58 protein-coding genes and 2 tRNA genes (2 of these 60 cut by a window edge) are annotated in these 55,282 nt (G+C 62.6%); 24 read left to right on the forward strand and 36 right to left on the reverse strand.

The genetic code is table 11. The annotated features are described in order from the left end of the window. Positions 1-1,292 carry the 5' portion of a hypothetical protein gene (locus FN835_RS04105; RefSeq protein ID WP_142661940.1) on the reverse strand. Its footprint begins 346 nt before the window's first position, so only the first 1,292 of its 1,638 coding nucleotides appear in the window; it begins with the start codon at positions 1,290-1,292; the stop codon falls past the left edge of the window. After that, on the reverse strand, positions 1,279-1,521 hold the full coding sequence (locus FN835_RS04110) for a hypothetical protein (RefSeq protein ID WP_142661941.1): 243 nt from the start codon (positions 1,519-1,521) through the stop codon (positions 1,279-1,281). The genes FN835_RS04105 and FN835_RS04110 overlap by 14 nt, the downstream gene beginning before the upstream one ends. A 169-nt stretch (positions 1,522-1,690) precedes the next feature. Here FN835_RS04110 and FN835_RS04115 point away from each other — a divergent pair, with 169 nt between their 5' ends. Both FN835_RS04115 and aroB read left to right on the forward strand, forming a co-directional pair. Next, positions 1,691-2,227 carry a shikimate kinase gene (locus FN835_RS04115; RefSeq protein WP_142661942.1) on the forward strand — a complete coding sequence of 179 codons (537 nt, stop codon included), beginning with the start codon at positions 1,691-1,693 and terminating at the stop codon, positions 2,225-2,227. Next, positions 2,224-3,333 (forward strand): 3-dehydroquinate synthase, encoded by a 1,110-nt coding sequence (gene aroB, locus FN835_RS04120; protein WP_142661943.1) that lies wholly within the window; start codon positions 2,224-2,226, stop codon positions 3,331-3,333. The genes FN835_RS04115 and aroB overlap by 4 nt, the downstream gene beginning before the upstream one ends. A 6-nt stretch (positions 3,334-3,339) precedes the next feature. Here the strand turns inward: aroB and mnhG are convergent, their stop codons facing one another. The 12 genes from mnhG to FN835_RS04180 form a co-directional block, all read right to left on the reverse strand. After that, entirely contained in the window at positions 3,340-3,834 is a 495-nt protein-coding gene (gene mnhG / locus FN835_RS04125) for a monovalent cation/H(+) antiporter subunit G (protein WP_142661944.1), read from the reverse strand. Then, the gene (locus tag FN835_RS04130; protein WP_142661945.1) at positions 3,831-4,112 is read right to left on the reverse strand and encodes a K+/H+ antiporter subunit F; all 282 of its coding nucleotides are present in this window, start codon (positions 4,110-4,112) and stop codon (positions 3,831-3,833) included. The genes mnhG and FN835_RS04130 overlap by 4 nt, the downstream gene beginning before the upstream one ends. Continuing rightward, entirely contained in the window at positions 4,109-4,597 is a 489-nt protein-coding gene (locus tag FN835_RS04135) for a Na+/H+ antiporter subunit E (RefSeq protein WP_142661946.1), read from the reverse strand. Before FN835_RS04135 ends, FN835_RS04130 begins: the two co-directional genes overlap by 4 nt. Next, complete coding sequence (locus FN835_RS04140; protein ID WP_142661947.1) at positions 4,594-6,312, reverse strand: monovalent cation/H+ antiporter subunit D; 1,719 nt, start codon at positions 6,310-6,312, stop codon at positions 4,594-4,596. Before FN835_RS04140 ends, FN835_RS04135 begins: the two co-directional genes overlap by 4 nt. Then, positions 6,309-6,653, reverse strand: coding sequence for a Na+/H+ antiporter subunit C (locus FN835_RS04145; RefSeq protein ID WP_142661948.1), 345 nt, complete (start codon positions 6,651-6,653; stop codon positions 6,309-6,311). The genes FN835_RS04140 and FN835_RS04145 overlap by 4 nt, the downstream gene beginning before the upstream one ends. 4 nt (positions 6,654-6,657) lie before the next feature. After that, positions 6,658-9,534, reverse strand: coding sequence for a monovalent cation/H+ antiporter subunit A (locus FN835_RS04150; protein ID WP_142661949.1), 2,877 nt, complete (start codon positions 9,532-9,534; stop codon positions 6,658-6,660). A gap of 157 nt (positions 9,535-9,691) precedes the next feature. Beyond that, the gene (locus tag FN835_RS04155) at positions 9,692-10,933 is read right to left on the reverse strand and encodes a type III PLP-dependent enzyme (RefSeq protein WP_142661950.1); all 1,242 of its coding nucleotides are present in this window, start codon (positions 10,931-10,933) and stop codon (positions 9,692-9,694) included. Then, on the reverse strand, positions 10,914-11,150 hold the full coding sequence (locus tag FN835_RS04160; protein ID WP_142661951.1) for an acyl carrier protein: 237 nt from the start codon (positions 11,148-11,150) through the stop codon (positions 10,914-10,916). Before FN835_RS04160 ends, FN835_RS04155 begins: the two co-directional genes overlap by 20 nt. A gap of 13 nt (positions 11,151-11,163) precedes the next feature. After that, positions 11,164-12,741, reverse strand: a complete 1,578-nt coding sequence (locus FN835_RS04165) for an AMP-binding protein (protein WP_142661952.1) — start codon at positions 12,739-12,741, stop codon at positions 11,164-11,166. Then, positions 12,734-13,276, reverse strand: coding sequence for a serine O-acetyltransferase (locus tag FN835_RS04170; RefSeq protein ID WP_142661953.1), 543 nt, complete (start codon positions 13,274-13,276; stop codon positions 12,734-12,736). The genes FN835_RS04165 and FN835_RS04170 overlap by 8 nt, the downstream gene beginning before the upstream one ends. Positions 13,277-13,354: 78 nt before the next feature. Then, positions 13,355-14,416 carry a glycosyltransferase 61 family protein gene (locus FN835_RS04175; RefSeq protein ID WP_142661954.1) on the reverse strand — a complete coding sequence of 354 codons (1,062 nt, stop codon included), beginning with the start codon at positions 14,414-14,416 and terminating at the stop codon, positions 13,355-13,357. Beyond that, positions 14,413-15,456: an SGNH/GDSL hydrolase family protein gene (locus FN835_RS04180; RefSeq protein ID WP_246098656.1), complete on the reverse strand. Its 1,044-nt coding sequence runs from the start codon at positions 15,454-15,456 to the stop codon at positions 14,413-14,415. Before FN835_RS04180 ends, FN835_RS04175 begins: the two co-directional genes overlap by 4 nt. 251 nt (positions 15,457-15,707) lie before the next feature. Between FN835_RS04180 and FN835_RS04185 the strand changes: the two genes are divergently transcribed. Next, the gene (locus FN835_RS04185) at positions 15,708-16,538 is read left to right on the forward strand and encodes a universal stress protein (RefSeq protein WP_142661956.1); all 831 of its coding nucleotides are present in this window, start codon (positions 15,708-15,710) and stop codon (positions 16,536-16,538) included. Here FN835_RS04185 and FN835_RS04190 read toward each other — a convergent pair. The 4 genes from FN835_RS04190 to proS all read right to left on the reverse strand — a co-directional run bounded on the left by FN835_RS04190 (position 16,535) and on the right by proS (position 21,215). Next, positions 16,535-17,704, reverse strand: coding sequence for a DegT/DnrJ/EryC1/StrS family aminotransferase (locus FN835_RS04190; protein ID WP_142661957.1), 1,170 nt, complete (start codon positions 17,702-17,704; stop codon positions 16,535-16,537). The genes FN835_RS04185 and FN835_RS04190 overlap by 4 nt on opposite strands. Continuing rightward, positions 17,701-18,615: a GDP-L-fucose synthase family protein gene (locus tag FN835_RS04195; RefSeq protein ID WP_185958583.1), complete on the reverse strand. Its 915-nt coding sequence runs from the start codon at positions 18,613-18,615 to the stop codon at positions 17,701-17,703. Before FN835_RS04195 ends, FN835_RS04190 begins: the two co-directional genes overlap by 4 nt. Next, complete coding sequence (gene gmd / locus FN835_RS04200) at positions 18,615-19,739, reverse strand: GDP-mannose 4,6-dehydratase (RefSeq protein WP_142661959.1); 1,125 nt, start codon at positions 19,737-19,739, stop codon at positions 18,615-18,617. Before gmd ends, FN835_RS04195 begins: the two co-directional genes overlap by 1 nt. Before the next feature lie 123 nt (positions 19,740-19,862). After that, positions 19,863-21,215: a proline--tRNA ligase gene (gene proS / locus FN835_RS04205; RefSeq protein ID WP_142661960.1), complete on the reverse strand. Its 1,353-nt coding sequence runs from the start codon at positions 21,213-21,215 to the stop codon at positions 19,863-19,865. A gap of 125 nt (positions 21,216-21,340) precedes the next feature. Between proS and FN835_RS04210 the strand changes: the two genes are divergently transcribed. From FN835_RS04210 to FN835_RS04225, 4 genes are all read left to right on the forward strand, one after another. Continuing rightward, positions 21,341-22,672 carry an AI-2E family transporter gene (locus FN835_RS04210; RefSeq protein ID WP_246098647.1) on the forward strand — a complete coding sequence of 444 codons (1,332 nt, stop codon included), beginning with the start codon at positions 21,341-21,343 and terminating at the stop codon, positions 22,670-22,672. 3 nt (positions 22,673-22,675) lie between these two features. Next, positions 22,676-23,398: a P-loop NTPase family protein gene (locus FN835_RS04215; protein WP_142661961.1), complete on the forward strand. Its 723-nt coding sequence runs from the start codon at positions 22,676-22,678 to the stop codon at positions 23,396-23,398. Then, positions 23,395-25,560, forward strand: a complete 2,166-nt coding sequence (locus FN835_RS04220; RefSeq protein WP_142661962.1) for an RNA degradosome polyphosphate kinase — start codon at positions 23,395-23,397, stop codon at positions 25,558-25,560. The genes FN835_RS04215 and FN835_RS04220 overlap by 4 nt, the downstream gene beginning before the upstream one ends. Positions 25,561-25,628: 68 nt before the next feature. Next, the gene (locus FN835_RS04225) at positions 25,629-27,170 is read left to right on the forward strand and encodes a Ppx/GppA family phosphatase (protein ID WP_142661963.1); all 1,542 of its coding nucleotides are present in this window, start codon (positions 25,629-25,631) and stop codon (positions 27,168-27,170) included. A gap of 229 nt (positions 27,171-27,399) precedes the next feature. On the opposite strand, the gene FN835_RS04230 is transcribed toward FN835_RS04225, so the two are convergent. Continuing rightward, on the reverse strand, positions 27,400-28,449 hold the full coding sequence (locus tag FN835_RS04230; protein ID WP_142661964.1) for a dipeptidase: 1,050 nt from the start codon (positions 28,447-28,449) through the stop codon (positions 27,400-27,402). Between the two features lie 113 nt (positions 28,450-28,562). On the opposite strand from FN835_RS04230, the gene FN835_RS04235 reads away from it, so the two are divergent. From FN835_RS04235 to FN835_RS04245, 3 genes are all read left to right on the forward strand, one after another. Next, positions 28,563-28,886, forward strand: coding sequence for an antibiotic biosynthesis monooxygenase family protein (locus tag FN835_RS04235; RefSeq protein WP_142661965.1), 324 nt, complete (start codon positions 28,563-28,565; stop codon positions 28,884-28,886). 78 nt (positions 28,887-28,964) lie between these two features. After that, on the forward strand, positions 28,965-29,600 hold the full coding sequence (parA, locus tag FN835_RS04240; RefSeq protein WP_142661966.1) for a ParA family partition ATPase: 636 nt from the start codon (positions 28,965-28,967) through the stop codon (positions 29,598-29,600). A gap of 100 nt (positions 29,601-29,700) precedes the next feature. Continuing rightward, entirely contained in the window at positions 29,701-29,991 is a 291-nt protein-coding gene (locus FN835_RS04245; RefSeq protein ID WP_142661967.1) for an I78 family peptidase inhibitor, read from the forward strand. Here FN835_RS04245 and uvrB read toward each other — a convergent pair. After that, complete coding sequence (uvrB, locus tag FN835_RS04250) at positions 29,988-32,174, reverse strand: excinuclease ABC subunit UvrB (RefSeq protein ID WP_142661968.1); 2,187 nt, start codon at positions 32,172-32,174, stop codon at positions 29,988-29,990. The genes FN835_RS04245 and uvrB overlap by 4 nt on opposite strands. Before the next feature lie 138 nt (positions 32,175-32,312). On the opposite strand from uvrB, the gene FN835_RS04255 reads away from it, so the two are divergent. Next, complete coding sequence (locus tag FN835_RS04255; protein ID WP_142661969.1) at positions 32,313-32,624, forward strand: ETC complex I subunit; 312 nt, start codon at positions 32,313-32,315, stop codon at positions 32,622-32,624. A 163-nt stretch (positions 32,625-32,787) separates the two neighbouring features. Then, positions 32,788-33,507, forward strand: coding sequence for a glutathione S-transferase family protein (locus FN835_RS04260; protein ID WP_142661970.1), 720 nt, complete (start codon positions 32,788-32,790; stop codon positions 33,505-33,507). Positions 33,508-33,584: 77 nt separating this feature from the next. Here FN835_RS04260 and FN835_RS04265 read toward each other — a convergent pair. Further along, a tRNA-Gln gene (locus tag FN835_RS04265) sits at positions 33,585-33,659 on the reverse strand. Between the two features lie 96 nt (positions 33,660-33,755). Here FN835_RS04265 and FN835_RS04270 point away from each other — a divergent pair. Further along, complete coding sequence (locus FN835_RS04270) at positions 33,756-34,973, forward strand: BaiN/RdsA family NAD(P)/FAD-dependent oxidoreductase (protein WP_142661971.1); 1,218 nt, start codon at positions 33,756-33,758, stop codon at positions 34,971-34,973. Positions 34,974-34,975: 2 nt separating this feature from the next. Here FN835_RS04270 and kdsA read toward each other — a convergent pair whose 3' ends face one another. The 3 genes from kdsA to FN835_RS04285 are packed head-to-tail and all read right to left on the reverse strand — an operon-like array spanning position 34,976 to position 38,161. Then, positions 34,976-35,809 (reverse strand): 3-deoxy-8-phosphooctulonate synthase, encoded by an 834-nt coding sequence (kdsA, locus tag FN835_RS04275; RefSeq protein ID WP_142661972.1) that lies wholly within the window; start codon positions 35,807-35,809, stop codon positions 34,976-34,978. Next, positions 35,806-37,524 carry a KpsE/RkpR family capsule polysaccharide export protein gene (locus FN835_RS04280; protein ID WP_142661973.1) on the reverse strand — a complete coding sequence of 573 codons (1,719 nt, stop codon included), beginning with the start codon at positions 37,522-37,524 and terminating at the stop codon, positions 35,806-35,808. The genes kdsA and FN835_RS04280 overlap by 4 nt, the downstream gene beginning before the upstream one ends. Beyond that, positions 37,508-38,161, reverse strand: coding sequence for an ABC transporter ATP-binding protein (locus FN835_RS04285; RefSeq protein WP_142661974.1), 654 nt, complete (start codon positions 38,159-38,161; stop codon positions 37,508-37,510). Before FN835_RS04285 ends, FN835_RS04280 begins: the two co-directional genes overlap by 17 nt. Before the next feature lie 206 nt (positions 38,162-38,367). Here FN835_RS04285 and FN835_RS04290 point away from each other — a divergent pair, with 206 nt between their 5' ends. Together FN835_RS04290 and FN835_RS04295 are read left to right on the forward strand one after the other, a co-directional pair. Further along, complete coding sequence (locus FN835_RS04290) at positions 38,368-38,970, forward strand: uracil-DNA glycosylase family protein (RefSeq protein WP_142661975.1); 603 nt, start codon at positions 38,368-38,370, stop codon at positions 38,968-38,970. After that, complete coding sequence (locus tag FN835_RS04295; RefSeq protein WP_142661976.1) at positions 38,957-39,709, forward strand: SseB family protein; 753 nt, start codon at positions 38,957-38,959, stop codon at positions 39,707-39,709. Before FN835_RS04290 ends, FN835_RS04295 begins: the two co-directional genes overlap by 14 nt. A gap of 72 nt (positions 39,710-39,781) precedes the next feature. Here the strand turns inward: FN835_RS04295 and mepK are convergent, their stop codons facing one another. After that, complete coding sequence (gene mepK, locus FN835_RS04300; protein ID WP_142661977.1) at positions 39,782-40,342, reverse strand: peptidoglycan L,D-endopeptidase MepK; 561 nt, start codon at positions 40,340-40,342, stop codon at positions 39,782-39,784. Positions 40,343-40,758: 416 nt separating this feature from the next. Between mepK and FN835_RS04305 the strand changes: the two genes are divergently transcribed. The 5 genes from FN835_RS04305 to FN835_RS04325 all read left to right on the forward strand — a co-directional run bounded on the left by FN835_RS04305 (position 40,759) and on the right by FN835_RS04325 (position 45,481). After that, positions 40,759-42,309 (forward strand): L,D-transpeptidase family protein, encoded by a 1,551-nt coding sequence (locus FN835_RS04305; protein WP_246098648.1) that lies wholly within the window; start codon positions 40,759-40,761, stop codon positions 42,307-42,309. 28 nt (positions 42,310-42,337) lie between these two features. Continuing rightward, positions 42,338-43,462 carry a UDP-3-O-(3-hydroxymyristoyl)glucosamine N-acyltransferase gene (lpxD, locus tag FN835_RS04310; protein WP_142661979.1) on the forward strand — a complete coding sequence of 375 codons (1,125 nt, stop codon included), beginning with the start codon at positions 42,338-42,340 and terminating at the stop codon, positions 43,460-43,462. Positions 43,463-43,474: 12 nt separating this feature from the next. Beyond that, the gene (locus FN835_RS04315) at positions 43,475-43,735 is read left to right on the forward strand and encodes an acyl carrier protein (protein ID WP_142661980.1); all 261 of its coding nucleotides are present in this window, start codon (positions 43,475-43,477) and stop codon (positions 43,733-43,735) included. A gap of 134 nt (positions 43,736-43,869) precedes the next feature. Beyond that, the gene (locus tag FN835_RS04320; RefSeq protein WP_142662205.1) at positions 43,870-45,078 is read left to right on the forward strand and encodes a beta-ketoacyl-[acyl-carrier-protein] synthase family protein; all 1,209 of its coding nucleotides are present in this window, start codon (positions 43,870-43,872) and stop codon (positions 45,076-45,078) included. Between the two features lie 79 nt (positions 45,079-45,157). Next, positions 45,158-45,481, forward strand: coding sequence for a 2Fe-2S iron-sulfur cluster-binding protein (locus FN835_RS04325; RefSeq protein WP_142661981.1), 324 nt, complete (start codon positions 45,158-45,160; stop codon positions 45,479-45,481). Between the two features lie 30 nt (positions 45,482-45,511). Here FN835_RS04325 and FN835_RS04330 read toward each other — a convergent pair whose 3' ends face one another. From FN835_RS04330 to FN835_RS04355, 6 genes are all read right to left on the reverse strand, one after another. Continuing rightward, the gene (locus FN835_RS04330; protein WP_142661982.1) at positions 45,512-46,165 is read right to left on the reverse strand and encodes a TetR/AcrR family transcriptional regulator; all 654 of its coding nucleotides are present in this window, start codon (positions 46,163-46,165) and stop codon (positions 45,512-45,514) included. Positions 46,166-46,256: 91 nt separating this feature from the next. Continuing rightward, complete coding sequence (typA, locus tag FN835_RS04335) at positions 46,257-48,077, reverse strand: translational GTPase TypA (RefSeq protein WP_142661983.1); 1,821 nt, start codon at positions 48,075-48,077, stop codon at positions 46,257-46,259. Between the two features lie 259 nt (positions 48,078-48,336). Continuing rightward, positions 48,337-48,765 carry a protein tyrosine phosphatase family protein gene (locus FN835_RS04340; protein ID WP_142661984.1) on the reverse strand — a complete coding sequence of 143 codons (429 nt, stop codon included), beginning with the start codon at positions 48,763-48,765 and terminating at the stop codon, positions 48,337-48,339. A gap of 91 nt (positions 48,766-48,856) precedes the next feature. After that, positions 48,857-49,540, reverse strand: coding sequence for a phosphoglycolate phosphatase (gene gph / locus FN835_RS04345; protein ID WP_142661985.1), 684 nt, complete (start codon positions 49,538-49,540; stop codon positions 48,857-48,859). Beyond that, entirely contained in the window at positions 49,541-50,092 is a 552-nt protein-coding gene (locus FN835_RS04350; protein WP_142661986.1) for a thioredoxin family protein, read from the reverse strand. A gap of 221 nt (positions 50,093-50,313) precedes the next feature. Continuing rightward, positions 50,314-50,967 (reverse strand): glutathione S-transferase family protein, encoded by a 654-nt coding sequence (locus FN835_RS04355; RefSeq protein ID WP_142661987.1) that lies wholly within the window; start codon positions 50,965-50,967, stop codon positions 50,314-50,316. A gap of 166 nt (positions 50,968-51,133) precedes the next feature. On the opposite strand from FN835_RS04355, the gene FN835_RS04360 reads away from it, so the two are divergent. Together FN835_RS04360 and grxD are read left to right on the forward strand one after the other, a co-directional pair. Beyond that, positions 51,134-51,376: a BolA/IbaG family iron-sulfur metabolism protein gene (locus FN835_RS04360; RefSeq protein WP_142661988.1), complete on the forward strand. Its 243-nt coding sequence runs from the start codon at positions 51,134-51,136 to the stop codon at positions 51,374-51,376. Between the two features lie 75 nt (positions 51,377-51,451). Further along, on the forward strand, positions 51,452-51,814 hold the full coding sequence (gene grxD, locus FN835_RS04365; RefSeq protein WP_142661989.1) for a Grx4 family monothiol glutaredoxin: 363 nt from the start codon (positions 51,452-51,454) through the stop codon (positions 51,812-51,814). Positions 51,815-51,874: 60 nt separating this feature from the next. Here grxD and FN835_RS04370 read toward each other — a convergent pair whose 3' ends face one another. After that, positions 51,875-52,600: a phage holin family protein gene (locus tag FN835_RS04370; protein ID WP_142661990.1), complete on the reverse strand. Its 726-nt coding sequence runs from the start codon at positions 52,598-52,600 to the stop codon at positions 51,875-51,877. Between the two features lie 7 nt (positions 52,601-52,607). Further along, positions 52,608-53,066: an ElaB/YgaM/YqjD family protein gene (locus FN835_RS04375; RefSeq protein WP_142661991.1), complete on the reverse strand. Its 459-nt coding sequence runs from the start codon at positions 53,064-53,066 to the stop codon at positions 52,608-52,610. Between the two features lie 167 nt (positions 53,067-53,233). Here FN835_RS04375 and FN835_RS04380 point away from each other — a divergent pair, with 167 nt between their 5' ends. Continuing rightward, on the forward strand, positions 53,234-53,938 hold the full coding sequence (locus FN835_RS04380; RefSeq protein ID WP_142661992.1) for a sulfotransferase: 705 nt from the start codon (positions 53,234-53,236) through the stop codon (positions 53,936-53,938). A 79-nt stretch (positions 53,939-54,017) separates the two neighbouring features. On the opposite strand, the gene FN835_RS04385 is transcribed toward FN835_RS04380, so the two are convergent. Beyond that, a tRNA-His gene (locus FN835_RS04385) sits at positions 54,018-54,094 on the reverse strand. A 116-nt stretch (positions 54,095-54,210) separates the two neighbouring features. Between FN835_RS04385 and FN835_RS04390 the strand changes: the two genes are divergently transcribed. Further along, entirely contained in the window at positions 54,211-54,435 is a 225-nt protein-coding gene (locus FN835_RS04390) for a DUF6324 family protein (protein ID WP_142661993.1), read from the forward strand. Here FN835_RS04390 and FN835_RS04395 read toward each other — a convergent pair. Together FN835_RS04395 and FN835_RS04400 are read right to left on the reverse strand one after the other, a co-directional pair. Continuing rightward, entirely contained in the window at positions 54,416-54,898 is a 483-nt protein-coding gene (locus tag FN835_RS04395) for an MmcB family DNA repair protein (protein ID WP_142662206.1), read from the reverse strand. The two genes, FN835_RS04390 and FN835_RS04395, sit on opposite strands and share 20 nt — an antisense overlap. A gap of 351 nt (positions 54,899-55,249) precedes the next feature. Further along, on the reverse strand, positions 55,250-55,282 hold the end of the coding sequence (locus FN835_RS04400; protein ID WP_142661994.1) for a DUF481 domain-containing protein. The gene runs 900 nt beyond the window's last position; the window shows 33 of its 933 coding nt (coding positions 901-933); the start codon falls outside the window, past its right edge; its stop codon occupies positions 55,250-55,252.

Below are 55,282 nucleotides of genomic sequence, written 5' to 3' on the forward strand. Positions count from 1 at the left end.
GGCTGCGCATCCGCCGAAGGTTCGGACACCACCTGCCATTGCCCCGATTGCAGCGCCAGCCATAGACCGATCTGCCCGGCACGCCCCGGCAGGGACATCGCGCCGATCTCGGCCCCGACCATATCCGCCAGCGCGGGACCAAGCCCAGCGGCGACCATCAGATCAAAGGCGGGGGGCAACGCAGCCTCGATCCCAGCGCGGTCGCGCGTGGACAGGGCGTTTACCAGCGTCTGGATAGCGGCGGCCCGGTCCCACACCCCGCCCGAGGCGGCGGGCTTTTGTTCGACGTAGATTTCGCGCAGGCGGGAGGACGGGATCGCTCCGGCACGGGCCAGCCGTTCCGCCGCATCCAATCGCGCCTTCCAGCCGCCATTCTGGTCCAGATCGGCCAAGGCAAAGGCCAGCGGCAGGTTCGAGGACGGCAGCGGTTGCCCGATGGCTTCGTGCAGGCGCAGGTCCAGCGGCGTCACGACGCTGGGCGGTGGCAGCATTTCAGAGGAATCCGAAAAACCGTCATCCAGATAATGCGCCAGCAAGGTCGCCATTTGCGGATCAATCTGCCCCAAACCGTCGGCGCCGTGGAACACCAGCGCTGCCGCGGCCCAGTCGCCGCCCATCGCGAGGCAGAAAATCCGCGCGGGGAAACTGGGCGCGACGCCGGGCGTCCGGTCCATGATCGCGCAGGCCTCGGCCTCGTCGCCGGACAGCAGGGCGATGTCGAACAACCTGCGGAAGCGTTGGGGATCTGCGGGGCCGGCGGTCAGCAACAGTTCCTTGGCGGCGCCGGTGGCACCCATGTCCAAAAGCTTGTCCACGCGGGCCAGAAACAGCGCGCCTTCGGTGCCCGGCGCGGCCTTGGGGGGCTGAAGCTGGGCGGCCAACAGCCGCCGTTCCAGCCGCCGCAACATCGGCAGGCGCGGGTTCGAGGCAAGCACCTGCTGCGCCAGCACCATGCCGTCACTGTCGCCCCAAAGCGTATCCGGCAGGCCAGCAGTGCGCGGCGAAACCGTGCCCTTGCTGTCGGGATTGCCCTGACCCAGCCGCGTGACGCCCACGGGTTCGACCGCACCGCTGGGTGCGATCTGCTGGCGCGATTTGCGCTGCAATTCCTTGGGGCGCGGCTCTCCGGGTCGCCACGCCGAGACGGTTCCCGGCTGCTGGATGCTACCCGAAAGCCAATCGCTTGCCGACAGCGGTGGTCGGGCAAAACCCGGCCCGGCGGCCCATGCAAGACAGGCCGCAGTCGTCATCAGCCCAAGGCCGATCTTTTGTCTGACATTAGTCGAGGACATCTTGACTCGTGGTCGAGGGACCGGATTGCTGTGATGGTGCCGGATCGGCGGGTGCGGCAGGGGCCGGTTCGACCGGCAAGGCAGGCGCGGGCGTAGGCGCACCAAGGTCAAGCTCGACCGGCACCCGTGTTTCGCGCGGGTCGGCCGTCATGTCGCCGAAATAGGCATAGCCGGTCAGGCCAATCAGGCCCAGAATCACCAGCACCAGAACCACCCGCAAAAGCCTCATAAACTGTCCCTTTCCGCCTCAAATGCGTTCGTAATGGCCGGTCTTACGCCGGCTCGCGCGAAATATATATGGCATTTCCCGAAAGATCACGCCATTCAGTGCCACCAAGTTGCTGGTCGTGTTTCGGGCGGCCAGGCAGGGGACTGATGGCGTGGCTGACGGGGGGCTGATGCGGCGAAATATCGTGCTGATCGGGATGATGGGGGCGGGCAAGACCGCGATCGGGGCCGAGCTTGCGCGGCGTCTGGGTCGTCCGTTCTGGGATACCGATGCCGAAATCGAACGCGCTGCCGCCATGACCATCCCCGAGATTTTCGCCCGTGACGGCGAGGAATTCTTTCGCGCCCGCGAATCAGAGGTGCTGTCGCGTGTGCTGGCTGCGGGCGAGGGTATCGTCTCGACCGGGGGGGGCGCGTGGACGCGAGAGCCGAACCGCCAGCGCATCAGTGATGCAGGCGTCTCGATCTGGCTGGACTGCGATGCGGATACCTTGTGGCACCGGGTGCGTTCACGTCCGACGCGACCGCTTTTGCAGACGGCCGATCCGCGCGGCACGCTTGAACGCATGTTGGCAGAACGCAGTCCGATCTATGCCCTGGCCGATCTGCGCGTCACCGCCGGGCGCAGCGACAGCATCGACGATACGACTAACCGGGTCATCGACGCGATCAACGCCCACCACCCCCAGATACTGGAGACGAAATGACCACGACCGAGACCGTGCATGTCGATTTGGGTGCCCGTTCCTATGACGTGCGCATCGGTCAGGGGCTGATCGACCACGCCGGGGCCGAGATCGTGGCACTGGCTGGCAAGCGCCGTGCGGCGATCCTGACCGATGAAACGGTCGCGGCGCTGCATCTGCCACGCCTGCAGGCCGCCCTGGCTGCCCAGGGGATCGAGGCGCAGGCGCTGGCATTGCCTGCCGGAGAGGCGACGAAATCCTGGGATCGTCTGGGTCAGGCCGTGGAATGGCTGATCGCACAAAAGATCGAACGCAAGGATCTGGTCATCGCCCTTGGTGGCGGAGTGATCGGTGATCTGGCGGGTTTTGCGGCGGCGATCCTGCGGCGCGGCGTGCGTTTCGTGCAAATCCCGACCACGCTTCTGTCACAGGTTGACAGCTCGGTCGGCGGCAAGACGGGCATCAACAGCCCGCAAGGCAAGAACCTGATCGGCGCGTTCCATCAGCCCGCACTGGTTCTGGCCGACATCGACGTTCTGGGCACGCTGCAACCGCGCGATTTCCGCGCGGGCTATGGCGAGGTCGCGAAATACGGTCTGCTGGGCGACGAAAGGTTTTTCGAGTGGCTGGAAACGGCGGGCCCGACGCTGGCCCACGATCCGCAGGCGCTGCAACGCGCCGTGCGCCATTCCGTCGCGATGAAAGCGGGTATCGTCCAGCGCGACGAAACCGAACAAGGCGAACGGGCGCTGTTGAACCTTGGCCATACCTTTGGTCATGCGCTGGAATCGGCCACCGGATATTCCGCGCGGCTGCTGCATGGCGAAGGCGTCGCGATCGGCTGCACGCTGGCATTCGAGCTGTCGGCCCGGATGGGCCTGTGCAGTCAGGAAGCGCCGTCCCGCGTAGCCGCCCATTTCGCCGCGATGCAGATGCCGTCGCGCATCGCCGACATCCCCGGCGATCTGCCCGATGACGAGGCGCTGATTGCGCTGATGGGTCAGGACAAAAAGGTGCAGGACGGCAAGCTGCGCTTTATTCTGGCGCGTGGCATCGGGCAGTCCTTCGTGACCGATGCAGTGGCGCTGGACGATCTGCGCGCGGTGCTTGCAGCCTCGCGCGCATAGGTCTTTTCAGTCTGTCGGATCGTGCAGGTCGTCAGGGTCGCGTAATTCCCGCGTTTCGGCCTTGGTATGGGGCAGCACGCTTTTGTCCAGCATCCCCTCGCCATAGCCGGATACGTCGCGGGGGCCTTTCTTGCCGCGTTCGCCGGGCGGGATGCGTGGCGGGACAAGTTCGTCATGCCCCAGCTTGGTGTCGCGGTCGCGGCGAAGCGCGGCGCGTCCCAGCATCAGCAGCGTCACGGGTGGGGTGATCAGCATGAAGATCCCGATGACCAGTTCATGCAGGACCGGGCGTTTCTCGATCAACGAAAACATCGCCATCGAACCCACGACGATCAGCAGCGTGCCGTAGCTATAGGCCATCGTGGGGGCATGAAGCCGCTGGTAAAAGCTTTTCAGCCGGAACAGACCGATGCTGCCCAGCAGCGCCAAGGTCGAACCCAGCACCACGAACAGCGCGATGATGATGGCCGCGACGGGGGGAAGCTGTTCCAGATGTCTCATTCGATCACCTCGCCCCGCATCAGGAATTTTGCGGCGCAGACCGTGGTGACGAAACCAAGCACGGCGATGACCAGCGCGCCCTCGAAGAAAAAGACGTTGCCGTTGCCCATGCCGATCAGCAAGAACAGCAGCATGGCCTGCACATACATGGTGTCGAGGGCAAGCACCCGGTCTTGCGCGCGCGGACCGCGCAGCATCCGCCAGCACGCGATGCCAAGCGCAAGGATCATCGCGATCTGGGCATAGGTCAGGGCATATTCGAGGATCATCGCGCTCATTCGAATATCTCCATCAGCAGGGTTTCGTAGCGGTCGCGGATCAGGGTCTGCCAATCATCCTCGCTGCGCAGGTCAAGGACGTGCAGCAGCAGGTAGCCGTCCTCGGCCTCATATTCCAGCCAGGCGGTGCCGGGTGTGGCCGACAGGATGATTGCCAGCAGGGCCAGCGCGTTCTGGTCGCGCAGGCGCAGTTCCAGTTCGACGAAACCCGAATGATAACTGGGGTGCCCCGGCCCAAGCAGCAGGATGCGTGCGACTGCGATATTGGATTTCAGGATGTCCCAGACGACCAGCGCGGCCAGACGGGGGATCGCCCCCCAGCGACGGATGCGCGGGGTCGGGGGATGCAGGCGGTTCACGACCCAGCCCGCCAGAATGGCGATCGCCGTGCCCAGCACCAGATGGCCCAGTGAAAAACGGGTCAGCAGCAGCCAGACAAAGACCAGCGCGGCGGACATCAAGGGATGCGGGATCAGGCGCGTCACTGCTGCTCCTCCACCGGCATTTCATCGGGGGCGAGGTTCTGGACCGGGGCCGCATCGACACGCTGCGCCTGATGCAGCACCGTTTCGCGATAGATGGACGGGTCCAGCAGGGCGGTCGCTGTCGCCCGCGTATAGCCCAACACCGCATCGGCGCGGATGGTCAGCAACAGCAGCATCCCAAGCAGCATCAGCACCGGCGCAATCTCTAGCGCAAGGATGCGTGGCGACGGGCCTTGTTCTGCCCAGAACCGCCGGATGCCAAAGCGGATCAGCGCAATCAGCGACCCAAGTCCGCACAGGATCAGCATGGCCGAAAACACCCAAAGCATCGCCGGAACATGGCCCGCGATCGAGATATTTTCCTGAAACGCCCCGCGCAGCATGGCGAACTTGCCGATAAAGCCGGGCATGGGCGGCAGCCCCGCCAACATCGCCGCGATCAGCGAAAAGCAGATTGCCATGGTCAACCAAGACACGGTGCGGGCGCTGGCCGGGTCGGGGGTATCTTCGACCGTATCCAGCCCCATCGGTGTCCATGCCCACATCTGCGCATCGCCCTTGGACGGTTCTTCTTCGGCGGGGGCATCGTCGTCCTCGCCCTCGTCATCGCGCGAGACGGGCTCGGCGATCAGGAAAAAGGCCGAAACGGCGGCGGTCGAGCCGATCAGGTAGTAAAGCGCGCCGCCCAGCAATTCTGCTCCGCTGCCCGCCTGCGCAAAGCCCACCGCCGTCAGCACAGTCCCCGAGGAGATGATTGCCAGATAGCCGCCTTTACGTGCCAGATCAGGCGTGCCCATGATGCCTATCATGCCAAAGCCCATGGTCAGCACGCCGCCAATCATCAGGACCGGCGCACCAAAGCCTGCGGATTCGCCCGCGCCGGGGCCAAGGATCAGCAAGGACAGGCGCAGGATCACATAGACCCCGACCTTGGTCATGATCGCCATGATTGCCGCAGCAGGCGGCGATGCCGCGCCATAGGTCGGCGGCAGCCAGAAGCATAGCGGCCATGCCGCCGCCTTGACCAGAAACGCCACGCCAAGAAACGCCGCCGCCGCGTGAAACAGCAGCCGTTGCGCGTCGTCCAGCGTCGCGATCTCGCGTCCGATGTCCGCCATGTTCAGCGAACCGGTGGTGCCATAGACCAACGCCACGCCGATCAGGAAGAACAGCGAGGCGGCCAGGTTGACGGCGATATATTGCAACCCCGCCTTGATCCGGTCCGGCCCCGACCCGTGCAGCATCAACCCGTATGATGCCGCCAGCATCACCTCGAAGAACACGAACAGGTTGAACAGATCGCCGGTCAGAAAGGCGCCGTTCACACCGGCCAGCAGGAACTGGAACATGCTGTGATAGTGCTGTCCTTTGCCGTGCCAGCCTGCGGCGGCATAGATCAGCGAAGGCGCGGCCAGCAACGCGGTCAGCATGACCATCATGGCCGAAAGCCTGTCCAGCACCAGCACGATGCCCACGGGCACCGGCCAGTCGCCAAGGCGGTAAAGCTGGACGACCGTTTCGCCCTGATCGGTCAGCGATTTCGCATCCGTCATCAGCTCGGTCGAGCTTAGGAACATCAGGCCGACCGCGACCAGCCCCATGACCAGCTTGGTCTGGCGGTTGCGGTCGTTGTAGAACAGCATCAGCGCACCCGCGACCATCGGGATCAGGATGGGCGCGATCAGCATGTGGTTCGGGACGGTATCGGGGCTCATTGGCTGCGCTCCTTTCCGTCAACATGGTCGGTGCCGGTAATCCCGCGCGACGCAATCATCACCACCAGAAACAGCGCGGTGGTGGCAAAGCTGATGACGATGGCCGTCAGCACCAGCGCCTGCGGCAGGGGATCGGCATAGGCGGTCGGATCGACAAAGCCGCCCTTGGGCATAATCGGGGCCGCGCCGACATAAAGGCGGCCCATCGCAAAGATGAACAGGTTGACGCCATAGGCCAGCAGGCAAAGGCCCACGATGACCTGATAGGATCGTGGACGCAAAAGCAGCCAGACACCGGAGCCGGTCAGGATGCCGATGGCAATGGCAAGGATCAGTTCCATCGGTTTACTCCTTTTCCTCGGCGTCGCTGGGGCGCGTGCGGGGCGCGACGCGCAGCGACTGGTGGGCAATCGCGATCAGCATGATGACGATGGCCCCGACCACCAGCGAAAAGACGCCAAGGTCGAACAGCATCGCGGTCGAGGCGGGAACCTTGCCGATCATCGGAATGTCCAGATATTGGTAATGCGTGGTCAGGAAGGGCATCCCGAAGATCCACGATCCGGCCCCGGTCGCCGCAGCGATGCAGATGCCCGCACCCATCCAGCGCACGGGCAGGATGGTCAGGCGCGCCTCGACCCAGCGGACATTGGCTGCGACATATTGCAACAGCAGACCGATCGCGAAGGTCACGCCCGCCGCAAAGCCGCCGCCGGGCAGATCGTGGCCGCGGAAGAACAGATATGCCGCAAGCGCGATGATCGGCGCGAACATCCACTGCATGATAACGGCAGGCACGAACAGATAGGATTCCAGCGCCTGCTCCTCGGCCTCAAGCTGGGGACGGGGGCGTTCGACGCTTTCAGGAGCGGGACGGAAGCGGCGCAGCAGCGCATAGACGGTCAGGCCCACGATCGCCAGAACCGCAATCTCTCCGAATGTGTCGAATGCGCGGAAATCCACAAGGATCACGTTGACAACATTCGTGCCGCCACCTTCGACATAGGAATGGCGCAGAAACCAGTCGCCGACCGAGTTGCCGGGCTTGGTCAGCAGCACCGCCAATGAAATGGCGGTCATGCCGACACCACAGAACACGGCGATCAGCAAATCGCGAAAGCGGCGCAGGCGAGGCGAGAATTTCTCATCCCCCGGAATTTCCTGATCGCGTTTCGGCAGCCAGCGCATTCCCAGCAGCAACAGCGTGGTCGTTGCGATTTCGACCAGCAACTGCGTCACGGCAAGGTCGGGGGCAGACAGCCACACGAATGTCGCGCAGGTCACCATGCCCGCACCGCCCATCAGGACCAGCGCGGCAAAGCGGTGATACTTGGCCTGCCAAGCGGCACCGATGGCGCAGGCCCCGCCCACGATCCACAGCAGCGCGAAAACCAGTTCGCGGCTGTTCACCTCGGGCATGGGGACGTTCCACTCCAGCGGACCAAGCGCGAAATAGGCGCCCGCCATCCCCATCAGAACCATCGCCCGCAGCTGCGCCTGCAGGCCATGCGCCGACAGCAGGCGCAGTGCGGCCTGCGGCAGCCGCTTGGTGAACAGATGCAGCGCGGGATCGAACATCGCGCCGAAGTTCAGCGCGCGCATCAGCGCCGGGCCTTCCTCGCCCGCGTCGATCCAGCGGCGTGGCAGCAGGTAGATCAGGACGCCCAGGCTCATGGCGATTATGCTCATGATCAGGGGGGCGTTCACGCCGTGCCAGATCTTGAGGCTGTAATAGGGCAGGTCTGGCCCAAGGATCGCGATGGCGGCGCTTTCCAGCCAAGGTCCAAGCATGACCTGCGGCGCGATGCCCACGGCCAGACAGATGGCGACCAGCAGCCCGACCGGCAGGCGCATCAGGTGATGCGGCTCATGCGGCTCATGCGGGAGGTCGGTAGCTTTGGGGCCGAAGAAGACCGTGATGATGAAACGCAGCGAATAGGCGGCGCTGAACGCGCCCGCCAGCACGGCAATATAGGGCGCGGCGTTGTCCAGCAGGCTGCCGTTGTGATGCGTATAGGCGGCATCAAAGAACATTTCCTTGGACAGAAAACCGTTCAGCAGCGGCACACCCGCCATTGCCGCCGATGCGATGATCGCAAGCGATGCGGTGATGGGCATGAACTTGGCCAGCCCCGACAGGCGGCGCATGTCGCGCGTCCCCGCCTCATGGTCGATGATGCCAGCAGCCATGAACAGCGATGCCTTGAACACCGCGTGGTTCACGATGTGGAACACAGCCGCGATGACCGCCAGCGGCGTGCCGATTCCCGCAAGTGCCGTGATCAGGCCCAGATGGCTGATCGTGGAGTAAGCCAGCATCCCTTTCAGATCGTGCTTGAACAGCGCGACGAATGCGCCCAGCAGCAGCGTGATCAGGCCGATCCCGGTGACGATCTGGAACCACGCATCGGTGCCGCCAAGCGCGGGGTGAAAGCGCAGCAGCAGGAAAACCCCGGCTTTCACCATCGTGGCCGAATGCAGATAGGACGAAACCGGCGTCGGCGCAGCCATGGCATTGGGCAGCCAGAAATGGAACGGGAACTGCGCCGATTTGGTGAACGCGCCCAGCAGGAACAGGATCAGCACCACCGGATAAAGCGGATGCGCCGTGATCTTGGTGCCCGCCTTCAGCACATCGTCAAGCTGATAGCTGCCGACGATCTGGCCGATCAGCACCATCGCGACCAGCAGGCACAGCCCACCCGAGGCCGTGACGACCAGCGCCATGCGCGCGCCGTCACGGGCATCCTGACGGTGAAACCAATAGCCGATCAGCAGGAATGACACGAGGCTGGTCAGTTCCCAGAACACCACCAGCATGATGATGTTGCCCGACAGGATCAGCCCCGCCATGGATCCGGCAAAGGCCAGCAGACAGGAATACAGCCGCGGCACCGGATCGTCCGGCCCCATGTAATAGCGGGCATACAGGATCACCAACATCCCGATCCCGGCGACCAGCACCATGAACAGCCATGCAAAGCCGTCGATGCGGAAGGTCAGGTCCAGCCCGATGCTGTCGGCCCATTCGAATTCGCCGATGATCCGCCCGCCTTCGGCGACTGCCGGGTAAAGCACCGCAAGGATTCCGAGTGCGACCGCCATCGTCAGCCCGGCAAGCCAAGTTTCGGCGTTTCGTGAGCCGACTGGAAGTGTGGCCGCAAGGGCAGCAGAGATGAATGGCGTCAGAACAAGCAGCAACAACAGGTTCTGTTCGACCATTCGGCATCCTTCGCAGGTTCAGGGATTTCGTGTCCTCATCATAGCCGTTGCCGACCTGAAAACACAACCGCGAGCCGTCGAAAATTATATGCCTTCTTCCCGTCGATGACACGTTTTTTATCGCATTTGCAACGGGATCGACGCGGCTATTTAAGCGTCAGCCATTTCCAAGCCGCGTGATGTCCTGCATTTGGCCGCCCGTCACCATGATCTCGGACGGCAGGGGGTGGCTGATGAAGTAAAGCGGGCTGGCCGTCGGGCCGTAGGCGCCGGCTGCATGAATTGCCAGCAGATCGCCTTCGTCCAGCCGCGGCAGCTCGACCGCGCCGCCCAGCTTGTCGATCGAGGTGCAAAGCGGGCCGGAGATGTCGTGCTTTTCGACCGGCAATGCGCCGTCCTGATCGCCACCGACGCGATGCATGACATAGTTGCGCCGCAGCACCATGCCGAAATTCCCCGAGGCGGCCAGATTGTCGTTCAGACCGCCGTCGCAGATCGCGATGCGGCTGCCGCGCGATTGTTTGACCGACACCACGCGGGTCAGGAAATAGCCCGCCGGACCGACCAGATGTCGCCCAAGTTCCAGCACCAGACGGGCCGAGGGGAAGCGGGCGCGGAAATCGTCCAGCTCCGGGCCGATGGTCGCTGCGATCTGGGACAGGTCCAACGCCTGTTCGCCGGGGTGATAGGGGATGCCCAGACCCGATCCGAAGATCAGCTTTTCCGGGCGCAGGTCCAGCGCCGAGCAGGTCTCGGTGAACACCTGCATGAAGATGCGCCAATTTTCGCAGATCGCATCGGGCTTCAGGCTTTGCGTGCCGGAATAGATGTGCAGCCCGATGATGCGCAGGTTCGGCAAGGCGGCAATCTGCGGCAGGATTTCGGCCGCATCCTCGACATCCACGCCAAAGGCGCTGGGGCGACCGGCCATCTGATCGCCAAAGCCTTTGGGCACACGATCGGGCGCAAGGCGGATCAGCACGGGCTGGACGCGGCCCAGTTCACCCGCGATGGCATCGGCCAGCCGCGCTTCGCGCAGGCTTTCCAGCACCAGTTCGCCCAAGCCCGCCTGAATCGCGGGACGCAGTTCGAATTCGCGCTTGGCCGGACCGGTAAAGCTGATCAGCTCGGGGTTCCAGCCTGCCTGTTGCGACAGCGCGAATTCCCCACCCGAGGAGATGTCCAGATAATCCAGACGGTCGCGCATCCAGTCCAGCAGTGCCGGACTGGGATTGCTTTTCACCGCATAGCTGATCGCGAACCAGCGGCCAAAGGCTGTGCGCAGCGCCTCAAGTCGCGACGCGATTTCGTCGGTAAAATAGACATAGGCGGGCGTGCCATAGCGCGCCGCCGCCTCGGCCAGATGATGATCCAGCGTCTTATCCAAGCGTTGCAACATAGCCCGAGATCCGATCCACCGTGTCGAAATTCTCAAGCGTCACGTCGCCCGGCTGGATGACCGAGCCGGTCTTTTCCTCGATGAAGGTAATCAGGCTGACCATCGACACCGAATCAAGCAGTCCCCCCGAGAAAAGCTCGGTCTGCCCGTCGATTTCTTCTTCGATGTTCAGTTCATCACGCAGGTATGCAAGCAGTTCTTGCTGGCTCAGGCTCATGGGTCTTACCTTGTCATTCACTTGGGACAGTGTCTTCCTTGGCGGTCCGTATGATGGCCGGACGGTCCAGCTTGCCGCTTGCCGTGCGGGGCATCGCGCCTTGCCATGCATGGAACCGCAATGGCCGCATATAATGAGGCATGGTCCTTGCGCAATGCGCCGCGAGCGCGGCCTGTTCGGCACCGGGCAAATATGTCACGGAAACGTGAACCGCCTGCCCGAAATCGGGGTGATCGACGCCGTAGGCCACGACATCGGTGACCAGACCGCTTTGGGACAGACCGTCCTCGACCTCGGTGGGGGACAGCCGGAAACCCAGCGTCTTTATCATCTCGTCCATGCGGCTGACGAACCACAGGTCGCCGTCCTGATCGACGCGGACCAGATCACCGGAATAGACCACGGGGTCGTCCCCCAGGAGATGCGCCAGTTCGGGGCAGGAGCGGATCTTCAGCGCCGTCACTTCGGGCTTTTCCCAGTAACCCATGCTGACCAGCGGCCCGGCATGGACCAGTTCGCCCTGTTCGCCGGGACCGGCGATCCCTTCGCCATGCTTGATCGCAAAGACCTGTGCATTCGGGATCTGCTGGCCGATCGAACCCATCTTGGCCGCGAATTTCGCAGGCGGCAAATAGGTCGAGCGGAAAGCCTCGGTCAGGCCATACATCAGGAAAATGTCCACGCCCGGAAATACCTTGGGCATCAGCTCAAGGATGTTCGGAGGGATCTTGCCGCCGGTATTGGTCACGCGGCGCAGCGCAGGCAGATCAGTCGGACTGGCATCCAGCAGCCGCACGATCTGGTTCCACAGGGGGGGCACACCCGCGATGGTCGTGACGGCCTGCTCCTGCGCCATGCGCACCACTTCGGCGGGCATGGTCAGTGGTTGGTGGACGATCGTGCCACCCAGCAGCATCATCGTCGTCAGCTGGTTAAGCCCTGCGTCAAAGCTGTAAGGCAGCACCGAAAGCAGCCTGTCATCCTGCGTCAGGCCCAGATACTGCGCGACGGAAATCGCGCCCGCGCGAATATTGCGATGGCTTAGCATCACGCCCTTGGGCGCCCCGGTCGAACCCGAGGTGTAGATGATCATCGCCAGCCCCAAAGGGTCGATTTCGTCGGGCGCAGAGCCACTGTCGGCGGCAAGCGCCGTCCAGAGGTCCGCGCCCTGGGCAAGACCCTCGGCCTTGCCTTGAACCAGAAATGCGGTGTCGGGCGACAGGGCATGATCGCCCTGAAGCGTCTTCAGCGATGCCTGCGTCAGGATGACGGCGCGGGCGCGGCTGTCCTTGGCGACATAGGAAAGCTGCGCGGGCGACCAATGGCTGTTGACGTTGACGACGACCGCACCGGCTTTCCATGCGCCGAACATCGCCGCCGCTTCGTCGATGCTTTTGCGCAGATGCACCAGCACGCGGTCACCGGGGCGGATGCCGCGGGCGCGCAGCCAATCGGTGACGCGCCCTGCCTCGGCCACGAATTCCGCATAGGTCACACTGCGTTTGGCATCGATTGCAGCGATTTTGCTGCCATGCTTGGAAAGGTTGTCGGCCAGCATGTGCCACATGGCACGGTCAAAATCGTTACACATCCGCCTTCTCCTGCTTTTTCGCCGCAAAGATCGGCAGGCTGGGATAGATTTTGGCCGGAGAGCCAATCACCACGCTGTCCGAAGGCACGTTGGTCGAAACCGCAGTATTCGCCCCGATCCGCACCCGGTCGCCGATCTTGATTGGCCCGAGAATAGTCGAGTTCACGCCGATGAAAACATCATCCCCGATGATCGGTGCGCGCCCACGCATATTCGTGCCGATGGTGACGTTGTGCATGACCCCGCAACGGTCGCCAATTACCGCTTCGGGGTGGATCGAAAGCGACCCTTCGGCATGGATGATGTGAAAATCCTCGCCCAGTTTGACCTGAGGCGGAATCCACACCTTGGTGACATTCAGGATGAATATCTTGAAAAAGCCGTAAAGCTTGTTTGCCAGCCAGCGTGCCGCAGGATTACGGATGCCCAAAGCCCAGTGGCCATAGCGATAGATCGCCAACGAAACAAAGGCGGCTTCGGTCAGCGAGCGACCGTGGCGGATATAGTCGCCCTTGACGACTTCAAACAGACTCATGCGAGTAACTCAATAACTTGGGCGGAATACCTTGTAGCGTATGATTCCGCGATCGCAGGGAAAAACTCAACCTGACGTTTAGGACGAGTTTTTTGGTTCCCCCTTGTGGATAAGGTCAATGGTGGCCGCGATTTCGTCGAAATCCACGGCAAAGGATTCAGCGTGGCCGTGCCCGACGACCATGGCAAAACGCTGCTGCCAACGATCGGTCAAAAGCTTCATGGCGGTCGTCGCCCGGTCGGGTGGTTGGATCGTCAGCAAAGTGCCACCCGGAGGCATGGCCGCGATCCCGTGGTTCAACTGGCTGCCTTCGACACCCGCAACGATATGCGCGTCGCAGCAGGCCGCCATCAGTTCGTCCACACTGTGATCTTCGGGAAACATCACGCGGAAACCGAAGTCGCGTTCCAGCCGCTCGGCAACTGCCGCTTCATTTTCAAGCGTGCGCAGATCGCCAGACTTGCCGCGCAGCAGGAACACGCCGGGGCGCAAAGCCCCGGTGGGATGCGGGATCAGCCGGTTCCGCATATCCTGCGCACGTGCCATGCGATGGCTGTTGTTGGCGTGATCGTCGAACAGGAACACTTCGTCCAGATGCAGGTTCGTGACATGACCGGGCGACAGGCTCAGCAGTTCTTCGTAGCGGGGCACATGGCCTGCGCGGGGCGGCATGGTGGTCAGCGGATGACCCGCTGCCTCGGCCAGGCGATAGGACAGGCAATCGTCCAGCAGCCAGTTTCCGAACCAGCGATTGCCGACCCATGTCTCATAGAATGCGCCGCTGGGGATTTCCTGCATCAACGGGAAGCTCAGCTTGTGCCGCCGCGACCGCAGATGCAGCGACAGACCGCGCGAATACAGCACGCCATCGACAATATCCACGTCTGGCAGGCGATAGCCCATCGTTGCGCCGATCGGTTCCGCCGGATCGCCGGCAAGCGACTTGATCAGCAGTGGCAGGGTGGTGAATTCGGTGCGGGTGATCCGCTCGGCCTGTCCGGGCAGGATGATCACCGGCGGCACGCGCAGGATTTCCGCCGGGGCGATTTCCCAGCGATCAGTCGCGGCGGCGGCAATATCGCCCGTGCCCAAGCCCAGCAGCAGGCCCAGCCGATAGGTCAGGGGACGCAGCGACATCATGCGCCTGCCCCCTCAATTGCGGCGACCAGCCGGGACGCGATCATGTCGTGATCCTTGGCCGAGGGGTGCCACAGGCATGCCTTACGCTCCAGCTTGGGCAGCACGACCAGCAAGACGCGCGTGCCATCGGCTTTCAGCGCGGCCTCGGCGGCGCGATAGGGGGTGACCAAAGGATCACCATATTCGCCAAAGGCTAGCAGCACCTGCAGGGCGCCGGGATTTTCGCGGACCCGCGCACGAACGAACTCGGTCAGGGCTGGTCCAAACGCTGCGCTTAGGGCGGCTTGATCGGCCCAGGGTTCGTCTGGCCCGAAATCCGAGCCGAAATCGTTCGATCCGATCCCGGTCACGACAATATCCGCAGGCGGTTGCGGCATTCGGGCGGCAGCCGGATCGCTGGGCAGCGCCAGCGGATAGCGGCTGGGCATCGTCGTTTCGGGCGAGGCGCCGCCGTAATTTCGCAAAAGCCCGATCCCCGAGCGCGCGATGACGCGGTAATCCGCCCCCAGCATTGTCGCCACCTGCGGGCCAAAGCTGCGGCTGGTGTCGGTGGCGGCAAAAACCTCATCCTCGCTGCAATCGCGGGTGTTTGAGGTATTGGCAAAGCCCACCGTGTCCGAATCGCCTATGAATTCGATCAAGCGCGCCGCGGGTTCAGGGCTGGGCAGCGCCGATGAACGCCCGCCGATCAGGATGCCGCCGAAACCCGCAGGCATCGAGGACTCGCTGATTTTTTCCACGCGGATGCGATGTTCGCCCGCAGTCAGATTGGAAATGCGCAGATCCTGCGCACCGGGCTGGGAAATCTCGACATGATCGCCGCCGTCCAGCGTGATGCGCCAACGGTTCGTGACATCCTGAAACCGGACCGAGACATCCGTGCCGGTAAATCGCGCCTCGACGTGAAACGCCGGCCATTCCTGCAACAGCGTGTCGCGCGGACCCGCAGCCGTGCGCCCGCTGATGCGCATCGGCAGCGGTTCAAGATCGGCCTCGGGCGCGACCAGTTCGGCGGCCATGCCTGCGGCCTCCGCATCCATCTTCACGACCTCCAGCGGGGGGACGGGGACATGGGGGCGCGCAGGCTCAGGCCAAAGCCGAGTAACCATGAAAACAACAAGCGCCGCTGCCAGTGACAGCAACGACAGACCAGATAACCTCTTCCGCATCGTTCCTCGCCATGCGAATCCAAGCAATCATGCGGCTGTGTGGAAAAACTGTCCACTTCACCATATGGGCAGGTTTGCGCTGCGATGCGGCGCAGGATGGGCAAGACGGATAGGGCGGGCATATGCGCAGATATCTGGTGGCAAGCGATTTGTCGGCACGCTCCGCTCAGGCGGTGGCCCGAGGCGTGCAGCTGGCGCTGGCATCGCATGACGCGGAACTGACCCTGCTGCATGTTACCGACGATGCCGGACCCGACCGGCCAGAGGCCTGCGATCTGCTGCGTGCCCAACTGCCCAAAGGCGCGCCGCCGGGCATCCGTTGCATCGCAAATCCCGGCGACCCCGATGAGGTGATCCTGCGCGTCGCCGAAGAACTGGGCGTCGATCTGGTCGTCATGGGCATTCCCCGCGCCCGCCGCTTTCCGCAGGCGCTTGCAGGCACGACGGCCGAGCGCGTTCTGTCCGCGATCCGCAAGCCAGTGGCCGTGATCCGGCGCGATGCGGACCGTCCGTGGAACCGTGTGATGTTGGCCGCCGAGGAGGACGCGGCCACCGTCGCCGTCATCGCAGGCGGCACGGCATTGGGGCTGTGGCAGGGTGCGGACCTGACGGTGCTTCATGCGACGAACCTGCCCGCACCGTCGGGCTTGCGCACCGCCGGGCTAAGTTCGGTCGATCTGCAGCGCATCGACATGCTGGCAATGGGTGAATTGGAACATCGCCTGCGCCGCCGTTTTTCCGCCCGGCTGACGGATGCCGCGCATCTGGATTTCGCCATGCGCCACGGCGCTGCGGCACAGGCTATCCTGGACCAGCAGAAACAGGACCATTTCGATCTGGTGGTGATGGGATCGCATGGGCAAGGCACGCTGTCGCGGCTGATCTGCGGTTCGACCAGCGCCGAAATCATCCGCGATCTGGATACCGACCTGATCTGTTTGCCCGAACCCTAGAGCCGGAAGGCAGCCACCAGTCCAATCGCCTCGGCAATGTCATAGTGATGATTGCCGATGAAAAAGCCGTGTCGGTCAATGTCCTCGGCATTGGTCATCTGGCCGTGCAGGCTGTGTTCCATCAACCCAAGCACGGGATTCTTGGTAAAGTTGCCACTGACGATGGGACGGGTTTCAAAACCCATATCGCCAAGCCGGGTCAGCACCTCGGCCCGCGCCAGTCCGCTTTCGGGGCGCACGACCAGCGAAAAGCCGAACCAGCTGCTTTCGCCCGTCTGGGCCTGAATGCGAAAGACCGGGTGATGGGCCATCGCGTCCTGCCAGCGCGCACCATTGGCGCGACGACCCGCGATCAGTGCGGGCAGCTTCTTGACCTGTTCACGCCCCAGTGCGCCCGACATCTCCAGCGGGCGCAGGTTGTAGCCCGGCAGCACGAAGCGGAAACTTTCCTGAAACGGATCATCGCTTTTCGTGCCGGTCAGGCGGTTCTCGCGCGGCAGATTGCGCGTCCAGCCATGCGCCCGCAAGGCCAGCATGATGTGGTAAAGTTCCTCATCATCGGTAACGACCAGCCCGCCCTCCATGGTCGAGATGTGGTGCGAGAAAAAACACGAATAGCTGCCCATCACGCCGAACGTCCCGGCCTGACGCCCGGCAAAGGTCGCGCCCATGGATTCGCAGTTATCCTCGATCAGCACGATCCGGCGGGGGCCGATCAGCGCGCGGATGGCGTCGAAATCATTGGGATTGCCCAGCAGGTTCACCGCCATGATTGCGCCGGTGCGGTCGTTGATCGCAGCCCCCAGCGCGGCCAGATCATAGTTCAGCGTATCGGCATCAATATCGACGAATTTTAGGTGCAGCCCATATTGGTGCAGCGGGAAAAAGGTCGTGGACCAGCTGACGGCGGGCACGATCACCTCATCGCCGGGCATCAGGCGCAGGTCGGGGTTTTGCGTATAGCGCAAGGCCGCAACCATGATCAGGTTGGCAGATGACCCGGAATTCACCATCACGGCGTAACGGCTGCCAGCGAAGGCGGCGAAATCGGCTTCGAACGCCTCGACCTCTGGTCCCATCGAATAGCGGTCCGAGGCGATGACACGGGCCAGCGCCGCCTGCTCGGCATCATCCCAGCTTGAGGTCGCCAGCGGAAAACGGGTCATGCCAAGATCTCCAGATAATGCGCATAAGTCGCGGCAATGCCGTCGGTCAGGCTGGTCAGCGGTGCCCAGCCCCATTCCGTCTGACGCCGCACCGACAAAAGCTTCTGCCGCATCCCCACGGGCTTGGTCAGGTCATGCGTGAACGTCCCCTGCCACCCGATCACCTGTGCGGCGATGCGGTAGTAATCATTGATCGAATGATCCTGTCCGACCCCGATATTCATCAGCCGGGGCGCCGCCGGGTCCAGCGCCCGCAGGATCGCGTCCGCCAGATCGGGCGCATACATGAATTCACGCCGCGCCTCTCCATCCCCCCAGATATCGACCGTGGGGGCGTTCGCGGTTTTGGCCTGATGCAGCTTGTGAATAATTGCCGGCAGCAGGTGCGAGCGGCCCGGATCGAACTTGTCGAAAGGCCCGTAAAGATTGCATGGGATCAACGTCCGCCAGTTCAGCGACGCATCCTCGGCCCGCGCATAGTCGATCAGGCGCATCGCCATGATCTTGGCCAAAGCATAGCCTTCGTTCGTAGGCTCCAGCGCGCCGGTCAGAATCTGGTCTTCGGACAAATCCCGCCCCAGCGCCGCCGGGTAGACGCAGCTGGAGCTTAGGTTGATCAGCGTGCCCACGCCCGCCTCGCGGCAGGCCAGAACCACGTTCAGCCCGATCTGGGCATTCGCGGCCAGAAAGCGGACCGGCTCGGCCATATTGGCGTGGATGCCGCCCACGACGCCCGCCGCATGAACCACCGCATCAGGGCGGTTGCGCGTCACATAGGCCCGCACCGCCGCGCCGTCCTGCAGGTCCAGATCACCGCGGGCAGGGGCCAGCAGCTCAAAACCGGACATCCCCGGATGGGCGCGCAGATTGCGCCCGACCATGCCATGCGCGCCGGTAATCAGCAGCCGCATCACTGGCCCCCGGCCGATACCGGCAGGTCCAGCCCGTGATCCTTCAGCAGCGCGTGCCGCCGCGCGGTCTGCAGATCCGCCTCGACCATCTCGGCGATCATGTCGCGCAAAGGCGTTTCCGGCACCCAGCCAAGCTTGTCGCGCGCCTTGCTGGCGTCGCCCAGCAGGGTCGCAACCTCGGCGGGGCGGAAATATTTGGGATCGACGCGCATCACCACATCGCCCGATTTCAACGCGGGAGCCTTGTCGCCGCTGATCCCCGCGACCACCGCAACCTCATCGATACCCGCGCCGCGGAACTCCAGTGTGATGCCCAGCTCCTCGGCGGTCCAGATCAGGAACTGGCGCACGGAATGCTGCTCTCCGGTCGCGATGACGAAATCCTCGGGCGTGTCGCATTGCAGCATCAGCCATTGCATCCGCACATAGTCGCGGGCATGGCCCCAGTCGCGCAACGCATCAAGATTACCCATGTACAGGCAGCCTTCCAGCCCCTGCGCGATATTGGCCATACCGCGCGTGATCTTGCGCGTCACGAAAGTCTCGCCCCGGCGCGGGCTTTCATGGTTGAACAGGATACCGTTGCAGGCAAACAGCCCATAAGCCTCGCGGTAATTCACCGTGATCCAATAGGCGTATAACTTGGCCACCGCATAGGGGCTCCGAGGGTGAAACGGCGTGGCCTCGGTCTGCGGTGTTTCGCGCACCAGCCCGTATAGTTCGGATGTCGAGGCCTGATAGAACCGGCTGTGCTTTTCCAGCCCCAGAAACCGGATTGCCTCCAGCAGACGCAGCGTGCCGATGCCGTCCACATCGGCGGTATATTCGGGCGCCTCGAAGCTGACGGCGACATGCGACTGCGCCCCAAGGTTATAAACCTCGTCCGGACGCACCTCGGCCATGATGCGGGTCAGGTTGGAGCTGTCGGTCAGATCGCCGTAATGCAGGAAAAAGCGCGGCTTTTCCTCATGCGGATCCTGAAAGATGTGATCGACCCGCTGGGTGTTGAAGCTTGATGCGCGGCGCTTGATGCCATGCACCTCATAACCCTGCTCCAGAAGAAACTCGGCAAGATACGAACCGTCCTGTCCGGTCACACCGGTGATCAGGGCTTTCTTGGTCACAGGGCGGGTCTCCGGTCTTGCGGCATCTCGACTGGTCCGCCGGATGCCGCATGATCGCGGCGCCCGGCTTCTCAGTTCTTCAAATACCCATGCCGGCTTATCAACCGCAAGCTGTCTTCGACCTTAAAGCGCGGCATCCTTCACGGGCTGATACACCTCGACCAGCCGCGATACGGCTTCCTGCGGCGACATCTCGACCGCCTCGCCCGTGCGGCGCGAGGTCAGTTCGACCTTGTTATTGGCCAGACCGCGCGGACCGACGGTGATGCGCCACGGCAGACCGATCAGATCCACCGTTGCGAATTTTGCGCCCGCACGCTCATCGCGGTCGTCGTAAAGCGGGTCCAGACCCTTGGATTTCAGCTCGGCATAAAGCGCCTCGCACGCGCTGTCCGTCGAGGCGTCGCCCTGTTTCAGGTTCACGATGCCCACCTCGAAGGGCGTGACGCCCTCTGGCCAGATGATGCCCTTGTCATCATGGCTGGCCTCGATGATGGCGCCCAGCAGGCGCGAGACGCCGATGCCGTGGCTGCCCATCTCGACCGGGGTGCGGTTGCCATCGGGGCCGACGACGGTCGCGCCCATGGATTCTGAATATTTCGTGCCGAAATAGAAGATCTGCCCGACCTCGATGCCGCGGGCGGTGCGGCGGCGCTCCTCGGGGATCTGGTCAAAGATCGCCGCGTCATGCGTCTCGTCGGTGCGGGCATAACGGCTGGTGAATTCCTCCAGCACCGCTTGGCACTGCTCGACGCTGTCGTAGTCGATCGCGCGGCTGCCGAATTTCAGGTCGGTGATCTCGCTGTCATAGAAGACTTCGGATTCGCCCGTCTCGGCCAGCACCAGGAATTCATGGGTATAATCGCCGCCGATCGGACCGCCATCGGCACGCATCGGAATGGCTTGCAGGCCCATGCGTTCGTAGCTGCGCAGATAGCTGACCAGATGGCGGTTATAGGCGTGCAGCGCCGCATCGCGGGTCAGGTCGAAGTTATAGCCGTCCTTCATCAGGAATTCGCGGCCGCGCATGACGCCGAAGCGGGGGCGGATCTCATCGCGGAACTTCCACTGGATCTGATACAGCGTCAGCGGCAGATCCTTGTAGCTGCTGACATGCGCGCGGAAGATGTCGGTGATGACTTCCTCATTGGTGGGACCATACAGCATGTCGCGCTTGTGGCGGTCGGTTATGCGCAGCATTTCTTCGCCGTAATCGTCATAACGGCCGCTTTCGCGCCACAGGTCGGCGGACTGGATCGTGGGCATCAGCACCGGGATATGACCGGCACGGGCCTGTTCCTCATGCACGATCTGCTGGATGCGGTTCAGCACCTTCAGCCCCATCGGCAACCAGGAATAGATCCCTGCCGACTGCTGCTTGATCATGCCGGCGCGCAGCATCAGCCTGTGGCTGACAATCTGCGCCTCCTTGGGGTCTTCCTTCAGCACGGGCATGAAATAGCGCGTCAGACGCATGGCGAATTCCTCATCAAAGACCGCAACGGGTTAACCTACAGCGAAGAACGGGGCAACGCCCTTCCTTGCAAGCCGCGTCCAGACCGTCCAAATAGGTCACAACGCGCGCACGAAAACAGGAGATCATGGCCATGCGGCTGCCGGCACAGAAGCAGGTCTGGTATTGGGGTGGGGCGCTTTTGGTGCTGTTGCTGGCACTGTGGACGCTGGGCAACGCGATCATGCCGTTCCTGTTGGGGGCGGCGATGGCCTATATGCTGGACCCGGTGGCCGACCGGCTGGAGCGTTACGGGCTGTCGCGCACCTCTGCGGTGGTGGTGATCACGGCCATCGTCATCCTGATCGTGGTCGCGGTCGTCCTGATGCTGCTGCCGGTTCTGGTGCGCCAGACCACGCAACTCGTCAACACCGCGCCCCAGATGGCCGAGCAGTTGCAGCAATTCCTGATGAACCGCTTCCCGCAGCTGTTCACCGAAGGCAGCACGGTCAATTCCGCCCTGACAGATATGGGCAAGAACATCAGCGCACGGGGCGGGCAGCTTGTTTCCACCGTGCTGGGTTCGGTCATGGGGGTTTTCAGCGTGCTGGCGCTGATCGTCATCGTGCCGGTCGTGGCCTTTTACCTGCTGCTGGACTGGGACAACATGGTCGCCCGTCTGGATGAGCTTGTGCCGCGCGAACATGCGCCCACCGCCCGCGCCATCGCCTCGGAAATCGACAATGCGCTGTCGGGCTTCGTGCGGGGGCAGGGCATGGTCATCCTGATCCTTGGCACGTTCTATTCGGTGGGGCTGGGCTTTGTCGGTCTGCCCTTTGGCGTGGCGATCGGGGTGATGGCCGCGTCGCTGTCCTTCATCCCCTATGTGGGCGTGGTGATCGGCGGCGCGACGGCCATCGGGGTCGCGCTGTTCAGCTTCTGGGGCGATCCGTTCTGGATCGCCGCCGTGGTCGCGATCTTTGCCGTGGGCCAGATGGTCGAGGGGAACTACCTGCAACCCAAGATCGTCGGGGGCAGCATCGGCCTGCACCCGGTCTGGCTGATGCTGGCTTTGACCGTCTTCGGCACGATGTTCGGGTTCGTCGGTCTGCTGGTCGCCGTGCCCATGGCTGCGGCGATCGGGGTGCTGGTCCGCTACATGGTCGGCCGCTACAAGGAAAGCGCGCTATACACCGGCCGCGAAGTGCCTGCGCCGCCCGCGCCGCCGACCCTGATCGAGCTGGTGCCGCGCGGCACCGTCGCCAAGGAACGCCGCCTTGCACAGATGTCGCATGACGTTCGCGTGGCCGAGATCCGCCGTCAGGACGAACTGGCCGAACTGCTTGAGGAGCAGCAGGAACGCGCACGTCGCGACAAGAAACGCGACCGCCCGGCAGGCCCGCCTTCGCCTGCCGAACTGCATCAGGAAGCGCGTCTTGCCGAACAGGAACAGCGCGACGGCAAAAAGCAGGACGGCTGATCCTTGGCGCATCAGCTCGCCCTGGATCTGACGATCCCGCCCGCATTGTCGCGGGACGATTTCCTGACGACTTCGGCCAATCGCGATGCGCTGGCAATGCTGGATGCGCCCACGCATTGGCCGGGTGGGCGGCTGTTGCTGATCGGCGGGCCGGGGGCGGGAAAATCGCATCTGGCGCGCTTCTGGGCCGAGGAGAACGGCGCGCAGGTCATCCGCGCCTCCAGCATCTCGCCTGCGGGCGTTGACGGGTTGTTGCAGCCTGCGGGTGCGCTGGTCGTCGAAAATGCCCATCTGATCGCGGGTATCTCCGAGGCCGAGGATGCGCTGTTTCATCTGTGGAACCTTGCCGGCGCGCGCGAGGTGCTGCTGCTGATGACCGCCCGGACCCCGCCGCGCGACTGGGGCATCCGCCTGCCGGACCTGCTTTCCCGAATCGAATCCGCGACGCTGGCGGTTCTGGGTCCGCCCGATGACGCTTTGCTGCCCGCCGTGCTGGTCAAACTGTTCGCGGACCGCCAAATTCAGGTTGCGCCGGACGTGATTGGCTGGCTTTCGACCCGGATGGAGCGTGACCTTGGCATGGCGCGGCATCTTGTCGCAGCCATAGATCGTCAGTCTTTGGCGGCTCGACGCCCCGTGACGCGCAGATTGGCGGCAGAACTTCTGGACAAATTGTCGCCTGCAGATACATCATCGGCCCCCGCTTCACCGACCGAGAGATCATGACACAGGCCGACTATCTCCGCACTCCGTTCCCGACTCCGCGCGAATTGCCCGATGGCACGCCCGAGGGGCCGGCACGTTTTTTCAACCGCGAGATCAGCTGGCTAAGCTTCAACTGGCGCGTTCTGGACGAAGCACGCAATCCCCGCGTCCCATTGCTGGAGCGGCTGCGGTTCCTGTCCATCTCGGCGACGAACCTTGACGAATTCTATACGGTTCGCGTTGCGGGCCTGCGCGAATTGGTGCGCGAAGCGAACAATACGCTGTCCGACGATGGCCTGAGGGCGTCCGAACAGTTGGCGCTGGTCAATGCCGACGCCCGTCGCTTGATGGGTGCACAGCAAGCCGTCTGGAACGGCCTGCGCCGCGAGATGGAGGTGGCGGACATCACCATCCTGTCACGTTCGCGCATCACGCGGGCCGAAGAGGAGTTTCTGCGCCGCTATTTCGTAGAGCAGGTCTTTCCGGTGCTGTCGCCGCTGGCCATAGATCCGGCGCACCCGTTCCCCTTCATCCCGAACCTTGGCTTTTCGCTGGCGGTTGAACTGGCGCACGAAACCAGCGGGCGGCAGATGCAGGCGCTGTTGCCGGTGCCGCAGCAGACCGCGCGGTTCATCGCGTTGCCGGGCGGCAAGCGGTTTCTTCGGCTGGAAGACCTGCTGCTGATGCATCTGCCCAGCCTGTTCCCCGGCTATCGCGACATCGGTCACTGCGCCTTCCGCGTGCTGCGCGACAGCGATCTGGAGGTCGAGGAAGAGGCCGAGGATCTGGTGCGCGAATTCGAAACCGCGCTGAAGCGGCGTCGTCGCGGCTCGGTCATCCGGCTCAAGATCACATCGGGCGCGCCCGCGCGGATGCGCAAGCTGATCATGCAGGAACTGCAGGTCGCCCCCGAGGAGGTTGTCGAGGTCGAGGGTCTGCTGGGCATGGCCGATCTGCGCGAACTGGTGCTGGACAACCGCCGTGACCTGCAATGGCCCGGTTTCACGCCGCGCGTGCCGGAACGGGTGCAGGATCATGACGGCGACATGTTCGCCGCCATCCGGCAAAAGGATATGTTGCTGCACCACCCCTATGAGACGTTCGAGATGGTGACGCGCTTTCTGGCGCAGGCCGCAGCCGATCCGAATGTCGTGGCGATCAAGCAGACACTTTACCGGACCTCGCGCGATAGCCCCATCGTGGACGCACTGTGCGAAGCCGCCGAGGCGGGCAAGTCCGTCACCGCGCTGGTCGAACTGAAGGCCCGCTTTGACGAGGCCGCGAACATCCGCCAGTCGCGCAGGCTGGAACGGGCGGGCGCGCATGTGGTTTACGGCTTCATGCAATACAAGACCCACGCCAAGATCAGCACCGTCGTTCGCCGCGAAGGTGCGCAGCTGGTGACCTATACCCATTGGGGCACGGGGAACTATCACCCGATCACCGCGCGCATTTATACCGACCTGTCGCTGTTCACCTGCGATGCGGCGCTGGGGCGTGATGCGTCTAAAGTGTTCAATTATCTGTCTGGCTATGTGCAGCCCGAAGGGCTGGAAAACCTTGCCATCTCGCCCTTTGACCTGAAATCGAAGCTGATCGAGATGATCCAGCGCGAAGCTGAATTTGCCCGTCGCGGTCGGCCCGCCGAAATCTGGGCCAAGATGAACAGCCTGATCGAAAAGGACGTGATCGAGGCGCTTTACGACGCAAGCCAGGCGGGTGTGAAGATCAGCCTTGTGCTGCGCGGCATCTGCGGATTGCGCCCCGGCATCAAAGGGTTGTCCGACAATATCCGTGTCAAATCCATCGTCGGGCGTTTCCTTGAACATTCCCGCATCGTCTGTTTCGGCAACGGCCACGGGCTGCCCTCCAAGAAAGCGCGGGTGTTCTTCAGCTCGGCCGACTGGATGGGCCGCAACCTGAACCGCCGGGTCGAGGCGCTGGTCGAATGCATGAACGAAACGGTCAAGGCCCAGATCACCAGCCAGATCATGGCGGCCAATATGGCGGATGAGGCGCAAAGCTGGTTGTTGCAGCCCGACGGACGCTATTTGCGCTATCTGCCTGCCGGGCGGGATGACCTGTTTTCGTGCCACAAGTTCTTCATGGAGAACCCGTCATTGTCGGGACGTGGGACCAAGGGGGCGCGTGACGTCCCGGCTTTGACCCATTCCGCCGATTGACGGCAAAAGGTTAATGCCCCATCCAGACCGTGGCGCACCAGCGTCCTGACGAAACCATGAGGATCGCCATGAACGGTGTCATGACCACCAGCGGGGAAACCATCGAGCCATTCGGCCGCTCGCTTTTCGAACGGGCTTCGGAACGGGCGCTGAGCCGCGTGGGTGTGGTGGATGTCGGATCGAACTCGATCCGCATGGTGGTCTTTGACGGCGCCGCCCGCTCGCCCGCCTATTTCTACAACGAAAAGGTCATGGCGGGTCTGGGGCAGGGGCTGGCCACGACCGGCAAGCTGAACCCCGAAGGGGCGGTGCGCGGCATGATTGCGCTGAAACGCTTTGCGGCATTGGCCGAAGGCATGGGGATCAAGCCCCTGACCTGCGTGGCGACCGCCGCCGTGCGCGAAGCCGAGGACGGCCCCGCCTTTCGCAAGGCCGTCGAAAAGGAAACCGGCCTGAAACTGTGGGTCATCGACGGCGAGGAAGAGGCCCGGCTTTCGGCACAGGGCGTCCTGCTGGGCTGGCCCGAAGCCAAAGGGTTGGTCTGCGACATCGGCGGCAACTCGATGGAGCTGGCCGAGCTGGAAAACGGCAAGGTCGGTCGGCGCATCACGACGCCGCTGGGCCCGTTCCGGCTGCAACAGATCAAGGGCGGCCAGTCCGGTCTGCGTGACCACATCCGCGAGATCCTGGACCAAGCCGCCGAAACGCTGGGCCGCGAACATGAGCAGATCTATCTGGTCGGCGGCTCATGGCGGGCGATTGCGCGGCTGGATATGGAGCGTTCATCCTATCCGATGACGGTGCTGCACGAATACCGCATGTCGTCGCAGGACGTGACGCAGACGGTCAAATGGATCGCGGGGCAGAACCTGTCGGAGTTGCGCAGCAAGCTGGACATCTCGGCCAGCCGGATGGACCTTGTGCCGCTGGCCAGCCAGGTGCTGCGGCAGCTGGTGCTGAGTTTCCGTCCGAAATCGCTGGCAGTATCGTCCTATGGCATCCGCGAGGGGCTGCTCTACGAACAGATGCCCGCCAGCCTGCGTTCGCGCGACCCGCTGCTGGAGGCGGCGCGGTTTTCCGAACGCCAGATGGCGCGGATGCCGGGGTTTGGCAAGCGGCTGTATCAGTTCCTTGAGCCGATCTACAAGAATGTCGGCCCGGAACGCGACCGGCTGATCAAGGCCGCCTGTCTGCTGCATGACACGACATGGCGCACGCATCCCGATTATCGCGCGGATGCCTGTTTCGACAACGTGACACGCGCCAATATGGCGGCGCTGTCGCATCCCGAACGGGTGTTTCTGGGGCTGGCGCTGCTGCATCGCTACAAAAACAGCCGCGCGGGGTCGCCCATGGCACCGCTATTCGCACTGCTTTCTGAAAAGGAAATCGCCGATGCCGAGGTGCTGGGCAAGGCGATGCGATTCGGCGCCATGTTCTCGGTCAAGGATCCCGCCGAGGCTGGCGAACTGCATTTTTACCCCAAGAAGAAGATTCTTGAGCTGAAACTGACCAAAATCGGCACCGCGCTATTGGGTGAGGTGGCTGAATCGCGGTTCAACACGCTGGCCACGGCGCTGGATGCGCAACCTGTCATACGTGCAAGCTAGGCCAGTTCGCCTATGGATAGAAAAATCTGACTATTCCGTCAGGTCAGTCATTCGGACCCTTCCAAGTCCCCGGCATGTCTTGAACAATACAACCCAGCGGAGGTTTTCCGCGACCGGGCGGCCCTGTTTCGGGCAGGCCCAGACAGGGACCGGTAGGTTATTTTAACCGGTTTTTCAGGTAGTTGTTTCCAATCTGCCGGTCCCGTCAACTTTGCCGAAAAAAGTGGGGTCAAGCGCCCCAACTACGTTCAAGAACGCTGATCCAGTTCTTCCATGCGATCTTCTCGGTCAGTTCCTGACCATAGCCGTGATCCAGCATGGCTTGGGTCAGGTTTTGCAGCTTTCCGGCGTCGGACAGGTCATCGGGCATCTGCGCACCGTCGAAATCCGAACCCAGTGCCACGCCGTCTTCGCCCAGATGGGTCAGCAGATGGTCAAGATGGCGCAGGATCACCTCGAACCCGTGCATCGGATCGCGGCGGCCTTTGGGGTGCAGGAAGCCCACGGCATAGTTCAGGCCGACCAGCCCCCTGCTTTCGCCGATGACCTGCAACTGTCGGTCGGTCAGGTTGCGCGAACTGGGCGCAACCGCATGGGCGCAGCTATGGCTGGCAACCAGCGGGGCATCCGACAGGGCAGCGATGTCATCAAAGCCCTTTTCGTTCAGGTGCGACAGGTCCAGCATGATGCGCAGCTGGTTGCATTCGCGGACCAGCGCGCGCCCCTCGGCCGTCAGGCCCGGTCCGGTATCGGGCGAGGCGGGGAATGCAAACGGCACGCCGTGGGCATAACGGGTGGGCCGCGACCAGACGGGCCCCAGCGAACGCAGACCCATCGCGTGCCAGACATGCAGTGCGTCCAGATCGGCGATAGGCTCGGCGCCCTCGATATGCAGGATGGCGGCGATGCGGCCAGCGGCAATGGTTTCGCGGATCTGGGCCGCCGTCTTGCAGATCGTCAGGCTGCCCGTCCGCTCCATCGCCATCAGTTGCCCGGCCTGCGCCAATGCATGGGGCAGGGCGTCGGCCGCCAGCACCTCATCGGGCAAGGGCAGGACAAAGGGCGGGTTGGCTTTCAGGACGGCGGCCAGCGCATCGTCATCGCCGGCGGGCGAGGGCGTCCAGATCGCGAAAAAACCGCCGACCATGCCGCCCGCCTGCATCCGTGGCAGGTCCATATGGCCCTTGCCGTCGCCCGACAGCCACAGCCGGTCGCGCGCATTGCCCGCCTCGACCATGCGTTGCAGAAAATCGTTATGGCCATCGAAAACCGGAATCATCTGGCATCCCCTTGTCGTTCAGACGCGCACCATGCGCCCCTTACGAAAGACCTTCAACCGCCGCGCGTCCGGTGTATCCTGATCTTGAAGAGCCAGGCAGGAGGAGCCAAGCAATGACGCAAATCGCCAAGGATTTTCAGGGCCAGACCGTGATCTGCACGTTCGAGGTGACGCCCGGTTCCGCCCATGACGTGCTGGACGCGCTGGCCGAGGCCTACGATCAGGTGATCCGCCGCCAGCCCGGCTATATCTCGGGGGCGGTACATCTGAACGACGCGCAGACCCGTATCGCCACCTATTCGCAATGGCAGGATCGTCGCGATTATCAGGCCATGCTGCGCACCGCCGAGATGCGCGAAAGAAACCGCGCCATCCATGCCATGTGCCGCCATTTCGAGCCGGTGATGTATGAGGTGATCGACACTTGGCAAAGCTAGGCCGATCACACACGAATAGCTGGTGCATTGCCCGGCGCTTGGCCCTAACCTGCCCATCAAAGCAGGAAAGGGGCAGGCATGGCAGGACGCATCATCACTGTGGCGCAGCAAAAGGGCGGATCGGGCAAAACGACGGTCGCAGTGAACCTTGCCGTCTCGCTTTTGCGTCAGGGACATAGCGTCGCGCTGCTGGATACCGACCCGCAGGGCAGCATGGGCCGCTGGTTCATGGAGCGTCTTGAGCGTCTGGGCGAGAATGAGGGGCTGGAGTTCAGCACCTCATCCGCGTGGGGGGCCAGTTACGAATCGGAAAAGCTGAAGAAACGCTTCGATTACGTGATCATCGACACGCCGCCCAAGATCGACAGCGATCTGCGCCCCGCCTTGCGTGTGGCTGATCTGGTCGTGGTGCCGGTCGCCACCAGCCATGTGGACCTGTGGGCAACCGAAGGCGTGCTGGATCTGGCCCGGCGCGAGAAATGCGATACGCTGATCATCCTGAACCGCACGCGGCCCAATACCCGCCTTGCCGCTGAAATCGCAGAAAAGGCCGAAGAGCTGGGGGCCGAGGTCGCGGTGGCGCAGCTGGCCAACCGTGTCGTCTATGCTGAAACGTTGGGGCAGGGTCTGGGCGCGGCCGATCCGGGGCGCAATCCCACGGCACGGGCCGAAATCGACACGCTGACGCGCGAAGTCCTGACTTGGCTGCCCTGAAAAACGGCAAATTATCGCCGTTTCCGTAAAAAGCTGCGGGAACCCGGAAACATTTGCGGTGACGTAGCGTTCTCGCAGCATAACGCTGGGAGAGAGAGCTATGAAACGTCTTATTCCTGTCGTGGTGATGCTGCCGCTGCTCGCCTCTGCCTGCGTGCCCGAGGCGCCTGCCACCGACCCCATTGAGCCGCCGCCCGTCGCCAACGATACCTGCGGCGCAAACGCCTATCTGCCGCTGATCGGTCAGCAGACGCCGAACATCTCGGTGCCTGCCAACAAGGCATATCGCAGCTACAAGACAGGCGATCCGGTCACGATGGATTTCAACGCGAACCGCCTGAACTTTGAACATGACAAAACCGGCAAGCTGGTCCGCGTCAGCTGCGGCTAACGGCTGCGTTTCGACCGCTTGTTGCCGCCGCGCTGACCGGCCCGGCCTGCGGTCGAGCGGCCCGATGACTTGACCGCAGACTCGGCCGCCTCGTCGATGGCGGACTGACGCGCCAGCGGATCGTCGGCCACCGCCAGTTCCACCGCCTCCAGCCGTTTCACCTCGTCGCGCAGGCGGGCTGCTTCCTCGAATTCCAGATTTTCGGCGGCCTTGCGCATCTGCGCCCGCATCGCATCCAGATGGGCGGCAAGGTTGGCCCCCACCATCGGCTTGTCCACCTTGGTCGTGATCCGCGACTGATCGGTGTCACCCTGCCACAGCCCTGCCAGCACGTCTTCGACGTTCTTGCGCACGGTCTGGGGCGTGATCCCGTGTTCAAGGTTATAAGCCATCTGCTTTTGCCGCCGCCGTTCGGTTTCGGCCATGGCGCGTTCCATGCTGCCTGTGACACGGTCGGCATACATGATGACACGGCCATCGGCGTTCCGCGCCGCCCGCCCGATTGTCTGGATCAGCGAGGTTTCGGACCGCAGAAAACCTTCTTTGTCGGCATCCAGAATGGCAACCAAGCCGCATTCAGGAATATCAAGACCTTCGCGCAACAAGTTAATGCCGACCAGAACATCGAACGCCCCCAACCGCAGGTCGCGTAGGATCTCGATCCGTTCGATTGTGTCGATGTCGCTGTGCATATAGCGGATGCGGATGCCTTGTTCGTGGAAATATTCGGTCAGGTCTTCGGCCATGCGTTTGGTCAGCGTGGTGACCAGCGTGCGCAGGCCCGCTGCGGCCACCTTGCGGATTTCGTCCAGCAGATCGTCGACCTGCATTTCCACCGGCCGGATTTCGATCTGCGGATCCAGCAGTCCGGTGGGGCGAATGACCTGTTCGGTAAACACGCCGCCGGTCTGGTCCATTTCCCATTGTGCGGGAGTCGCGCTGACGAACACGGATTGCGAACGCATCGCATCCCATTCCTCGAACTTCAGCGGGCGGTTGTCCATGCAGCTTGGCAGGCGGAAACCGTGTTCCGCCAGCGTAAACTTTCGCCGGAAGTCGCCCCGATACATGCCGCCGATCTGCGGCACGCTGACATGGGATTCATCGGCGAAGACAATGGCGTTGTCCGGGATGAATTCGAAAAGCGTCGGCGGCGGCTCACCTGGCGCGCGGCCTGTCAGATAGCGGCTGTAATTTTCGATCCCGTTGCAAACGCCTGTCGCTTCAAGCATTTCCAGGTCAAAGTTCGTGCGTTGCTCCAGCCTTTGCGCCTCAAGCAGCTTGCCCTCATCGGTCAGTTGCTTCAACCGGCCCTGAAGCTCGGCCTTGATGCCCTTGGTCGCCTGCTGCAGCGTCGGACGCGGCGTCACATAGTGGCTGTTGGCATAGATGCGGATCTGTTTGAAGCTGTCGGTCTTTTGCCCGGTCAGAGGGTCGAATTCGGTGATCGCCTCAAGCTCATTGCCGAAGAAATCGAACCGCCAAGCCCGATCCTCAAGGTGGGCAGGCCAGACCTCGACCAGATCGCCGCGCACGCGGAACCCGCCGCGCTGGAATGCGGCATCAAGGCGACGATATTGCTGCGCCACCAGTTCGGCCAGAAATTCGCGCTGGTCGTATTGCTGGCCGACGATCATATCCTGCGTCATCGCCGAATAGGTCTCGACCGAGCCGATACCATAGATGCAGGACACCGAGGCCACGATGATCACGTCGTCGCGTTCCAGCAGCGCGCGGGTGGCACTGTGGCGCATCCGGTCGATGGCTTCGTTGATCTGCGATTCCTTTTCGATATAGGTATCGCTGCGGGGGACATACGCCTCGGGCTGATAATAATCGTAATAGCTGACGAAATATTCCACGGCATTGTCGGGGAAAAAGCCCTTGAATTCGCCGTAAAGCTGGGCCGCCAGCGTCTTGTTGGGCGCAAGGATGATCGCGGGACGCTGCGTCGCCTCGATCACCTTGGCCATGGTGTAGGTCTTGCCGGTTCCGGTCGCGCCCAGCAGCACCTGATCGCGTTCGCCCGCCGTCACGCCCGCCGCCAGCTCGGCAATTGCCGTCGGCTGGTCGCCCGCGGGCTTGAATTCCGATTGCATGACAAAGGCCTTGCCGCCCTCCAGCTTGGGCCGGGTCACCTCGATCGGGCGCATGACGGGGGCGTTTGTGTTGTTGTGACCCATGGTTTCACCTTTGTTCCCGTTCTGAATCTGGCGCATTCGTCCAAGGATGCAACCCCCATGACGCGATTTGCGTTCAGGCTTGCACCGCAGCCCGGCTTGGATGATAACGCAGCCAAGCAAGAACAGAGGGTTCCCGCCATGCGAGTCCGTATCTATCAGCCCGCCCGCAACGCCATGCAATCGGGCACCGCACGCAGCAAGGAATGGCTGCTGGTGTTTCCCGCCGCAGATGCCCGCGAAATCGACCCGCTGATGGGCTGGACCAGCAGCGATGACACGCAAAGTCAGGTCAAGCTGCGCTTTGACAGCCGCAAGCAGGCCGAAGATTACGCCCGCGAAAAAGGTCTGGATTACGAAGTGGTTGAGCCTCGTGCCCGCGCCGCCAATGTCCGCACCCGTGGTTATGGTGAAAACTTCGCGACTGACCGTCGCGCGCCTTGGACACATTGATCTGGCGTTCAGCGCAGGATTTGGATGGCCGGTGCCGATGCGCCGGCCATTTTCGTTTGCGCAGGGAATAATCTTTCCCTAACAGCCCAAATAAAACACGTCTTGAATTGTCGTGTTTTGGGGCAACCCATGCCAGAATGCTCCTGAAGCAAGGAGATTCGGCATGTCGCAAGATTGTCCCAACCTTCGCATTTTTGGCCCCGCCGATGGTCCCGTGGCGCAGCGCACGGCGTTGCTGCTGGCGCTGCGCGGGCAAAGCCCGTCATGGCAGTTTCGCGTGTCGCGCAACCGGCTGGTCGTCACGACGGCCAAAGGCGTGCTGCATATCGTCGAAGACGGTGCGGCCATGCTGGAACTGATCGAGGAGTTGCATCCCGACCAGCCACTGCATCCGACCCAACCGCAGCAGCGCGCCCGTCACCGCGAAATCATTGCGCTGGCCTTTAACGCGCAGGCTGAGTTTATGGGGGTGACGCGGGCGATTAACCTGCGCGATCTGGATATTGCCGTCTACAAGCTGCGCGAGACTTTGGCCACGATTGACGCTGCGCTAGGGCAAGCGCCCCTGCGCGTCATGTCCAACGCCGATGCGGCGCTGCTGCCCGTGCTGTGGCGCGCCGCGTTGCTGGACCGTCGCTGTCAGGCGCATCTTTTGGACGGGTTCCCTGCGCTGATCGCATATCTGCGCGACAGGTTGTCCGATGAACGGGTGCGCAGGATCTTCGGCCGTGGTGCAGCCATACGTTATTTGGCCGCGCTACAGGCCGGGCGGGCTGTCGTCGCCCATGATGACGTGCGCGAGGACTGGACTGCGCTGATCGACGACAGCAAATGCCGCGCCCGTCTTGTTCCGCTAAGCGAAAATGCCGTTGGCCTGAGATAGGAAGTCACCCGGAAACGACGATTGAAGCAACGCGAAGTATCACGGTATTTTCTTGCTACTTCAGGGGGATACAGACTTGGCTGGGGCGGTAGGATTCGAACCTACGGTACACGGTACCAAAAACCGTTGCCTTACCACTTGGCCACGCCCCAACTCTGTGGAGGCGTATCTATCCAAGCGCGCTGGGGGGTGCAAGGGGATTTCTGAAAAATCTTGTGGGCAGATTTACAGACGGTTAAGTCGCCCGCATGGAACAGGTGGACACGATCATTTTGGGCGCTGGCGCGGCAGGCATGTTCTGCGCCGGATCTATACTGAACATAGCCGGCACAGCGGGGCATCGCGTGCTGGTTGTCGATCATGCGCGCGCGCCGGGGGAAAAGATCCGCATTTCGGGCGGGGGCAGGTCGAATTTCACAAACCTTGCGACGCAGCGCGAACGCTTCCTGTCGGACAATCCGCGCTTCTGCGCCTCGGCCCTGTCGGGCTATCGGGCCGAGGATTTCGTGGCCCTGGTCGATGGGGCGGGAATCGCGTGGCATGAAAAGACGCTGGGGCAACTTTTCTGCGATGGCAGCGCGCGTCAGATCGTCGATATGCTGCTGAACCGGATGCGCGACGCGGACCTGTGGCTGGATACCTCGATCCATTCGGTCGAGGCGCGGGCGGACGGCTATCTGGTCGCGACCAGCCGTGGCGCGGTGCTGGCGCGCAATTGCGTGGTGGCTACGGGCGGGCGCTCGATCCCCAAAATGGGCGCAACGGGCTTTGGCTATGATCTGGCGCGGCAATTCGGCTTGCGCATGGTCGAACCGCGGGCAGGGCTGGTTCCTTTGACCTTTGCCGCGCAGGATCTTGACCTGTGCCGCCCCCTTGCCGGTCTGTCGGTCGAGGCGGTGGTCAGTCACGGCCACGGCAAATCCGCGACACGGTTCCGGGACGGGCTGCTGTTCACGCATCGCGGGCTGTCCGGTCCGGCGATCCTGCAAATCTCCAGCTTTTGGCATCCCGGCGAGGAGATCACCGTCGATCTGGCGCCTGACATCGACATCGCAGCCCAGATGCGGGAACAGCGCGGCAAGGCGGGGCGCATGGCGATCTCAACCGCGCTGGCGCGACTGATCCCGGCGCGGCTTGCGGATGCGATTGTGGCGGAACTGGGCTTGGACGGCGCAAGGCTGGCCGATCAGGCCAATCCTGTGCTGGAACGGCTGGCCGCACGGGTCAATCGCTGGCAATTGCGGCCCGTCGGGTCCGAAGGTTGGCGCACGGCCGAGGTGACGGTGGGCGGCGTCGATTGCCGCGGCCTGAACGCCCGTGACATGCAATCGCGCGACGTGCCGGGTCTGTATTTCATCGGCGAAGTGGTCGATGTGACCGGCTGGCTGGGCGGCTATAACTTTCAATGGGCATGGGCCTCGGCCCACGCAGCGGCGCGGGGCATCGTCGCGACACCCCGCGGCTGAATTCAGCCCATCACCGGATCGGATTTTGCCAACTGGTCGAACCGCATAAGCGAGGCGATCAGGTCCGGCATCTTGTCCAGATAGATCATGTTCGGCCCGTCCGAAGGCGCGTGATCTGGGTCCTGATGCGTCTCGATAAAGACGCCGGCCACGCCCAGCGACACAGCGGCCCGCGCCATGACCGGCGCATATTCCCGCTGCCCGCCCGAGGAGCCGCCCTGACCGCCGGGCTGCTGCACCGAATGGGTGGCGTCCATGATGACCGGATAGCCGGTCTGCGCCATGATCGGCAGGCTGCGCATGTCGGCGACCAGCGTGTTATAGCCAAAGCTCGCGCCGCGTTCGGTCAGAAGGATCCGCTCATTCCCGGTCGATGCAACCTTGTCGGCGACGTTGGGCATGTCCCAGGGCGCTAGGAACTGGCCCTTCTTGATATTGACCACCGCCCCTGTTTCGCCCGCCGCCAGCAACAGATCGGTCTGGCGCGACAGGAATGCCGGGATCTGGATGATGTCCACGACCGCGCCCGCCGCGCGGGCCTGTTCGATATCATGGATGTCGGTCAGGACCGGGCAACCGATGCGGTCACGCACCTCCTCCAGCATTCGCAGACCTTCATTCATGCCGATCCCGCGCTTGCCCGAAAGCGAGGTGCGGTTGGCCTTGTCGTAGCTGGCTTTGAAGATGAAGCCCGCGCCCGATGCCGCGCAGGCCTTGGCCAGCTTTTCAGCGATCATCAGGGCGTGGTCCAGCGTCTCAAGCTGGCAGGGTCCTGCGATCAGGACCAAGGGAAGGTCGTTGCCGAATGTGACGTTGCGGACCTGGACGTGTTTCATGAAGATACCTGTTCGCGAAGGATCGAAGCGGTCAGCGACAGCATCAGGTAGATGCCGGCGAAAAGCAGGAACGCGACAATCGTGTTCTGGAAAGCCTTGGGATAGGTCGCCTCGTCGGGCGGAACGGGCGCGATTGAAAGCGCGAGGTAGCGGACCTGCTTGTTCGCCTCGATCCGTGCGCTTTCCATCTGCGCGGCGGCGGTGGCAAGCAATTCCTGGCGCGTCACAAGATCGGATTCAGCGATACGGATTTCACCCGCAATGGACGCGAGCGAGCCGCGCACAGCGTTCCCTTCGGTCAACTGCGCGCGGGTATCGGCCAGCATGGTCTGCAGTCGCGAAATATCGCCTTCGACGCCAGCGACACGGCTGCGGTTGGGCACATCGTTGGATTTCAGCTGGCCAAGCTCAAGCTGCTTGGTAGCCAGTTGCCGCTCAAGCTCGGCGATATGGCCCATGATGACGCTGCTTTCGGCAACAGGGTCCAGCACGCCCAGCTTTTGCTGCAATTCCTGCACCCGGACCTGCGCCTGCTGCACCTTGGTTTCGGCATCGTTATAGCTTTCGACCGAGCCGCGCATCTGGTCTTCGCGCAAGCGGGAGGTCAGCTGGTCGATCTGCCCTTCGGCGTATTTGATCAGCGCCAGCGAGAATTGCTGGCTTAGCGTCGGATCGGGTGCGATGACTTCCATGTTCAGCACGCCCTCGGTAGGGTCATAGCCGATCTTTACCGAATTCTGGTAAAGCTTATACGCCTGTTCGTTCGTCGCATCCGGGGCCAGTCGCAGGATCGGATCGATCGAGGCATCCTGAAACGCCTTTTTGAAGCCCAGATCCTTGTCCAGCCGCATCATGGCGTCGCGCGAACTCAGATAGCTTTGAACCGATACGGAATCCGGGTTGGTCGCCAATTGGGTGCCGCTGAACAGGCCGCTAAGTCCGCTGGTATTCGCCTGTTCGGCCTGCTGGATCTGGAACTGGCTGTCAGTCGCGTAAAGCGGCGTTGCCACGGTGAAATAGTAATAACCCGCAATCAGCGTCGGGATGCCGACAAAGGCCACCAGCCGGGCAAACAGCATCAGCAGCTTGCGGCGGCGGCGCCGGGCGATGTCGCGCTGGATGCGCATGATCTCGGCCGCGCGCCGGTCCTCGGTCAGTTCCTCGCGCGTGGGCAGGTTGGTCGAACCCGGCGCGATGGGCACGATTTCGGTGCCGCGCCGCTTGGGCATGTTCTGCCGTGCGGGTGCCGGGACGTTCGCGCGTGACTGCGCCTGATCGTTGATGATCTGGCCCAAGGCTGCGCGGTGAAACGGGTCGATACCGCGATCGCGCAGCAGAACCACCGCCTCATGATCCGAGGCGGCCTGAATTTCATGCATGGCCGCGATCCGGCCTGCCATGCGCAATTGCCGGGCGGTCAGGTTCTCGGCCTTCACCGCCTCGATCCGGGTCTGGATCGACGGCTCGGCTGCCGCAGGGGCGGGCAAAGGTTTTTGTGCCGCACCGGGGAATTGCATCCCCGCAAAGCCGTCATCGTCCCCATCCGGGGCAAACAGGCTGGACGGGTCTGCCGCGATGCGCGCCTTGGCATCGTCGCGCTTGTGGACTTCGACTTGCACCGAACGGGGCGAAGCGGCGCCGGGTTCGCGCCCAAGGGCCAGAACCGATTCCTCGCGGCTGATGCGATAGACGCGCGCCTTAGGCGGTGTAGTCATAATACTGCTTTGCCTCTTCGAGCGTTTCAAATTGATATAGCCTGCCGTCGCGCAGAACAGCGGCAGTGCTGCAGAATTTTTCAATCGTGCGCGCCTGATGCGACACCACGACGACCGTCGCGGATTTCAGCCGCTCATAAAGCACCGCCCCGGCTTTGCGGTTGAATTCCACATCGGTCGTCGTGGGCATGCCTTCGTCGATCAGATAGATGTCGAATTCCAGCGCCAGCATCAGCGAAAACGTGAAACGCGACCGCATCCCCGCGCTGTAGGTGCCCACCGGCATGTCGAAATATTCGTCGATGTCGGTCAGCCAACGGCAAAACGCCTCAACGTAATCGGGGTCCAACCCGTAAATACGCGCGATGAATCGTGCGTTTTCATTAGCGCTTAGCGTCGGGGTCACGCCGCCCATGAAGCCCAGCGGAAACGAGACGCGGCAATCCGTTCGGATCGTGCCCTCATCCGGTTTCTCCAGACCGCACATCATGTTGATCATGGTGGTCTTGCCGGTGCCGTTTGGGGCAAGAATACCGATCGACCTGCCAAGCTCGATCCTGAAGGATGCCTGTTCCAGGATCACCTTGCGTTGCGTGCCGGTCCAGAACGACTTGGACACATTATCGAATTCAATCATCAGGACGCCTCGATGCCGCAGCGCCGCAATAGCGTTACCGTCGGCGATGGTAAATGACTTAAACGCACGACCGCCGCGTCCGGTCGGATGATCCTGGCCGGACAATATGCCCGGACCGCGTTCCTGTCCACTCTGGCGTGCATTGCCCGATTTATCGTGATCAGGCGGGGCTTAATTTCGTGCCATTTCGTTCATATTTTCCAGGCATGGACCTGTCCGCCCGTATTTCCCGCTGCAACCTATGCGCGCCGCGTTTCGCCGTGACCGCGACCCGTCATGCACCGCGTCCGGTGGTCTGGTTTCAGCCCGGAGCGCGTGTGTTGATCGTGGGGCAGGCGCCGGGGATGCGGGTTCATCTGGCGGGGCGGCCCTTTGCGGATCGTTCGGGCGACCGGCTGCGCGACTGGATGGGGGTGGACGATGCCGTGTTCTATGACCGCGCCCGCATCGCCATCGTCCCGATGGCATTTTGCTTTCCGGGCTATGATGCAAAGGGGTCAGATCTGCCGCCGCCGCCGATCTGTGCGCAGACCTGGCGCGATCAGGTCATGGCGCAATTACAGCCACGCCTGACGCTGCTGGTCGGCGGTCATGCGCAACGCTGGCACCTTGGAAAGCCCGGTCCGGGCGGCGTCACGGCGACGGTGACGGGCTGGCGCGATCATGCGCCGGGGATCTTTCCCTTGCCTCATCCGTCGTGGCGCAATACCGGCTGGCTGAAACGAAACCCGTGGTTCGATGCCGAATTGCTTCCGGCGCTGCGTCACGCGGTTACCGATGCGTTGAAGGATGAAGATGACCCAGCTTGATGACCTCTGCCGCCGCCCGTTCCACGAAGCCCAGCCCGCGCAGCGTGCCCGCATCCTGTCGCGCCTTGCAGATACCGAGCTTTTCGTGGCGCTGACCGCCGAACCCGTCGGGGATCAGGCGGAATTGCAGATCTATGACCTGCCGGACGGCGCGGTGGCCCTTGCCTGCGATGCCGAAGATCGGTTGGCGGGCTTTCTGGGCGGTCCCGTGTCCTATGTCGCGCTGCCGGGTCGGGTGCTGGCCGCGACTTTGACACCCGAAGGGCGCGGGCTGCTGCTGAACCCCGGCCACCCGTCCGAAATGCTGCTTGAGGCCGAGACGCTGGATTGGCTGGCCCGCGCGCTGGAGGCAGAGCCCAGCATGGCGGGCGAGGATGCGCCCGAAAAGATCGGCGCGCCGCGTCCACAGGCCTTGCTGCATCTGGCCGAGCCACTGGCACAGCGTCTGGGCGATATGCGGGGCCTGATCGAATCGGCGGCGCTGGTCGCCTGTGACTGGGCAGATGGCCGGACGAATCACATGCTGATCCTTAGGGGCGTGGACGAAGATCGCCGCGCGCCGATCGCCAAAGCCTTTGCTGAACTGCTGGCGTTCCTGCCCGAAGTGGCGGGCGGAACCGACATCGCGTTCAGCGATTCGGCACTGCCCCGGCTGGCATTGGTGCTGGAGCCGCCGCCGGCCACTGCCGACGAACCCGTGCCGCAGCGCGATCCGAATGCGCCGCCGCGTCTGCGTTGACCCCCGGAAAGCGCGAAGACCCGCCCCAAAGGGCGGGTCTTAGCATGATCGCGCGATCTTGAACCTGCGTGATCAGGCGCCCCAGTGGCGCACCGGTCCGCAATCCATGTGAACGAAATTCGAGCGCGAATATTTTCCAACGCCACCAGCCTGGCAGGCTGCGGCAGCTTTGTACATCTGCGAAACCGAACGCGATTTAAGGCGTAGGTCAGCAGCTTTCCCCACCATGTGCAGCGAATTGCGGGCAACGCCCGAAGAACGCGAACGCAGCATGGCATTGGTTTTGGGGGAACGGTAACCCGACAGCATCATGTAGGGTTCGTTGGTCTGCAGCAGCCTGTGCGAGGCAGCGGCAATATCGATGGTGCGGGGATCGACCCCGATCACTTCGCCCGTGCGCCAGTCGCGCATGAAGACGTTGATTTCATTCAGTGCGTCGCGGATGTATTTCCCATCGACCCAATAAACTGTGTCGATGCTTTCCCCGGTGCGTCCCGAATACATGCGGACCCGGCGAATATCGCCTGCGCCGCGCATCAGACCGAAGGCATTGGCCATAACCGGCGCTGCTGCCACCGTCGTCGTCGCGAACACACCAAGGATGCCGCGACGCGAGATAGTTTCAAACGTCATGTCAGATCGCCTGTCCTGCTTCGTTTGTTTTGCCGGCCCATTCTCCGGCAGGCTCCGGTTTACCCGGAACTGCTTAACAATATGTCACCACCGCGCGAGCCGAGGAAAGCAAATCATTCCCTGCAAGGCGGAACTTCGCCATACTCGGCAACAATCCGCCGATGATTAAGGCGATTCGGAACGCAACTGAAGGTTTTGAAAATCCCGTGGTCGCAAAGCATCACTGCCGCAACAAAACTGTTACCGTCTCTCGACCCAGAACCCAGCAAATGTCAGGTATTTCGCACCTGAGGATAGGGTTTTCGGAATTGGCTGGGACGTTTTCGATTCGCGCATTGGTTGTTGCGGCCCTTTTGGGCGGATTTGCGCTGACGCAACCCAAGGTTGCTTTCTCGCAGGCGCTCGAGGTCGCGCCGGTGGCTGCGCTTCCCGCCCCGCGCCTTGCCTTCTCGGGTGCGGAAATGGAGTTGGCCCAAGCGGTTGCGGGCTATCCGGGCCTGGCCGATTTCTATGGCAGCAACGGTCTGAAACCCATCTTTCAGGGCGAACAGGGTGCGACCCGCCGCGCGGCGTTGATTGACGCGATCGGGCAGGCGGCAAGCCATGGCCTGCCGCCCGCGCGTTATGGCCAGACGCGATTGGCCGAACTTGATCGGGCAGGGGCCGATTCGCTTGATGGCGAACTGGCATTTGCCGTCAGCTTTCTGCGCTGGACCCGCGATCTGAACGGTGGCCTGCTGGAACCCCAGCGCGTCGACCCAGGCATCAAGCGGAAACTGGAGCGTCCGGGCACCGGAGATCTGCTGCGCGGCTTTGTCGCCAGCACCGATCCAGCGGCATGGCTGGAGGGGCAGGGACCGCAGGACCGCAACTATCAGGCGTTGCGCACCGCATTGCATGGCAAGTCAAACCTTGTCGCGGTTCCCGGCACGCCGCTGGTCCCGTCCGGCACCTGGCGCGAGGGCATGAGCGGGCCGGAAATCGGCCTGCTGCGCGGCAGGCTGGCCGCGATGGGTTTTTTGCCCAGCCCAGCCGTCGCCTATGACCAGTTTGACGCGCCGCTGGCGGTGGCCGTGGCCGAGTTTCAGGCCGAGGCAGGACTTAGCCCTGATGGGGTCGCCGGTCCCCGCACCGTCGTCCGCCTGAACGGCGGACCGGCCGAGGGCGCGACCGCGATCCTTGTCGCGCTTGAGCGGATGCGCTGGATGTATGGCCAAGACCCGATGGCGCGTCAGGTCTGGGTCAACCTGCCCGAATTCAGCGCTCGCATCATGGATGGTGGGCAGGAGGTCTTTGAAACGCGCGTGGTCATCGGCAAGGCGGACCCGGAATACGAGACCCCCGAGTTTTCCGAGACGATGAAATACATGGTGGTCAATCCGCGCTGGAACGTACCGCGTTCGATCACCGTCAAGGAATATCTGCCGCGTTTGCAGGCCAATCGCAACGCCGTGCGCCATCTGGATGTTGTGGACGGCGCGGGCAATGTCATTTCGCGCGACCGGATCGATTTCCGCAAATACACGGCGTCCAACTTCCCCTATCGGATGCGGCAGAAACCCAGTGATGACAATGCATTGGGCGCGGTCAAGTTCATGTTCCCGAACCCTTGGAACATCTATCTGCACGACACGCCGACCAAGCATCTGTTCAACAACAGCACCCGCGCCTATTCGCATGGCTGCATCCGCATCGGTCGCCCCATGGATCTGGCGCATGAACTGCTGCAAGGGCAGGTCGGCAACCCCGAGGGCGTGTTTTCCAAAGCGCTTGCCTCGGGGCGCGAGACGTATCTGAACCTGAAATCCCCCGTTCCGGTGCATCTGGTCTATTTCACGGCCTTTCCCGATGCATCGGGCAAAATCCGGCGTTTCCCGGATATTTATGGCCGCGACGCGCGGGTCTATCAGGCGCTGGTGGCGGCGGGCATCGACAGCGGACTGGATTCTGTCGCCCTGCGCAACTAGATCATCCCCAAGGAAAAGGGGATCTCGCATGACGATAACCATGGCGGAACTGGCATTGGCGCTGGACGCCCGGCTTTGGGGTGACGGCGCGCAAAAGGTGACGGGCGCGGCCGAGGCGGGACAGGCGGTTGACGGGCAGGTCTCATTGGCGACGACACCCGCCTATGCCGAGCGGCTGGCCCCCGGCAGCATCGCCATCGTGGCCGAAGGCATGGACCCCGACGCTTACGGGCTGAAGGCTGCCGTTCTGGTGCAGCGTCCGCGCGTGGCCATGGCCAGCCTGACCCGCGCCTTTGACCGCGGGCTGGAACTTGCGCCCGGCATCCACCCGACCGCTGTGATCGACCCCAGTGCAGAAATCGGCGACGGCGCGGCCATCGGCCCCTTTGTCGTCATCGGCGCGCGCGTGCGGATCGGGTCCGGGGCGCAAATCGCCTCGCACGTTTCGATCGGGCGCGACACGGTGATCGGGCGCGACCTTCTGGCGCATCCGGGCGCGCGCATCGCGCATGAGGTGACGATCGGGGATCGCGTCATCGTGCATCCCGGCTGTTCCATCGGTGCGGATGGTTTTTCGTTCGTCACGCCCGAGAAATCCGGGGTCGAGGAAATCCGCGAAACGCTGGGCGAACGCCGCGCGATCCGCGAACAGCACTGGACCCGCATCCATTCGCTGGGCGGGGTCGAGATCGGTGACGATGTCGAAATCGGTGCAAATACCACTATCGACCGCGGCACCATCCGCGCCACCCGCGTCGGACGCGGCACCAAGATCGACAATCAGGTGCAGGTCGGCCACAACTGCATCATCGGCGAAGACGTGATGCTATGCGGCCTTGTAGGCATCGCAGGCTCGGCCCGGATCGGCAATCGCGTGGTTCTGGGTGGGCAGGTCGGCGTGTCCGACAATATCTTTGTGGGTGATGACGTCATCGCGGGCGGTGCCACGAAAATCTTTACAAATGCGCCCGCAGGCCGCGTGCTGCTGGGCAGCCCCGCCGTGAAGATGGAGACCCATGTCGAGGCGCAAAAAAACATCCGCAGGTTGCCGCGCCTTTATGCACAGGTGGCAGAGCTTCGTGAAACTGTTAAGAAACTGATGGAAAAGCGCCCGGACGACGGTTCCAATACCAAGGACCGCAGCGAGGGCTGATTGGAGGCCGAAATGACAGAAGTCCGTGACCGCATCATCCAGATCATTGCCGAACAGGCCATGCTGGACCCGGCGCAACTGAAGCCCGAAATGTCCATTCAGGAAATCGGCATCGACAGTCTTGGCCTTGTCGAATCCATCTTTGCCATCGAAGAGGAATTCGACATCTCGGTGCCTTTCAACGCCAATGAGCCGGAGAAATCGGACTTCGACATCTCCTCGCTCGGCTCGATCATCGCAGCCGTCGAGAAGCTGGTTTCCGAAAAGGCATGAGCGCCAAACGTAAGGGTGAAAAGCCCGCGAAATCAGGCGCAAAGACCAAAAAGGTCACAGGCAAGGTGAAGTCCGCAACCAAGGCCGCGCGGACTTTGCTGGGCCGGGTGATCATGGGGCGTCATGCCAACGGGATGCGTCGCGTCGCGATCACCGGCATGGGCACCATCAACGCGCTTGGCCGCGACGTGCGCTCGACCTTCGAGGCGATGCGAGAGGGGCGCTGCGGCATCGGTCCGCTGGATTTCCGCGATGTGGACCGGCTGGCCGTCAAGATTGGCGGTCAGGTCCGGGACTGGGAGCCGGAAACCTATTTCAACCGCCAGCAGATCGTCCTTTACGATAAGTTCACCCAGTTCACCCTGCTTGCCGCGCGTGAGGCGGTCGAACAGTCCGGGCTGGTATTCGAAGGCGAGCTTGGCCTGCATTCCGGCGTCGTGCTGGGGACGGCTGCGGGCGGCATGAACACGTGGGACGAAAACTATCGCACGGTTTATGAGGAAGGAAAGAACCGCGTTCACCCCTTTGTCGTGCCGAAGCTGATGAACAACGCCGCATGTTCGCATCTCAGCATGGAATACGGGTTGCTTGGGCCCAGCTTCACGGTCGCGACCGCCTGTGCCAGTTCGAACCATGCGATGGGCATGGCTTTCAACATGGTCCGCTCGGGCGCGGCCACGGTCATGCTGACTGGCGGGTCCGAGGCGATGCTGTGCTTTGGCGGCGTCAAGGCGTGGGAAGGTCTGCGGGTCATGTCCAAGGATGCCTGCCGCCCGTTCTCGGCCACCCGCAACGGGATGGTGCAGGGCGAAGGTGCGGGCATCTTCGTCTTTGAGGATTGGGAACATGCCGTGGCGCGCGGCGCGGATATCCTGGCAGAGGTCGTGGGATTCTCCATGTCAGCGGATGCGCAGGATATCGTCATGCCTTCGCCCCAAGGGGCCGAGCGGACGATCACCAACGCCATGCTGGACGCGCATATGCGTCCCGAGGAAGTGGGCTATATCAACGCCCACGGCACGGGCACTGCGGCCAATGACAAGACGGAATGCGCAGCGGTGGCCCATGCCTTTGGGCATCACGCAGATCGGCTAATGATCTCATCGACCAAATCCATGCATGGTCACCTGATCGGCGGCACGGGCGCGGTCGAGCTGCTGGCCTGCATCATGGCGCTGCGTGACGGGGTGATCGCCCCCACGATCGGTTACGAAGAACCGGACCCGGAATGCGCGCTGGACGTGGTCCCGAACGAGGCGCGCGAGGCGAAGGTGGATGCCGTCCTGTCGAACGCCTTTGCCTTTGGCGGGCTGAACGCGGTCATCGCGCTTCGCAAGGTCTGAACGGGCAGGGCGCGGCTGCGCGCCCTTTCCTAACTGCCAGCAATGACCTATCTGGTCAGGCAAGCGAAGGAAGGCACCCATGGCAAAGATCACCTATATCGAGCATAACGGCACCCCCCACGAAATCGACGTGAAACCCGGCATGACCGTGATGGAGGGCGCGCGCGACAATGGCGTTCCCGGCATCGACGCGGATTGCGGCGGCGCCTGCGCCTGTTCGACCTGCCATGTCTATGTCGCGGCGGAATGGATCGACCGTCTGCCCGCCAAAGACCCGATGGAGGAGGACATGCTGGATTTCGCCTATCAGCCCGATCCCGCACGTTCGCGCCTGACCTGCCAGCTGAAAGTCACGCAGGAACTGGACGGGCTTGTCGTTCACCTGCCAGAGCGTCAAATCTGATCCGCCCAAGGCGCATCTGATGCGGATTTGTCAGTTCATCGTCGTTTCGGTCGCCATGATTTTGGCCCGAGGGGCGTGAGCGGACATCACGCAGTCCAGAAAATCATCAAAAATGTCGGCGGCCATCATGGCCGCCGCACGCTCATCCTGCTGCAGCCAAGGATCGGTCGCACGTTCGATGATGACGATATTGCCGCCCCGGACCAGACAGTGCAGCATCAGGATAAGCTTGGGCACGTCGGTCTTGGGGTCAAGAATGCCAAGATCGCACATCTCATGAAATTTACGCTCGAAAAGATCCCGCATGGACAGCGTAAAGCGGTGAAGCGCGCTGTCATCGGCAAAGGTGCCGTTAAGGCCCTGTGTCAGCAGCCGGAAAAGCGTGGGATTGTCGCTGGCCCATTCGCTATAGCTTCGCGCCAGCGAACGAAGCTGCATGTCTGGCCTTCGCGACGCCGAGCCGATCATCCCCTTGCGTAGGGAATCGTTCAGCAGCACGACCGCGTGGTAAAGCAGCCCTTCGTCCAGGTCTTCCATCGATGCGAAGCAATGCTGTGCTGCATCGGGATCGACTTCGGCAATATGGGCAAGCTCGTGAATGGTTCCGGGCAGAACTTCGCCCCGGTCCAACAGCTCTTTCGCTGTGACGATCAACTTCTGGTATAGGTTTCCCTGTTCCGCCATCTGACGCCCCTGCGTTGGCATCATCAGCGTAACACAGTTCCGCCAATGCGGAACTGTGTATTTTCAAGGGACAAGCCGGATGCTGAAAAGATCAGCCTTCGCTGCGCGACTGCCGCTTACGCTCATGCGGGTCCAGATAGCGTTTGCGCAGACGAATGTTCTTGGGCGTCACTTCGACCAGTTCATCATCGTCGATATAGGCGATGGCCTCTTCCAGCGACATGCGAACCGGGGGCGTCAGGCGGACCGCTTCATCCGTGCCCGAGGCACGCACGTTGGTCAGCTGCTTGCCCTTCAGCGGGTTCACTTCCAGATCGTTGTCGCGCGAATGCTCGCCGATGATCATGCCCTGATACAGCTGCTCTTGCGCGCCGATGAAGAACTTGCCGCGATCTTCCAGTTTCCACAGCGCATAGGACACGGACACGCCGTTTTCCATGCTGATCAGCACGCCCTGACGGCGACCCTGGATCGGGCCTTTATGCGGTGCCCAGCTGTGGAAGATGCGGTTCAGCACGCCGTTGCCGCGCGTGTCGGTCATGAAATCGCCCTGATAGCCGATCAGACCGCGCGACGGCACATGGGCCACAATGCGGGTCTTGCCGACGCCTGCGGGCTTCATTTCGACCAGATCGCCCTTACGCTCACCGGTCAGCTTTTCGATGACGGCGCCGGTATATTCGTCGTCAACATCGATGATAGCTTCTTCGATCGGCTCCATGCGGACGCCGTCTTCTTCCTTGAAGATCACGCGAGGACGGCTGATCGACAGCTCGAACCCTTCGCGGCGCATGTTTTCGATCAGCACGCCCATCTGCAATTCGCCGCGACCCGACACGATGAACGCATCGCCGCCGGGAGTGTCTTCGACCTTGATCGCGACGTTGACCTCGGCTTCTTTCATCAGGCGCTCGCGGATGACGCGGGACTGAACCTTTTTGCCTTCCTGACCAGCCAGCGGGCTGTCGTTGATGCCAAAGGTCACGCTGATGGTCGGCGGATCAATCGGCTGCGCGGGCAGGGCGGTTTCCACCTCGGGGGCGCAGATCGTGTCTGCCACGGTGGCTTTTGCCATACCGGCCAGCGTCACGATATCGCCTGCAACGGCTTCGTCGATCGGCGTCTGGGTCAGACCGCGGAACGCCAGCACCTTCGAGATACGGAACTGTTCGATCCGCTCGCCGTCGCGCGACAGCGCCTTGACGGTGTCGCCAGCCTTGGCGCGACCGGATTCGACACGGCCCGTCAGCAGACGGCCCAGGAAGTTGTCCGAACCCAGCGTGGTCGCCAGCATCTGGAAGGGCTCGTCCTGTTTCGCGATCTGCTTGGGCGGCTCGACATGGCGCAGCACCAGATCGAACAGCGCTGACATGTCCTTGCGCGGGCCGTCCAGCGTCTCGTCGGCCCAGCCACCGATGCCCGAGGCATACAGATGCGGGAAGTCCAGCTGTTCGTCATTCGCGCCAAGGTTGGCGAACAGGTCGAAGACCTGATCAAGCGCCTGATCGGGCTCTGCCGCAGGCTTGTCGACCTTGTTCAGGATGACGATGGGCTTCAGACCCAGCGCCAGCGCCTTCGAGGTCACGAATTTCGTCTGCGGCATCGGGCCTTCGGCCGCATCGACCAGCAGGCAGACGCCATCCACCATCGACAGGATCCGCTCGACCTCGCCGCCGAAATCGGCGTGGCCGGGGGTATCGACGATGTTGATGCGGGTGCCTTTCCACTCGACCGAGGTGGCTTTGGCAAGGATGGTGATGCCGCGCTCACGCTCGATGTCGTTGCTGTCCATCGCGCGTTCGGCCACGGCCTGATTTTCGCGGAAGGAGCCAGACTGTTTCAGAAGCTGATCAACAAGAGTGGTCTTGCCGTGGTCAACGTGGGCGATGATCGCAATATTGCGGATGTCCATAAGAAGCTGGCCTTTAGCTGAAGTTGCGGCCCCCCTACCTTACGGGGGGCCGAAAGGCCAGCATCAATCGCATCTGGACCTTAGCGCAGGCCCAACATGCTGAGGATGAACAGCACGACGACGACAAGGCCGACAAGGTAGATGATCGAATTCATGGCGCAGTCCTTTTCTGCCGGATCGATTCCGCTTCCGGCTAAGGGGTTACAGTCACTAGCTTAAACCCCGATGCGCAGGCGGGGTTCCCTGTCGATCCACGCGATCAGCGACCGCGTTGCGCCAATGCCTCGATCATGGGACGGATGCCAGACAGGTCGTAGCCCGCATTTGCAGCAGTGCCCAACAGATCATCGGTCGGCTCGGCCCCGGCGCGGGTCAGCGCCCAAAGCACGGTCGAGCGGTTGCCCGAACGGCAATAGGCGATCTTGCGGCCGGGCAGGGCCAGCGCCTCGGCCTGCGCCTCGACCATCTCGGGGGTGATCTGGCCGGGGTTAAAGGGGATCTCGCGGTATTCCATGCCCGCCGCCTCGGCTGCGGCGCGGATGGCGTGGCTGTCCATGTCCGGGCCAACCTCGGCATCGGGGCGGTTGTTGATGACGACGCGGATGCCCGCCTCGGCCAGCGCCGGGATTTCCTCGGGCAGGATCTGGCCCGAGACGACGAGTTCGGGTGAGATTTCGCGCAGGTCCATGCTGATGCTCCCTTGGGCTGGCCAACTGTTACGCCCTGACGGATCGTTCCCTTTCGCCGTCCTGTCAAGCGTTCAGCAAGGGCTGACGGGATCAGCTGATCGCCACGGTCTCCTCGACCAGCAGAGGCAATTGGCCATAGTCGTCGAAATTCGCCGTATGCAGCATCTGTCCAATCGGGGTTTTACGATAGCCGCGCGTGTAAAGCAGGAATGGCACGGCGGTATTGGCGGCGCATTCCGCATCGAATTCGCTATCGCCGACATAGACGCCCTTTGGACTATGCGGATCCGCCCCAAGCCCCGTGAAGGCCGCACGCAGCGGGGCGGCATCGGGCTTTTTCTGCGGCATTGAATCGCCACCGATGATCGCACCGAACAGTCCCGTGATGCCGAAATGATCAAGAATGGCGCGCGTCGGCCCAAGGGGCTTGTTGGTGCATATCCCCAACGGATAGCCGCGATCCGCCAGCACGGACAGCGCGTCTGCCACATTCGGATAAAGCCGGGTCAGCGCATTCGCATCCTCGTAGCGCGCCATGAAGGCAGCCACCATGTCGCGATGCGCCTCGACCGGCAGGCCGGTTGCGGCGATCACGCGCCGCCACAGCAGATCGACGCCGCCGCCGATGAAGCCGCGCACCTGATCCAGCGTCAAGGGCGGAACATTGCGCTGCCGCAGCACCACGTTCACCGTCGCATGGATGTCGGGCGCGCTGTCGATCAACGTGCCATCCAGATCAAAGACCACGGGGCAGGGGGCGAAGCATGTGTTCATTCAGCACTTCCATTTGATCGAGCAGCCCATCGACGGGACCTGTTCCCGCGGACCCTGCCCGGTTTCGGCGATCTGGATCATCGCCTCGAAAAGTTCGCGACGTGCATCGGGGGCACCGGCACTGCGGCCCGAGCTATCCAGCCGACCGCGATACTGCAATTCAAGATCGGCGTTATAGCCAAAGAAATCGGGCGTGCATTCCGCGCCATAAGCCCGCGCCACCGCCTGCGTTTCGTCATAAAGATAGGGAAAGGTGAACCCTAGGCGCTGCGCCAGTGTTTTCATATGCTCAGGCGCGTCCTGCGGGTATGACACGATGTCATTGGCCGAGATCGCGACAACACCGATGCCATATGCCTGCAGTTCACCTGCATCACGCTGAACGCGGTCGATGATCGCCTGCACATAAGGGCAATGGTTGCAGATGAACATGACCAGCGTGCCGCGCGCACCGGCAAGCTCATGCAGGCTGAAAATCCGGCCGTCTGGATTGGGCAACGAAAAGTCAGAAGCTCTAGCGCCGAAATCGCAGACCGGAGGGCTGACAGCCATGAGAATTCCTTTCAACGCGCCGTATGGATTGGTTTAACGGTTATGCTTGGTCAGGCCGATGGGTTTGGCTGACAATATGGGCCAAAGTATGATCACCGCGCCGTGAAAATATGCCCATCGCGGACGTGAAAATGTCAGTTGAATTACATAATCATGGTTATCAATACGACGACTGTCTCCATACCCCGTCATCGGGAAACGCCAGATTTAACGGGAAATTGCTATTTCTGCCGCTGACTGGCAAGGAAAACAGCGCGCTGCGCGTCGAACGCACGCAGATATGCGGGACGCGCTTCGCCGCGTGCCACGTATCGCGCCACAAACGGGAATTCGTCCAGCAGCCCCGTGCCGTGCAGCATCCGCAGCACCGTCACCATCAGCAGATCGGCGGCGCTGAAACCACCATCCAGCCAATCCGCATCGCCCAGATGATGCGACAAAACCCGCAGACGGTCGCGGATGCGTCCCTCGACCACCACCATGCGGTCGTGGTGCCATGATTTGTCCTGATCGATGATCATGGCGATGTCGTGGTCAAAGATCGGCGGCTCGACGCTGTTCAGGGCGGCAAACATCCATGCGATGGCGCGGGCGCGCGCGTTCTCCTCGGTCGGAAGCAGCCCCCGATGCTTCTGCGCGATGTGCAGCACGATCGCGCCGGATTCGAACAGCTGCAGATCGCCTTCTTCATAGGTCGGGATCTGGCCGAACGGGTGCAGCCGCAGATGCGCCGGAGCCTTCATCGCGGCGAATGAGAGCAGCCGGACGTCATAGGACTGGCCGACCTCCTCAAGCGCCCAGCGGACGCGCATGTCGCGGGCAAGACCCTGACCGCCATCCGGGGACGCCTCGAACGCAGTGATCACGGGTTTCATGTCATGGCTCCGAGTTGTTCCGGCGGCGTGGTCGATTATGCCCGTCAAATGCGCCCGCGTCATCCGCTGTCGGAATTGCGGCACAGAACGCCTTGGTTTCCGGCGGCGATCTTGCGGCGGACCGGGGCTTCCCTTACATCAGAAGGAAACCAGAAAGGACCCGCCCATGGCGATGGAAGCCCAGGACATCGAAGCGCTGATCCGCGCAGCCTTCCCCAAGGCGAGCATCTCGATCACCGATCTTGCAGGCGACGGCAACCACTATGCCGCCGAGGTGATCGACGAGAGCTTCCGCGGGCTGAATCGCGTTCAGCAGCAGCGCGCGGTCTATGCGGCGCTGCGCGGCAAGATGGACGGTCCGAATGGCGAACTGCATGCGCTGGCGCTGACCACAAAGGCGCCGGAATAGCCACAGGATTACCGCGCCGGATGCAGGCCAGACTGGCCGCAGAGCCTGCGCAATCACAGCAAAAGGAAGACCCCGATGACCGATACGCGGCAGAAGATTCAAGACACCATCGACGCTGCAGATGTGGTGCTGTTCATGAAGGGCAGCAAGGAAATGCCGCAATGCGGTTTCTCCAGCCGCGTGGCGGGCGTGCTGAACTACATGAATGTCGAATACCGTGACGTGGACGTGCTGAAGGACGCGGATATTCGTCAAGGTATCAAGGACTTCTCGGACTGGCCGACGATCCCGCAGCTTTACGTCAAGGGTGAATTCGTGGGCGGCTGCGATATCGTGACCGAGATGACGCTGTCGGGCGAGCTGGACCAGCTACTGGACAAGGCCGGCATCGCCTATGACAAGGATGCGGCCAACAAAATCCGCGAGGCGAACGCCTGATCCCTGCCCCGTGCAGGACATCGAAAAAGGCCCGCCATTGGCGGGCCTTTTGCTTACCTATCAGCGATGCCATGTCTGGTCGTCATCATTCCAGTCGTCATAGCCATCGTCGAAATCGTCATCCGCATCATCATCCCGGTGCCGCCAGTCCTGAAGCCGCGAGGCAAGCGTAATACCCACCGCGAACGCCCCCAAAAGCGGCGCATAGGTGCCGATGCCGCCATCACGCGCCGCACCCAGCTTGCGCCCTGCAAGGCTGACGATCTGTGGCGGGATGCCCAGCTTGCGCACCGTATCCTCGCCTATATGACGGGTCGCGGAATAGACCCGCGCCTCTGCATGATCGGCCATCCGGTTTGCGCGATAGCTCAGGTCGTCGGCCAACGAGTGAGCGCGGTTTTCGGCTTTGCCCATGAACTCATCCGCCTTGGCCGACACCCGCCCCAGTGCCGCATCAGCGGCATCCGACACACGGGTGACGGCCGTATTGGCCAACAGGTTCAACTGCTCCTGCACCTCGGTGCGCAGCTCTTCCGAGCTGGGCGCCCGATGACGTTCCTTGCGGGCCATCATCAACAGGATCACCCCGATCAGCACCAGAACGCCGCCCATCGCCAACGAGGCGTTCATGGACCCCCATCCCAGATGATGGGCCAGATAGGTCCATAGCGCGGCCAGCAGAAAGCCCGCGCCAAGCAGCATGGCAACCCCTGCCCCCGACGCCAGCCCCACCCGGCGCAGCTTGTCCGTCAGGGCAAGCTGCATGTTTCTGGCATAGGCGAACATGCCGGGCTCAGCGACGTGCGATGATCAGGCCAAGCAGGAAACCGACGCCTGCTGCAATCCCAAGGGCCTGAGCGGGATTGCGGCGCACCATGCCGGATACGTCGTCATAGTAATCCTCGGCATAGGCGGCGGCTTCACCGGCACGACGCTCGCCTTCGCGATACAGGCGGCGGGCTTCGTCACGGGCATGTTCGGCATATTCGTGGCCGCGTGCACGGGCGTCATGCAGGTATTCGTTGCCGCGACGGCGCGCGTTCTCGACGAACTCGGCACCTTTTTCGCGGGCGGTATCGACGAATTCGGCACCGCGTGCGCGTGCATTGTCCAGCGCCTCACCGGCGTCGTCGGCAGCCCGTTGGGCATGGTGGCGCACGTCATCCGCAGCGCGACGGGCTTCACGGCCCACATCATCCGCCGCACGACGCGCTTCGGCCTGAAGGTCTTTGTTGGTATCAGAGTTTGCCATGTTCCATCCTTTCGGGATCGACATTTCGTTCGGGATAGAAACTGCCCAGATTGCGGATTGTTCCGGCGGTTGGCGGGAAAACTTCGACATGAACAGTCACCATCGGGGCACGATACCGCCTGCCCGTTTCAGGCGCGAACTTGACCCTGCCAAGCCGCGGGTAACTGATGTATGGCTGGGCCAATCGCAACAAGATGGAACTGACGGGGACAATGCTGAATTTCGACCACGCCTTTATCATGACCTATGGCCGTTCAGGTTCGACCTTGCTGCAAGGTTTGCTGAACACGATCCCCGACGCCGAAATTCGCGGTGAAAACGGCAATGCCCTTTTCGTGCTTTTCCTTGCGGTCAGGGCGCTTCGGCAAAGTCAGGCGCATAGTGCCCCCAGCACCGAGCCGACGCATCCGTGGTATGGCGCAAGCCTGATAGATTATGACAGCTATGAGGCGGGCCTGATTTCGCAGTTCAAGGCGAATGTCATGCCTCCGTCCCAAGGCCGCAGCCTGACAGGGTTCAAGGAAATCCGCTACCAGACGATGAATTCCAACGATCTGGGAAAATTCCTGGGCTTTGTTCGCAAGCACTTCCCCCGGACCGCCTTTATCATCAATACCCGCGATCTGGACGAAGTCGTTGCCAGCAATGCGCGCGCCAAGCATCAGGTGTCCGAAACGCATATCCGCGCCGCCGACGAAAACTTTCGTCACTATGCGCAGGAAAACCCGGATCACGCCTATCACGTGCATTATGACGACTACATCGCCGACCCATCGCTATTGGATGGGCTTTTCGAATTCCTGGGTGCGCCGCTGGATCAGGCCGCGGTGACGCAGGCTCTGGCAACCACCCATTCTGTCCGCACGAAGTGAAATCAAGGACGCGGGGCGCATGAAAACGCGCCCTGCCCGACTGTTCAGGCCGTGCCGTAGCGTTCAGTTTTTTGGGTGATGGTACCGCCTCCCCGGCTCGAACGGGGGACCTCTAGATCCACAATCTAGCGCTCTAACCAGCTGAGCTAAGGCGGCACTGGCGGGTATCTAGCGCCAGCCAACGGGGGATGCAAGGCCGTCTTGCCGCTTTTTCCGCTGCAATGTAATCAGAGTTTCACAGAATTATGCAGCCGCAAGGCAGAAGGACAAAAATGGGCATCAACAGCCAAAGCGAAATCGCCGCGAATCTGCAGATCGGGCCGACCGACCAGGGCATGGTGCGAATCTATGTCGAAGGCGATGGCGTCGATCTGCCGCTGGATTTCGATCCAGACGAAGCCGAGGAAATCGCTGAGGAACTTTTGGCCGCAGCCGAAGCCGCGCGTGGCCTTGGCGATGGCGGTTCGGGCAGCAAAGCTAAGAAACCGCGCCGCTGACAACGCCCATCGGGTCGGTCGCGGCCAGAAGTCGCGTGGTGGACACCCGCGCGATGTCACGCAAGATGCGGTTGCGCCGTGCCCCGGCCAGCCGCGTTTCGGGGGCCATGCGGATCAGCTCGGCCCCCCAGTCATCGGCGCGGATCAAACCGCTGCCCTCGGGCAAAAGCTCATCGGGGAAATCGCAATCGACAGCCCAGAAAAAGCGGTCGCAGAATTCCAGATAGCCCTGCCATTTGCGGTCCGACACAAAGTCCGCACGACAGCTTTTGCATTCCACGACCCAGATCTCCCCCTTCGGGGAAATCGAGATCACATCGACGCGCAGCCCGCCCGCAGGCACGAATTCGGGCAGTGCTGCATGGCCCAGGCTGGTCAGCATCCGCGCCACACCGCGCGTCAGACGTTGGCCGGGCTTTTCAAGGCTGGGTTTTTCGGGGGCGGGAAAGACGGGATCGGGCATCGACATGCGCGAAACATGAACCAAAAGCGAACATTTCGCAAGCCTGCCGCATCCCGACCCCTTGCGCAGCACCCTGCCCCGGCCTAATTATCAGAGCTGGCGGGTTTCTGCTCTTCTCGTGCGCGGCCACTTTTTCCACTGGCCTATAATTTCACCGAGGGGGCTGGCTCTGTCGGGGCCCTGGCTCCGTTACCCGGCTCCCACCTGGACATCCAGGCTTTCGGGGAAACTTGCGCTGCCACGGTTGCTGCGGTTCCCGCCGCCTTATCGCCCCATCATCCGCCCGTAAAACGACAGGGACGGCCCGTAGGCCGCCCCCTTTGTTACGAGAGAGAGATGAGAGAGTTCGGCTTAGAAGCCGTAGACCAGCGACACGCCCAGCGT

The organism is Paracoccus laeviglucosivorans, from assembly GCF_900182695.1.
GTDB lineage: Bacteria > Pseudomonadota > Alphaproteobacteria > Rhodobacterales > Rhodobacteraceae > Paracoccus > Paracoccus laeviglucosivorans.

Excerpts from the sequence above, each read along its gene's own strand:
- FN835_RS04145 (WP_142661948.1), bottom strand. The coding sequence starts at position 6,653 with ATGGAACTGATCCTTGCCATTGCCATCGGCATCCTGACCGGCTCCGGT.
- FN835_RS04295 (WP_142661976.1), top strand. The coding sequence starts at position 38,957 with ATGACCCAGCTTGATGACCTCTGCCGCCGCCCGTTCCACGAAGCCCAG.
- FN835_RS04375 (WP_142661991.1), bottom strand. The coding sequence starts at position 53,066 with ATGGCAAACTCTGATACCAACAAAGACCTTCAGGCCGAAGCGCGTCGT.
- FN835_RS04330 (WP_142661982.1), bottom strand. The coding sequence starts at position 46,165 with ATGGCGGAACAGGGAAACCTATACCAGAAGTTGATCGTCACAGCGAAA.
- FN835_RS04225 (WP_142661963.1), top strand. The coding sequence starts at position 25,629 with ATGAACGGTGTCATGACCACCAGCGGGGAAACCATCGAGCCATTCGGC.
- FN835_RS04245 (WP_142661967.1), top strand. The coding sequence starts at position 29,701 with ATGAAACGTCTTATTCCTGTCGTGGTGATGCTGCCGCTGCTCGCCTCT.
- FN835_RS04185 (WP_142661956.1), top strand. The coding sequence starts at position 15,708 with ATGCGCAGATATCTGGTGGCAAGCGATTTGTCGGCACGCTCCGCTCAG.
- FN835_RS04115 (WP_142661942.1), top strand. The coding sequence starts at position 1,691 with ATGCGGCGAAATATCGTGCTGATCGGGATGATGGGGGCGGGCAAGACC.
- parA (WP_142661966.1), top strand. The coding sequence starts at position 28,965 with ATGGCAGGACGCATCATCACTGTGGCGCAGCAAAAGGGCGGATCGGGC.
- FN835_RS04235 (WP_142661965.1), top strand. The coding sequence starts at position 28,563 with ATGACGCAAATCGCCAAGGATTTTCAGGGCCAGACCGTGATCTGCACG.
- FN835_RS04390 (WP_142661993.1), top strand. The coding sequence starts at position 54,211 with ATGGGCATCAACAGCCAAAGCGAAATCGCCGCGAATCTGCAGATCGGG.
- grxD (WP_142661989.1), top strand. The coding sequence starts at position 51,452 with ATGACCGATACGCGGCAGAAGATTCAAGACACCATCGACGCTGCAGAT.
- FN835_RS04155 (WP_142661950.1), bottom strand. The coding sequence starts at position 10,933 with ATGTTGCAACGCTTGGATAAGACGCTGGATCATCATCTGGCCGAGGCG.
- FN835_RS04175 (WP_142661954.1), bottom strand. The coding sequence starts at position 14,416 with ATGATGTCGCTGCGTCCCCTGACCTATCGGCTGGGCCTGCTGCTGGGC.
- FN835_RS04190 (WP_142661957.1), bottom strand. The coding sequence starts at position 17,704 with ATGACCCGTTTTCCGCTGGCGACCTCAAGCTGGGATGATGCCGAGCAG.
- gph (WP_142661985.1), bottom strand. The coding sequence starts at position 49,540 with ATGAACACATGCTTCGCCCCCTGCCCCGTGGTCTTTGATCTGGATGGC.
- FN835_RS04320 (WP_142662205.1), top strand. The coding sequence starts at position 43,870 with ATGCGTCGCGTCGCGATCACCGGCATGGGCACCATCAACGCGCTTGGC.
- FN835_RS04285 (WP_142661974.1), bottom strand. The coding sequence starts at position 38,161 with ATGATTGAATTCGATAATGTGTCCAAGTCGTTCTGGACCGGCACGCAA.
- FN835_RS04370 (WP_142661990.1), bottom strand. The coding sequence starts at position 52,600 with ATGTTCGCCTATGCCAGAAACATGCAGCTTGCCCTGACGGACAAGCTG.
- kdsA (WP_142661972.1), bottom strand. The coding sequence starts at position 35,809 with ATGAAACACGTCCAGGTCCGCAACGTCACATTCGGCAACGACCTTCCC.
- FN835_RS04220 (WP_142661962.1), top strand. The coding sequence starts at position 23,395 with ATGACACAGGCCGACTATCTCCGCACTCCGTTCCCGACTCCGCGCGAA.
- FN835_RS04350 (WP_142661986.1), bottom strand. The coding sequence starts at position 50,092 with ATGGCTGTCAGCCCTCCGGTCTGCGATTTCGGCGCTAGAGCTTCTGAC.
- FN835_RS04150 (WP_142661949.1), bottom strand. The coding sequence starts at position 9,534 with ATGGTCGAACAGAACCTGTTGTTGCTGCTTGTTCTGACGCCATTCATC.
- FN835_RS04255 (WP_142661969.1), top strand. The coding sequence starts at position 32,313 with ATGCGAGTCCGTATCTATCAGCCCGCCCGCAACGCCATGCAATCGGGC.
- FN835_RS04210 (WP_246098647.1), top strand. The coding sequence starts at position 21,341 with ATGGCCATGCGGCTGCCGGCACAGAAGCAGGTCTGGTATTGGGGTGGG.
- mnhG (WP_142661944.1), bottom strand. The coding sequence starts at position 3,834 with ATGAGACATCTGGAACAGCTTCCCCCCGTCGCGGCCATCATCATCGCG.
- uvrB (WP_142661968.1), bottom strand. The coding sequence starts at position 32,174 with ATGGGTCACAACAACACAAACGCCCCCGTCATGCGCCCGATCGAGGTG.
- FN835_RS04160 (WP_142661951.1), bottom strand. The coding sequence starts at position 11,150 with ATGAGCCTGAGCCAGCAAGAACTGCTTGCATACCTGCGTGATGAACTG.
- FN835_RS04325 (WP_142661981.1), top strand. The coding sequence starts at position 45,158 with ATGGCAAAGATCACCTATATCGAGCATAACGGCACCCCCCACGAAATC.
- FN835_RS04140 (WP_142661947.1), bottom strand. The coding sequence starts at position 6,312 with ATGAGCCCCGATACCGTCCCGAACCACATGCTGATCGCGCCCATCCTG.
- FN835_RS04195 (WP_185958583.1), bottom strand. The coding sequence starts at position 18,615 with ATGCGGCTGCTGATTACCGGCGCGCATGGCATGGTCGGGCGCAATCTG.
- proS (WP_142661960.1), bottom strand. The coding sequence starts at position 21,215 with ATGCGTCTGACGCGCTATTTCATGCCCGTGCTGAAGGAAGACCCCAAG.
- FN835_RS04395 (WP_142662206.1), bottom strand. The coding sequence starts at position 54,898 with ATGCCCGATCCCGTCTTTCCCGCCCCCGAAAAACCCAGCCTTGAAAAG.
- FN835_RS04130 (WP_142661945.1), bottom strand. The coding sequence starts at position 4,112 with ATGAGCGCGATGATCCTCGAATATGCCCTGACCTATGCCCAGATCGCG.
- FN835_RS04230 (WP_142661964.1), bottom strand. The coding sequence starts at position 28,449 with ATGATTCCGGTTTTCGATGGCCATAACGATTTTCTGCAACGCATGGTC.
- mepK (WP_142661977.1), bottom strand. The coding sequence starts at position 40,342 with ATGACGTTTGAAACTATCTCGCGTCGCGGCATCCTTGGTGTGTTCGCG.
- FN835_RS04360 (WP_142661988.1), top strand. The coding sequence starts at position 51,134 with ATGGCGATGGAAGCCCAGGACATCGAAGCGCTGATCCGCGCAGCCTTC.
- FN835_RS04355 (WP_142661987.1), bottom strand. The coding sequence starts at position 50,967 with ATGAAACCCGTGATCACTGCGTTCGAGGCGTCCCCGGATGGCGGTCAG.
- aroB (WP_142661943.1), top strand. The coding sequence starts at position 2,224 with ATGACCACGACCGAGACCGTGCATGTCGATTTGGGTGCCCGTTCCTAT.
- FN835_RS04315 (WP_142661980.1), top strand. The coding sequence starts at position 43,475 with ATGACAGAAGTCCGTGACCGCATCATCCAGATCATTGCCGAACAGGCC.
- FN835_RS04110 (WP_142661941.1), bottom strand. The coding sequence starts at position 1,521 with ATGAGGCTTTTGCGGGTGGTTCTGGTGCTGGTGATTCTGGGCCTGATT.
- FN835_RS04290 (WP_142661975.1), top strand. The coding sequence starts at position 38,368 with ATGGACCTGTCCGCCCGTATTTCCCGCTGCAACCTATGCGCGCCGCGT.
- FN835_RS04280 (WP_142661973.1), bottom strand. The coding sequence starts at position 37,524 with ATGACTACACCGCCTAAGGCGCGCGTCTATCGCATCAGCCGCGAGGAA.
- FN835_RS04165 (WP_142661952.1), bottom strand. The coding sequence starts at position 12,741 with ATGTGTAACGATTTTGACCGTGCCATGTGGCACATGCTGGCCGACAAC.
- typA (WP_142661983.1), bottom strand. The coding sequence starts at position 48,077 with ATGGACATCCGCAATATTGCGATCATCGCCCACGTTGACCACGGCAAG.
- FN835_RS04340 (WP_142661984.1), bottom strand. The coding sequence starts at position 48,765 with ATGGACCTGCGCGAAATCTCACCCGAACTCGTCGTCTCGGGCCAGATC.
- FN835_RS04270 (WP_142661971.1), top strand. The coding sequence starts at position 33,756 with ATGGAACAGGTGGACACGATCATTTTGGGCGCTGGCGCGGCAGGCATG.
- FN835_RS04170 (WP_142661953.1), bottom strand. The coding sequence starts at position 13,276 with ATGAGTCTGTTTGAAGTCGTCAAGGGCGACTATATCCGCCACGGTCGC.
- FN835_RS04260 (WP_142661970.1), top strand. The coding sequence starts at position 32,788 with ATGTCGCAAGATTGTCCCAACCTTCGCATTTTTGGCCCCGCCGATGGT.
- FN835_RS04380 (WP_142661992.1), top strand. The coding sequence starts at position 53,234 with ATGTATGGCTGGGCCAATCGCAACAAGATGGAACTGACGGGGACAATG.
- lpxD (WP_142661979.1), top strand. The coding sequence starts at position 42,338 with ATGACGATAACCATGGCGGAACTGGCATTGGCGCTGGACGCCCGGCTT.
- FN835_RS04180 (WP_246098656.1), bottom strand. The coding sequence starts at position 15,456 with ATGGATGCGGAGGCCGCAGGCATGGCCGCCGAACTGGTCGCGCCCGAG.